Source organism: Phocaeicola massiliensis B84634 = Timone 84634 = DSM 17679 = JCM 13223, from assembly GCF_000382445.1.
Lineage (GTDB): Bacteria > Bacteroidota > Bacteroidia > Bacteroidales > Bacteroidaceae > Phocaeicola > Phocaeicola massiliensis.
The window spans coordinates 1,875,283-1,932,953 of record NZ_KB905472.1; the positions used below are offsets into that span (position 1 = coordinate 1,875,283).

Below are 57,671 nucleotides of genomic sequence, written 5' to 3' on the forward strand. Positions count from 1 at the left end.
TTGAAACGGACGCGAGGACTTAATGGCTGTCTTACGAATCAAAAGTCCATTTCTCTTGTAGGTAGCACTTCGGGAATGGAGTTGCGGATTTAAGGTTATTAATTTTTCCCATATATTCAGAACATACAAAAACTGTTGCGGTATAGCCGTATTTGTTCATTATTGGCAGGGCATTGTATAATAGTCCTATATACCCATCATCAAATGTACATACGATATACCTATTCCGTTCTGACATAGATAAAGACATATAATCCTTCATAGAGCATAATTTGTATCCTGCTATAGAAACGTCTTCGCAGAATTTCTTAAAAACTTCAACAGGTGTAGTAATATTGTCATGTTTCTCTCCTGCTACATCATGAAGAGAAACAGATATTATTGTGTTTAATTCAGGTGTAAGCCTTTCTTTGATATTCCTATTTAAAAGTTTAGACCAAATTTCTTTTACTTTTATTTTTGATACTTCCGAAAAAAATGATTCATAAACTTTTTGGTACTTTTCAGTCGCAAATGGATCTGAAAGCATGTCGTGTATTTCTATTGCCATTTTCTCTGGGTCAAAAGAAGAAAATACCATTTGTGGAAATTGTTCTCTAGCAAATTCTGCAACAAATCCTGTATTAGTTATCATTACAGGTATTCCCTGTGACATACTATCAGTAACAGAATTACCCATACCTTCGCATACTGATGTTTGTATATATAACTGCCAATTCTTTTGAATTGACCTAAATTCGTTCCTTGATTTTACACCTAAAAAAATTATATTTGAATCTACTCCAAGAAATTTAATACGTTGTTGGTATTGAGATAATACATCTTCATCTACATCTCCTACTACTTCAAGTTGTATTTTCTCTTCATACTTTTTATTATATAATGCAACCAATTCAATAAGACGACTAAGACCTTTCTTTTCATTCATGTGTGATGCTCCACAACCAATACACAATCTTGGATATGAAAATGGCTTTACGTTCACATTTAATCTCGATGCAAAATTTGGAATAACATTTGCTCTTATATTCTTACGTGTTAATAGCTTTACATTTTCAGCCAATTCTTCTGACAGACATATTATTCTTTCTGCTATATTTATAGAGTAGTTCAAATAATAGCAAGATTCATAATCCCATTTTGCCAGGTTCCCATCAGAACCACGCAGCATCAACCAAAATCTTATATTGGATTTACCTGCCAAAAGTGCTGCATAATAACCATTAAAACCTCCACCAAAAGCAATTAAAAGTTGTGTATTCTCAATATTTTTTAAATCCTGCTTTAATTTGGCTTCATATGCTAAATTTTTCCCCAATCTGTTGTTATATCCTCCGTGAATTACATCGCAATTATATAAGCCTGAAGATAATATAGACACATCATGTCCAAGTTCTTTAAGTAAAAGATGGTATTGAACACAACTATAAGATAAGCCTCCACCTTCAACTGAGTATTCATTTGTTACAATTGTGATTTTCATTTTAATGTTGAATTACATATAATTTTTTTGTTCGTTTATTTATTGGGTAGCGATATGTTTGATACCAATGAATAGAAGCTTGTGGAAACATATCACGTATATCATTCTCAGTTAATCTTATGCAATAAGGAAAGTTATCGTCTGGTATGTCATATTCTGGATCAATAACTTCAAGTAAAAAAACTTTTGGTTTCCCTGCATATATATAGAAATCAAGCATTTTATTTATATAATCATTTTTTGTAACACAATCATCAGCATAGGCACAGTTGACTAGAACAAGTATGTCAGCATTTTCATATTTTTGAGGGTATTTATTACAGACTATAATATCTCTCCTTCCAAATAAATATTCTATTTTTTTTATCGCGATCTCACACATTTGTTCATCCATCTCATATGCTCTCACATATTTAAATCCAAGATAGCACATGATGCTTGTTACATCTCCCTGACCACAGCCAACCTCTATAATTTTACTATTTCTATCAAATTTCTTCAGTTCAAGAAAAACTTTTTCCCAATAAAGTGGAAATTTTTGTTCGCAAAACTGGTTGCTCCATGACCGACGGTAATTTGCCGGTATATATCGAGAATTGTAGCTAACTAACATATTGTGAAGTTGTTCCATAATTCTTGTAATTGATTTTTCACTAATTGGAAACCTTGATTAAATTGTAATTTAATAGTAGAATCCTTTAGAATACATGTTTGTGCAGCTAAATTAGGATGTATCCTCAATTCTGCAAAGTTCCTACAAGTTTTAATATCACTGTAGAAACATGGTGAATCTATATAGAGCACAGATGTAAAATGTCCATCCTTTTTTAAACTCCATTTTAAGGCTCCAGATTTCTTATCTTTAAAATCCACAGAATATCTATTGAGAATAGGAATAATAAAGTCTTTGTATTTATAACTATCTCTATTCCCAATTTGAGGTAGCAATTTTAATGGAAGCTCATTTTCTATGGCAAATAATATTATTCTTTCGTATTTTTGAACATCAGCATTTTGCACTACTGTATTAAGTCCAACATCTATATTTGCTTCCTTACATAATTTTATATTTTGAAGAATTGTATCTTTATTTCCATTGCCTGTACTTTCTTTAAATGATTTTTCATCAACATATGGGAATTGAATATTGAATTTCACACGTGTTCTTGCCAACCTTTTTATTTGACTCTGGCTTATAAGAGAAAGATTGGTAGCGCAACTTATATCACATTTAAGATGCGTATCCGCATATTCAATCATGTTGACAATATGTTTGTTAATAAAAGGTTCGCCACCACTTATATTTAATTCTTCAATATCTTCTGTGGTCAGTAAATCTACAAGCATTTTAAAATCTTCTAATGTCATAAAATCGTTTTTAGTAGATTTATCTTGACCTTCGTTATGACAAAATGGGCATCTATAATTACATTTATTTGTAACCAACACTCTATATTTAGTCCATCTTATATTTCCCATCAGCTTAATATTATTTTAGTGTTATAATATTTTACAAGTTCATTCATGTGCTCGCCTAAAAGATCTTGACCATCAGCATTATACATCTCAACAGGGAGAAACATTACATCATTCTTAGATGGTTTAAATTGCTCACGAATATCTCTGTGATTTAAAAGTCCTGCAACTGATACTGAGCCACCATACAAATGATTTTGTATAAGATTCGTTTTTACATTAGGCATGTTCTTAAAAGCTTTTGTAAAATACTCATATCCAGAAAGAGGACAAATTAAATTAACGAAGATGTCTTCAGAGAAGTTAGCAATAACAGCCTTTATTTTTTTTATACGTTCATCTGCATCAATAAAATATTCATTATTACCTCCTCTAAATACATCTTTCAGGATTGGAACAGTAAATATGACATTAGGGTAATTCGCCTTAACCCATGTTATACACTTTTCATAATTATCTATACATTTTTGCGATAATTGCTTTAATCTTGGTTGAGAAATAGCAGTATGTTCCATTCTTCTAACAAGGATCTGGCGCACTCTTTTATGTACTCCTAATTCATGTAGAAGTTCTAAGTCTCTCTTTATCTCTTCAAGATTTCCAGTAAACATTAAAGTACACTTATTTAATGGAGCATATTTAAGAAGGAACATTGTACGCTCTCTTTCAGAACGTGGTATAATTGCCTCTCTCTGTTCTTGCATTGTAATTAACGATAAGTCTACTCCATAATTAGAAATTGAATTCAGGAAATCAACTTTATCTTCTCTAATATATGCACCTGTTGTAACAGTGGTTATCTTTTTTTGTGGGAAATAATCAGATGCTATTTTTATGAAGTCATATATCTTCGGATGAAGAAATGGATCAGTATGAGGAGCAACCAATACACCTGCTCCAAGTCGGACATAATTTACATTTGAATTAATGTATTTAAATCCGTTAATCAAATCTTCTTCATCTATCATTGGTATCTTAGGATATTGTCCGAGATAAGAGTCAGTGTGTACTTTACAAAACACACATCCTATGCCGCAATACTTACTTAATATAGGAATATTGCCAAATGTCGCTATTTCCATACGGAAAGCATCAAACTGTTCTTTATCTAGTACCATTATACTTGTTCTTTTTGCCAGTTATTTATCCAGGTCGTATCAGGCTCCTTAAAAAGCTCTGAATTTTGATTTATCAAAGTCTGCCATGCTAAGCCAATATATTTGAGATCCTGTTTTTGTGGATCTTTTGAAATAATTGACTTATAATTTTCTATTGCTGATACACAAATAGAACAAACATCCTTTTCGAAATCAGAATCAAAAAACATATTTATATCTTCTGGCAAATATTTCAAAAAGCGTTTGTGGTTCATCTGTGAAACATACATAGCTGGGAAACAAGCAGCTGTATATGAAAACCCATAAACAGAATATTGTATCCCGCAAACACCAATTCTATCGCATTTATTTACTCTCAAATTCATATCAATTGGACTTATTGTTATGTTTCTGTGCTTGACATTTTTAATACTATATACTTCATCTTTTGTTAATATCCCTCCTTTCGATTTTATCATGTCACCTATGCATATAGGTGAATAGACTAGATATTTCTTACTTTTCTCTGTAGGTATAACTGTACCATTTGTTACAATATTGATATTATCGGCAAACCCCTCTAAAATCAATGTTTCAAAACAACATATCGCATAGTCCAAAATTTTGGAGAGCAAAGGTTCACCTCCAATTATTCTTAGAAGTCCGACTTTCCCCTTGGGGTTTGCTTTGATTTGAGAACATAAAAAATCAATATGTTTTTTTTCCATATCTTTGTGCTCTCTTACAACACCATACATTGACTCTGCGTTACAAAGTCTATTGCAATGCCTGCAATGTAAATTACATCGGTGCGTTATGTCAATTTCTATTGTTAACTTATTTGGATAATTCATTTTTCTTTAATGCAGTTGGAACGTATCTATTGTATTGCTCTAACCCCTCTAAAGTCAAAGTATTCTTTAATATCTTTTGATAGTTAGGACAATATAAGCAGGGTAGTTCTGGTGGACATTCGGTCCCTTCAAATAATACCCTTACAAGAGTTCTAAATGTTTCACTATTAGTCCATTCCTCTATACTCTTGTTTGTTATGCTACCTAATGTTTTCCATTTATTTACACTGCACCCCAATATGTCGCCATTCCAATTAATTTGGGGACTTGAGAAACAATGATAACAAGGAATCTTATACTCCTTTTTGTGTAGTTCTTTATATTCTTGTCTATCAGCAACCCCTAAGCCACTCTCTTTTCTAACAAATTCTTTATCTATAACTGGTGAAAATGTCGAATAGTTCAATTTAGGATTGAATGCCATATTATATTTTTCGCACAGTTTTTTAACAAGTGGTAGTTCGTGCTCGTTATGCCCAAGGATTACAAACTGCCATGATAATCTTGGATATTCAGAATGATATTTATTCTTATAAAAGTTTAATCTCTCTATATTATGGAATACCTTTTCTAGATTTCCTCTTACTCTATATTTCTCATATGTTTCTTGTGTCGCTCCATCTATAGACAAATTTAAGTACTCAACTTTATATTTAACCAAATATTCTAGTACTAAGTCATCAACATCATTGAAATTAGTTCCATTGCCACAATATAAAACTATATTGTGTTCATAAGCATATTTAATGATTTGAGCAATATCCTTATTTAAAAAAATCTCACCCCAATTCGACATCTCAATACGCTTGATTTGTGGATTATTATTGACAAAATCCACAAACTGTTCTATTTTAAACTGACCTTTACCAACAATACCTTTATGCGTGATTCCTTTGGATGTTGAACACTCCACACAACGCAATTGACATATAGTTGAAAGGTCTATAGAAGCTTCAGTTATTTTAGGCAGAATAATCATAATTCTCAAAATAATCGATTGTTTTTAAAAGTCCTTCTTTTAATGATACCAACGGACGCCAATTAGTTTTAGTTATAATCTTTGTTATATCAGGCTTCCTTTTATAAGGATCATCTTGAAGTTTTTCTTTGTATATAATTTTAGATTTTGAATCAAGTGTTCGTATTATTGTTTCTGCAACCTCACTAATAGTATATTCTTCATTGGGATTTCCAATATTAATGGGGTAAGTATAAATATCATCAAGATTCATCACATTATAAATGGCCTCTAACAGATCATCAATATACATGAAGCTTCTTGTCTGTTTGCCATCACCATAAATAATGAGATCTCTGTTATGTAGTGAACGATAAATGAATTCTGGGATAGCTCTACCATCACAAATATCCATGTATGGCCCGTAAGTATTAAAAATTCTTATGATTTTCACTTTCACATTATATAATCGATGATAATCCATGCACAAAGTTTCTGCCGTTCTTTTACCTTCATCATAACATGCCCGAGGTCCTGTACAAGAGACATTGCCACAATACGATTCATTAAGGATATCACAAGCTGGATCTCCATAGACTTCACTTGTTGATGCTTGTAATAACACAATATCCTCCTTCTTTGCATACTGTAGTAAATTATACACTCCAAGGACAGATGTTAACAATGTATCAATAGGTCTTGCATAATATGCTTTAGGAGACGCTATACTAGCAAGATTGATGATCGCATCTATATCTGAAGGGAGTATCTTAAAATCAAATGTTTTAATATCTTGTTCTATAAAATGAAACCGTTCACAATGCAACAAATCTTTAACATTTTCAATTTTACCTGTAATTAAATTGTCTAGGCACCATATAGAAACACCATCATTTATTAGTTTCCGGCAAAGATTTGAGCCAATAAATCCAGCTCCACCGGTGACTAATATATTTTTATATCTAATATCAGTATTCATATGACATCATATCTTTTAAGTACATCAATGTGTTTTTGAGATATATTGAAACCTGCTTCGTCTGCAGAGATCTTCCTATTATATTTAGCCCACTCTTCATTGGATTTTGGAATTATCCATCCTGATGCAACTACTTCTTGAAAAAACTCAGTACCTGGATAAGGGTTATAGCATTTTGGACCATCTATTTTTATATTTGAATATTCTTCAAGTTCTCTTGTTAGAGAAAGTGTTGCTTCTAAATCTTCTGGAGATTCATTAGGTAAAAGTATCATGAATGACAGGTCAACGTTCATACCCATATTATGACACATTTGCATTTTTTCCCGTACCTGTTTAACAGTTATGCCCTTGTGCATTCTTTTCAGCATTCTATCTGAACCAGACTCAATACCTATATATAATTTAGCCACATTAGCTTTTAAAGCTCTTTCCACCATTTTTTCGTTTACTCTATTTAAATCCAATTCGACAGATGAAGGCATTTTATATTTTTCAATGATAGTCCAAGCACGTTCAGGATCCACAAATATATTGTCATCATAAAACATCCATCCGGTGATACCATAATTCTCAATTAAGAAATCCATTTCTCTATATACAGAAGTTAGAGAATATGGTCTCCATTTCGAATTATTAACCACGGTGTTATAGCAAAATGCACATTTTTTCACACAGCCCTTACTAGTCATAAATGGCAGAATTTTGCCAGGTATATAGTTTTTCCTCTTAACCACCGGTTTATCGACATATTTCTTTATGTCCAGCAATTCAAATGGATGATATCCTAGTTGAGATAACTCAACAAGTGGAGGTAAAGGACTAATAATGACCTCTCCGTTTTTTTTATAACACAGTCCACGAACATTATCAGCTTTAATTTTCCCGATTCTCCATTGATAAAACTCATATAAATTACATTCTGCTTCACCTCTTAGAACTGCGTCCACATAACATTCCTTTAAAACTACTTCTGGTAATAAACTTGCATGAGTCCCCGCCCAATATACAAATATGCCTAGGTTATGTAACATTTTTGATGCTTCTATTGCTGATAAAAGATTTGGAGATGTCATTACTGAGAATCCGACCGCCAATGCATCTTTACAAATTTCAGATAATTCGGCCAATGATTCATTAGTATTTATAATATGACGTACAACAACGTCAACATTGTTCCTGACTAATACAGATGCAGCTATTAATAAGCCAAAAGGAGGTGAGAATTGTCTTCTAACTTTTTCAGTGTCATTTTCGATATTTACTAAAACAATATGACTCATGATTATAAGATTCTTTGAAGATTTACTATTTTAGAATTTTCTTTTCTGTTATGACAAATAATAGACTTAAAGCAGTCATGGTTAACCATAACTATAATGAGAGCATAATGAAGTTCATTGGGAAGCTTTTTTATAAGTTTAATTCCATATTCATTAAAGACCTCAGCAGCATTTACCAACGGGTCATAACAATCTATTGAATATCCCTTCTCAATTAAATTCTTGGCTATAAAAGCCACTTTTGTATTACGTATATCTTGACAGTTTGGTTTATAAGAAAATCCCAAAAATAGAACATTATCATGTGGATTTATCATTCTTGCTATTCTTTCTGAAACAATTTTTACTTTTTCTTCATTTGTTCGTCTTGACTGTTTAACCAATGGCAAATCTACACCAATATGTGAAGCCCGATATAATAAATAGTATGGATCAACTCCTATACAATGTCCTCCCACTAGACCAGGTTTAACCTGTGAAAAGTTCCATTTAGACGAGGCACAATTTGTTACTTCCTCAATGTCTATTCCTTCTTTTTTACAATAATCTGCATATTCATTGGCAAGAGCTATCAATGTATCTCTTTGAACATTCTCATACATTTTTGCTGCTTCAGCAACTTTAATACTTGATGCTATTACAACAGGTTGTTCTAAAACAGACTGATAAATTGATGCAAGAAAGTTTGTAACATCTGGTGTCGAGCCAGATATTATTTTGGGGACATTGGATATTTGATGTTTATCATCGCCTATGTTAATACGTTCAGGAGAATACCCTACAAAAAAGTCTTTATTAAATACCAATCTTGAGTTTTTACTCAATAATGGTACACATAATTCTTCAGTCGCACCAGGATATACTGTAGATTCAAATACAACAATGGTTTTAGGACGTAGAATTTTGGAAATTGATAAACAAGCATTTTCTAATGCTGATGTATCTGGTACAAAATAATTATTGATTGGAGTAGGAACAGTAACAATAAGGATATTACATGTAGCAATTTTACGAATATCTGTAGTTACTATACTGTGAGAAATTGCGTCACAGATCTTTTCTGTTTTTACATTATTTCGAGAATCAATTCCATTAGACAGTTCATTGATTCGATTATAATCCACATCATATCCAATGCAAGAATACAATTTAGATAATTGACAAAAAAGAGGAAGACCTACATATCCTAAACCTATTATTGCAATCTTAAGATTTTCATAGGTCTCTATATATTTCTTTTGTTCCATAATTAATATTTATTATTACTTAAAGTCTCAATTGGAGACAAAAGATCTTTTGCTTCCATTTCTAACACAAATGCTATTTTATAAAGAGTCTCAATTGTAGGTTGACATTTATTTGAAACCCAGCGACTAACAGTCATCTCTGTTTTACCTAATTTGTTGGCAAGCCACTTGTTTGATAAATCTCTTTCGGCTAACGCCACTTTGATTTTATTATATTTTAAGTTCTCCATATATTAATGATTATCTAAATGCAAAGATAACATATTTTGTATATAACATGACATTATCTTAGTATTACTACACATTATTACGCAAGTTTAGATAACCTCATTATTAGATAATTAAATTATGCCATTGTATTTAAACAATTTTTACAGATTCAACTTAGATAGAATGTACTTATCTAAAATTAACTATACGCCAGATTGAACTTTTCAGTGATGGTTGGAGTTTATATCGATAATTTTATCAATTGATTTGATTACTAATAGACATCACACAATTCAAGAGGATGATAGGGTCAATAGCCTTACCATCCTTTTTTGTTGTCAGGTGCAGATGGGGACCTGTTGACATACCTGTATTACCAGACACTCCTATTATCTCACCCGCCTTAACATATCGTCCGATTGTAACCTTAGATGTAGACAAGTGACAATAGCTAATCGTGTAGTTGCCAGTCTGAATTGTGATGTATCTGCCAGAACGCTTATCATGAGCAGACTTCACCACTTTCCCCGGAAGCATGGAAAACACAGGTTCGTAGCGAGCTTGAAGATCAACTCCATTATGCATGCAATATTTATGTGTAACAGGATGCTGACGTATTCCAAATTCTGAGTTTATCTGAATATTCTTTAATGGAAAAGCCATATTTAAAAATTGAAGAATATCACCAGATGTTTGTGAAGATGGTCCTACATTATCCCGGCATGATTCTACCATATTTAAATGTGATGAAGCATGGTTCAAAGAATCTTTTAACATCAAATTGTCCACAAGAGAAGAAGTATTTGTCTTTTGTGGATTTTTTGTTTTGTGGACTTGTTGATTATATAAACGCCCAATCGTATTAAACTGCGCTTTTATTGTGGTACTTGGCATAAACGAGAGAAGTACCATCATGAGTATATTGCTAATATTCATGAAGCAAAAATACGTATATCCATTACCATGAGTTAAAACTCTTATAATTCAAGTAATTTTTCTAACTTTATTTATGCTAATAGTATGATTTTAATCGATAAATCATACTTCTTTCATAATGATATATAAAACTTAAGGCAAGATATACCCATTCTTCTGATTCTCTAATCACACCTTTTATTTTTGTTTCTGGATTAGCTATTATAGTTCTTCATAAGACAATGAAATACTGTTATGGCAAAAATAATAACGTATTAAAAAAGGTAACAAATGAATTACAACTTTGATGAGAATGAAATGCCCTACGGCATTCTCGAACGTTTTGGATTGACACAGGAGATGATAGAGGATCTGCCGACCGATGTTCTGCAGAATATTCTCAATGGCCGGCATTCTCCAGTCTTACCTATATACATCATTGCTGATGATGGTGAGGAAGTAAAGGCACGAACTCGCTTCTGCCTTGTAAGAACACCAGAAGGCAATGTAGATGTTCTCTTCTTTCCGAAGCTTGACGAGTATGATTTCAAAGTCTTCAATGAGCAGCAGAAGCAAAGCCTTCTTGCTGGCAAACCCATCATTGGACATTTGGAAAGTAACGAAACGGGGCACGAGCTCGGCACCAAATGTTTCTTCCAACTTGACCAGGACAGCAAACAGGTACTGAGCGTACCAACCCCTGTCATAGGCAGGAACATTCAATACCTCACCGACCGCTATCATCTTACGGGTGCTGAGATGCAGAAACTGCAGAACGGAGAAATCCTTTCCATCATTGATAACGATGAAGAAATTTCCATCGGTATCGATCTGAATTCAAATGCGGGTATCCGTCTCGCTGCAGGTAATGAACAGGTATGGCGCAGAGAAGCCAAACGGGAATGGGACAAATACAACTTCGGCATTTTCGGTTGTTGGACCATGGATGAAAATGGAAATCTTGACTATATCCATGAGGAGGACTACTCTGAAGAAATCTGGAATGAGCAGAAGAAACAAGGTATGCGCATGATACAGCGATAACCAAAGTAACAACCATCAATAACAAATCCAATATGGCAAATATCAAATACTATCCAGAAGACGAACTTGTACAGAAAGTACAGAGTGGAGAATACGGCTGGCTCGATTATATCAATCACCACTCATCGGAATGGCAGGAAGAATACACCGAATTCTGTAATGAAAGGAACCTTGTAGTTAACGAAGAATCAGCCGAAGATTTTATCGAATGGAAAGGCGAACTTGTTGAAACAGGCGAATAATAAACATTTAAAATCAATCACAGTATGTCAATCAGATCAAATGCACTATCAGTAGGTAGAGATTTGTCGCCAGAGCTGCAGGATATTCTCCGTCGCAATGGTATGCAAGCACATATTATTCGACAAGGTGAAAACTATCTTCTGTCGGTTCAAGGGTATGACTCACCTCTCCTAACCTATCATATCAGTGCCAGACAGATGAGAGACTTGGCAGATTGGGGTACAAACTCGGCTAACAAAAAAGCCTATAACACCTTTGCTGATTTAGTGAAGAAAGACTTCTATATACCGAGAGACTTTGTCCATGCCCGTAATGCCAACGGTCGTGTGGCTATGGGACTTCACGGCTACCGGATTGGTGTTGGCGAATACGGCAGACTGCCGTGGGACAAACGCCGTGCCTTTATGATGATGGATCCGTTTCATGGACGATTTTTGGGATGGACACCACGCAATCAGGAAGGCTTCCACATGCGCCGTGTCGGTGGTGCCATGTTCCTGCAGGGAGCCCCTATGGTTCCGGAACGTCCTGATGGCAGAATCAAACCAGGTGAATTACTCAATGGAGGCTATGGCTTCTATTACAAAGGAGAACAGCTAAATATGGCACAGCAGCCCTCACAGGATGTACTCGCAGATTTGGAAGCTGTAATTCCACCTGTTGAAATACCTACCCGTCCACAGGAGCCGGCAAAACCATACAAGGAACTTATCACCTCAGACGTATACTTCAGTAACGAAAAATGGCAGGAATGCCTGTCTTCTCATGGAGTAATTATAGATGCCAACAGCAAGACACTGACCATTCAGTCGGCTACCACCCAGCATGATCTTGTTTACGACCTGACGGATGAAGAAGTTACCCGGCTTACAGACAATTCCATCAAGAATGTACCTGTACAGAACCGCCTGGACATCATCAACAACGTCATCAAAAATGATTTTTCAGATAGATTGACGATAGACATGCTCAATTCCAATGAACAGATAGCCCTGAATCTTACTCCTGAAGTGGAAGCAGAACTGAATGCCAGACAAGAAGTAGTGGCAGAACATGCGTTTCCTCTTACTCAGGGAAATGAATATGTCATTGCGGAGCAGGAAGACCGAAGCGTAGCCCATGTGGATGGCAACAGCCTTTATGACATAAACCAAGATAAAGGTTGGTTTCGGGAAGGAAGAAACGGACGTGAGGTACAGGTGGACGACATCAGAGTTGAGCCTGTACGAAACGAGCAAGGAGAAATCCAGCAAGACGAAAAAGGCAATGCTATGTTCCGTATGACCGCTGTTATCAATGGCGAAAGCATCAGTCACGAGATAAGCCAAAAGCAATATGAAAAGTTCATGGCCGTAGATGACTATCATCGCATGAAACTCTTCTCTAAAATCTTTGACGAAGTAGACATGAAGAATGCGCCGGGACATGGAAGGAATATAGGTGCCATGATTGGAGGTGCTCTACTTGCAGGTCTTACTGTTATGCGAGAACTCGGAAGAGACCATTATCCTCCAGCCGTGTTTGTTGAACATCATCATGCACCAGGGCCACATGTCTATTTCAAAGGAGGTGTGGACTCACCGCAGGATCTTGCTTCAAGAGCATTTGATGCCGGACTCAATGCAGCTGAGCATGGAGTCGGCTTAGGACATGGCAGATAATACTTAATTATCATAGAACACAATGAACGAAGAGCAGAAATTTGAAGATTATCGCAACCGTCTTAATATCAGAGACGTGTTGACGGATGCAGGTTATACACTTCACAAGCGGGACGGCTTGCGCTATCCTGCCTATGTACGTCTGGATAATGATGGACGCAGAATCAGGGGTGACAAATTTATTGTCATGCCCAATAAAAACTGTTGTTTCCAACCTCCAACGATAAAGCTGTATTCTGTCACATCCTTCATTTGGGAACATCCAAATCTCTTTCCTGAATACAATCAAGGAATGAAAGAGTCTGCTCTTGTTCACAAAGTCTGTCAGCGGCTATTGAATATTCCTGTGGAGCAACGTAACCAGAATGTGCTTGCTCCTACCCGTGATGCAAAGCCTTTCAATATCAAAGATTATAAGATTGAGCGTTTTCATCCTGATGAAGCTGACTCTCAGAAACCTTTTTACGCTTTCTTCAAGTCAAGAGGAATCGATTTTGCTACACGTTGTGCTTTTCACCGTAACTTCTTTCTTGCTTCCAAGGCCGCAGACAATGGAGCAAGTTATAAGAACCTTTCTTTTCCCATGTATATACCGGGGCATCCTGAGAAATGTGTCGGTTTGGAAGAAAGAGGCTATCCACGTAAGGATGGCTCTGCACGAAAAGGTATGGCAGCCGGTACAAATGCAAGTGAAGGCCTGTGGATGGCAAGTCCGAAAGACATGGAACTGAAAGATGCGAAAGATGTATATGTGTTTGAGAGTGCATACGATGCCATGGCATTCTACCAGTTGAGAATGAAGAAAGACTCCGGACTGGACTACAAAGCAAGACAGGAGCTGAAGTCAGCCGTATTTATCTCCACCGGAGGAAATCCCAGTTACGGGCAGATACAGGGAGTGGTCAAGGCTGCTCCTGGTGCTACTTTCCATCTTGGCTTTGACAATGACCTGGCGGGAAAACAGTTCGTCTTCAACTTTGAATCCATCGTACAAAAGATGAATCCGTTGCATCCTGAGTCCGTTGCATCAGACATGAAAGGTTTCATTGAAACTTTCAAGGAAGGTATCACATCTACCAAAGAACTGCTTGATATTGACGATGACAGATATGTGGAACTCCCTGAAGGACTACAGAAGCTTTACCTCGCTTATGACACAGCAAGAAATGAGGCATGGGAATACCATTATTCTCCCTTTCTGTGTAAGGAAGACAAGCAGGAAGCGGCTGACAGGATGAACAAAGCCTATCAGGAGTTTAAACAGGCCCTGTTTCAAAAGCTCCATGTGCAGGACGGACAAGACCTGAATCCAATAGGAATAGTACGTGAACTGCCGTCTGAAGGCTATAAGGATTTTAATGATGAACTATTGGAAAAGAAACAATACTCAATGACCGATGTCGTTGAGACAGCCTTTGACGAAAATGGTGTTTCTCTCACTGAAGAGAGAGAAGAAGAAAATGAAGAAACCAAAAAGAGCGGACTAAAACGATAAATGATATGACAGACTCAAACAGACGGTTCAGCATAATCACATTGCACCCTCACTGGGCGCAATACATTATCTCACAAGGCATGGCATTTCTTATCAGTTGTGCCCTGTTCTTGGCAGCCGGTCACGAAAGCATCACCTATAAGATGCCTTTTGTGGTACTGGGGGCAATTATGACGTGCATCATGCTCTACGGTTGTCTTTATCTACACAAACTGAGCTATATCATCACATCCGAACAACTGATTATCCAACATGGTGTACTCATCAGAAAGAGTGACTACATTGAACTCTACAGGGTGGTTGACTTCAGTGAAAACCGTGGTATCGTGGAACAGCTGTTCGGATTGAAGACTGTCTCGATTTTCAGCGGAGACCGTTCCAATCCCAAACTGGACATATTTGGAATCAAGGAGCGCATTGATGTTGTAGGAATTATCCGTGAACGGGTTGAGTATAACAAACAAAGGAAAGGTATCTATGAAATCACTAACAGATAATATATCGTCAGAAGCCAAGACTTCCAAAGGCATTGCTTACGACAGCAGATGGATGATTATCTCGGCCATTGCTTTGGCCTTGTTCCTATTCCGTCTTGAAGGTCGTGCCCAATTGGTTTCCAGCAATCCGATGGAATATGTGGCATTAGCTGAAGGTAATGAGCTTATCAACGGTCAAATCAAGAATCAGATTGAAGACCAGCAGAAGACGGCACTACTACAAAATACCATTGCGGCAGAGTTCGCTCAGATAAAGCAATGGGAGAGAAAGTACAACAGCTACCTGAAAACCGTGTCTGGCTATGCCTCCACACTTAAAGCATGCAGTCATCTCTATGATGACGGTGTAAGGATATTCATCAGTCTTTGTGATTTGAAGAAAGCCATATCACAAAACCCGCATGGAATAGTGGCTACAATGAGTATGAATAATCTTTATATCGAAACAGCGACCGAACTCATCACTGTATACAGCATACTGAAAGATGCCGTAGCCAAAGGTGGAGCAAGCAATATGCTTACGGGTGCGGAACGCAGTAAGATTCTTTGGGAGTTGAATGACCGTCTGGCACAATTCAACAAAAGACTTTCACAGCTCTCCATCAGCATCCGTTATTACACAATGGCCGATGTATGGAACAGAGCCACTGCAGGAATGATAGACAGGAACACCGCTGAGATTGCCGGTCAAGCTTTGGACAGGTGGCATAGATGCGCACGAATAGTAACACCATAAAAGATTATCAGGATAACACAATGAAACGCTTATTGCTGTTTTTTGCCATGCTTATTTCTCTCACCCTCCCTTTTGAAGGGCTGGGTGGGAGTTTTCTCCGGGCTCAGGGCAACGACCCTGTTTTGGCCGGAATGATTCTGGCATACACAAATAAGGCAGAAAAAGAACTGAAGCAGCAGGAACAAATGATGCTTCTGGAATCTACAGGTCATCTGTGGATAAAGGAAGAAGTACAAGGAGTGACTGACCTGCAAAAGGAGTTCAACTCTTATTTGGATAACTTTCATAGCATCATCAGTTATGCGGCACAGATATATGGATTCTATCATGAAATAGACCGACTCGTGAAACACCTGGGAACTTTTAATGACCAGCTCCAGCACCAGACAGGAAATACCCTGGCAGTAGCATTGTCTTCAAACAGGAATAAAATCTATAGAGAACTTATCATGAATAGTGTCGATATAGTCAATGACATCCGGCAACTGTGCCTCTCCGATACCAAGATGACAGAGAAGGAACGACTGGAAGTTCTCTTTTCCATCCGTCCGAAACTTAAACTCATGAATCAAAAGCTCAAAAGGCTTACGAGAGCTGTTAAATATACTTCGCTCTCTGACATATGGGCGGAGATAGACTACAATGGCAGAAGTGAGGTGGACAAGCCCAATATTGTACAGAAATGCAAGGAAAGATGGAAGAGGAACGCAAAGCCAAAGTAAGTATTCAGGTATAAAGATAATTCAGGATAACAATTTAACAATCAAACTTTAAGTATGGGTTGGGGAGCATTATTGAAAGCAGCAGTCAGCTTAGGAGGAAGAGCTATAAAAGCTATAGCTAAATCGGCAGGGGGTGCAGTAGTACATCCTCAGCAAACGCTAAAAGGATTAGGAAGCGCCACAAAGTCTGCTGCCATAGGTGGAAGCCTGGGCTACATTGGTTGGGAGAAATTGACTACAGACAAAAGCGTAGTGGGTATTGTCAGCGATGCTGTCATTGGCAAAGAAACGACACAAAAGATTGGAGATACAGTTTCGAATATAGGTGAAGGTATGAAAGAGGTGAAAGACTCTGTAACTGGTCTCACTGAAAATGTCAATGATGCCATCACCAGTGCAGACAGCAAATGGAGCGGTATGAGCAAGTTCCTACAAGGTATTTTCTCTGGGAACGGTGGAAACATGATGGGGAACTTTTTCAGCAATGTAGGCAAAGGGAATGTTTCCGGTCTGAGTCTCATCGGACTTGTAGTGGCCGCACTACTTGTTTTCGGAAGATTCGGATGGATGGGCAAGATAGCTGGAGCTGTGCTTGCCATGATGATGATAGGAAACAATGTAAATATGAACGAGGCACTTGCCAGTGAGAAGAAACGACCTGCTACACAAAGTCAAGACGAAAGTCAACAGTCGGAGGTTGCGCAAGGCACTGGTGGCGGCAGACGAAGATGATAGTAAAATTTATAAACAGATATAATATGCAATATACACAAGAAATGATTCTTCGTTCAGACAGTGGATACTGTATGCCCTACGAAGAAAAAGGCCGTGACGTACAGATGAGTCTTGGCTACGGTAAACAGAAACATCCGCATACAGGGGAACCTTTTTTTCATCATGGTGTGGATTTCAAGGCCAACCATTATCTTCTTTCAGCAGTTGCAACAGGAAAGATTTCTGGACTTGGGAATGATGCCGTACATGGTATCTATCAGGTGACACGCTATGGAGACTACGAGGTAAAATACGCACACCTCTCGAACGTTTTTGCCAACTACGGAAGTGAAGTCAAGGCCGGTCAGGTTATTGCCGTAAGTGGGGAAATACTCCACATGGAGGTCAAGTATAAAGGAGAAGAGCTCAATCCTCTGGAGTTCCTGACCATGATATACAGTAACTTGAAAGTCATGGAACAAAATGGGCAACCAGGTGCGGTACCACAATTTGTGACACTGGATATGGATGTCAGAACCATGTATGACAAAGACAGCAAGGAGATAGAGAATCTGATGATGCGTTTTTTTCCGGACTACATGAAAGACATCAGTCTTGGAGCCTACACGTTGCCGGAACATACACAGTTCACTTTGAGAAATATTCTCTCACTGTCGGCTACAAAAAATTACTTCTATGAAACCATCCCTAGTATGGCCAATCCATTGGGTATGAGCGCACGAAGTATACCGATTGCAGAACGGGTACAGAATCTGCTTATCGGTGATTTCCTGAACTATCTTGCCCTGCGTCATCAGATATTCCTTTCCAGTTTAAGTGATCACGAAAAAAAAAAGCACATGAACTGGCCATAGCAACCAGTGGACTTATTGATCCATTGGCAGAGCTCGATATTGATGTTCAAAGCTTCGATATTCCCCGTATGGTGAGCGTGTATCCGGATAAGTCCGGTATCAGATGGTGGACAAAAGCATGGTTCAATGGTAGTGAGAAAGGAGAAGCTGCGATAGAGATTGAACGTGAGCTGGCAATCAAGTTTATCAATGAAAACATTGAAAAGGATGAATGGCTGGAAGAATATTTCCCGAAACAGATGGAAGTATACCACAATGCCATAGAACAGACACGCGAACAATTACTCAACCAGATAAATCTATAAAGGGCATATAAATTATCAATCATATAAAACAGCAACTCATGGCAGAGTCAGAACAAGATAGAATATTCAAGACAAAGGTCATTCCAATCATGAACAAGGTCCGGAATGAACTGCAAGATAAGATGGCAGCAGAGCTTAAAGAGCACACCTCATCATTTGCAGGATTGATGGCCAGTACCATTGGTCCTGATGGTGGAATGTCTGCCAGACAGGCACAGATGCAGTCTTTGCGTTACACAGGTGAATGGAATTCGAAAACAGCAGAAGATTATATTAAAATGGTCAAGAAAGAACTTCAACGCCAGCACATCACCGTTGATTCCGCCATGGAGAAAAAGATGATAGACAAGATGATTCAGGATAAGATTCCACGCTCATCCATTGAATACATCTTAAAGAAGGCAGCAACTAACACCATCTTCTATCTCCCCCAGGAAGTTGCAAAATCACCATTAGAACATCATATGGATACAGAAGCCGAAAAGAGATACAACCCATCTGCGTGGGAAAAGAACACAGGTATAATCCTCGGATCCGTAACCGATCTCGCATGTATGGGTGGAGTCGGTGGCGGTTGGAAAACAGCGGCTACATGGATCGGCGGTGACTTCCTGTTATCTAAATTTTCTGACAAACAGGAAGACCGTTCAGACATACCTTCAATAGTGCGCCCGGGATGCGAGGAACAGTATAGACAAGACCAGGAGAAAATGAAAAAGCAGTCAGAAGAAAAGCCACAGAGTAAGACTTCATCAGCAGAGACTGCACCGGAACAGGAAGAAGCGGTCAAAGAGGAACAACCAACAGAAGAACAGACCTCCCCGAAACCGGAGCAGACCAATATGGATGGATGGCAAGGGTTGCTGACCTCTTTCGGACTCAATGGCATTAGCGACATCGGACACAATATCGGATATGTACTGGCTATGCTGCCTGATATGCTTGTAGGACTCTTCACGGGAAAAACAAAGTCAATCAATCTGAAGGACAATATGATGCCTATTGCCAGTATCGTTACAGGCATGTTCGTCAAGAATCCAATCCTGAAAATGATACTTATCGGTATGGGAGGACTCAATCTGCTGAACAAGGCCGGGCATGAGACTTTGGATGATTTCAAAGCACATCAGCACCCTGAAGCAGGAAACAGCCCAGTGAATTATCGGGTTTATCCTGATGAACCGCTCAATCCACGGATTGTCAATCCTCAGATTAGGTCCAACTGTCTGATTGCTACAATAGACAAGGTTCCTTGCAGCATCACTTTGCCGGATAAAGTTGTGGATGCCTGTCAGCAGGGAGCTTTACCTCTCAACACACTTGCAAATGCAATACTGGTCAAGAATGACCAGATGCGTCAGATTGCTTCTGAAAACTATGAAGTAAGCGAACGGCAAACAGTAGCAAGACCACTTGCACAAAGATAAAAGGATAACAATATAATAATCAGACTTATGGAAGAGAAGAACCAACAAGAGAAAATGGCAATAGTACGTCAGGTTGAGCTTTTTGAGAATGCTTTCAATAAAGCCAAAGAAAATGGTGGAATGTGGCTTGACAACGATGGTCGCAAAGCACCGAAACTATATCTGAAGCCTTTGCAGATTTCTGCTTTCAATGCCATCATATTGGGAATGCACAGCGACCAGAATGGATACAAAACAAATCAATATACGCTTTTTTCTGAAGCAAAGAAACGCGGTGAATCTGTCCAGACCAAAGAAAAGGGAGTACCTTTTCTCTGGTATAATTGGAATGAGTATGTAAACAAACATAATCCTGAAGAGAAAATCAGTCGCTCAGACTATCAAGCACTGCCAGCTGACAAGCAGGAGGATTATAAAGGAATCAGGAACCGTGAAGTCCGCTCACTTTTCAATATCGAGCAGACCACACTCCCTATGGTTGATAAAACAACATTTGATACGGTAGTAAAAGAGACCGGTCCTCTGAAAGACCGTACAGATGTAGAGTCAGCATCGAATGAAATCCGTCAGGGTGTCGAAAATCTTCTGGAACAGTCACGAAAAAAACTGGTTGATATACGCACTGATACTACAGGTGTAGCGCATTACGACAGCAAGAAGGATATTGTCTTCCTGCCACCTGCTTCATCCTATGAACATTATGAAGACTATGCCCGTGATGCTGTATCCATGCTTATGTCCGCAACAGGACATCAACAGAGACTCGCCCGTGAAGGAATGGTAGTCAAGAACGGAAAGGTTTCAGAGGATGCCATGAAACAGGAAAGGCTGGTTGTGGAAGTAGCTTCAGCTGTTAAGCTGCAGGAGTTGGGTATCTCAGCTAAACTCTCTCCGGACAGCATGAAGATGACCGATTACTGGCTCAGAGAACTTAAAGAAGACCCGCATCTGCCGGATATACTGGAAAGGGATGTAAACAACGCTATAGATATGATTCACAAGGCTGAACGTGGTGAGAAAGTAGAGCTCAACAACAGAGTCCTACAGAATCAGATAGCAGATATTAAGCACATTCTTCCCAAACACTATTATGTAGCCGATGAAATCAAGACATTGCCCAACATAGATACAAAAGAGTTCGTGGTTATAAAAGAACCTGAACAGAAAATGGCTGATGTGGTTCTCCCATCTGGAGCTTCATTAGGAGTCGAGAATGAGATTCCTGGAATGAACAAAGGCCGTATCGAACATGCACTTCAAAAAGAGGGATATGAAACGGTTACATTCTACAATATAGATGGTTCTATGGGGTATCGTCCCGATGACAGCTTTTTTGACGGTAAGGAGGTGTCCGTGAACCGCATGAACAAGTGGAATCTGGAGACCCTTACACTACTTGATGTGTCTGATGCCGTCAGACGTTCCGGTGCCATAGACTTTGAAAAGATACTCATGTTGCGTAATGACGAAGGGAAATGGGCACTCTATCTGAAGCCCGAAAATGAAAAGAGCTTCAGCGTTTACCCCGAGAAGGCAGATCTGAACCTTTTCTTTACCACAATAAAGCAAGGTGACGAAGAAACTTCAGAAAAAGTACGTCAGGATTTGGCCCAGAAATACTATATGGCCGCCCAGAACAGTCCGGACATTAAGGTTGACCTCTTCAAAAGTGATGCAACAGCAGAAGAACTCGCAAGGATAGACCGTGTGAATATATTCAAGACCAAAGGTACTGAGAGTACTCCCAGTGTGATATTATGTATGCCCACAGTCAACGGTGAAAAATTGAAGGCTCGCGAAATTAGTCCACAACAATGGCAACGTATGTGGCTGGCAGAAGATATGCAAGATTACAAGAAACATCTTGCAGCAAGTCTTTTTGCCGATGTGCTCCGTAAGGACCGTACAGATGCTGTTGCAGTAGGTACGGATAAATCAGAACAGGAGACTCAGTCAAAAAATCCAAATCAGCAAACGGAAGTATATGAGGAACAGACCGAAGAGAAGAGCAGACAGAGTGAATCTCATGGGCCATCCGAATCTAAGGGCAATAAGAGCAAGGATGAAAGTCCCAAGACTGAAACAAAAGTAACCGCTGAGTTCTCTCCGATGCTGAAGCAATTCTATGAATTAAAATCGAAGCATCCTGATGCAATTTTGCTCTTCAGATGTGGAGACTTCTATGAAACTTACAGCAACGATGCAGAGAAAGCAGCCAAAATACTTGGAATCACGCTCAGCAAAAGCAATCACACAAAAGATGCTGAAGGAAAACCTCTTATGATAGCAGGGTTTCCTCACCATGCGCTCGATGTTTACCTTCCTAAACTGATTCGTGCCGGTGAGCGAATTGCCATCTGTGACCAATTGGAAACTCCCAGGCAAGAAAAAGACGTTACTGAAAAACAGAAAAATGAATCCGACAATCAGGAAGAGAACAAGGTTTCAAGAATGCACAGATAACATGTAACCGCAATGTCAAAGAATCAAGAATATATCCAACAATATGCAGAGTATGCCATGGAGCAGATGCGCAGATATGGCATACCTGCCTCTGTCACACTTGCACAGGGTATCTGTGAAAGTGCCAGTGGTCAGAGTGAACTGTCCCGTAAGGGAAACAACCATTTTGGGATCAAAGCTACCTCCAGCTGGATTGAGAATGGAGGCAAATATCTTGTATATACCGATGACCGTCCAAACGAAAAGTTTTGCCAGTATGCGAATGTGGGAGATTCCTATGAGCATCATTCTCAGTTCCTGAAAAGGAACGGAAGATACGCCGAGCTGTTCCAACTCTCTCCTGATGACTACAAAGGATGGACAAACGGATTACAGGATGTGGGATATGCGTCAAGCAAACAATACGCAGCAACCCTTCAGAATATTATCGAGAAGAACGGATTGCAAAAATATGACCAGATGGTAATGCAGGAGATGAAGGCAGAGGGTAAATCCTTTGGAACTGCTGACAATCCGCGTCAAGCCACATCAAATGATGTTTCCGTACAGGATACTGAAGAAAAGAAATATTCCTTCCCTCTAAAGAGAGAGGAGTTTATGCTGGTTACTTCTCCCTTTGGTACAAGAAAAGACCCTTTAGACACAAGTAAATATCAGGTGCATAAAGGAATTGACATTCAGACAAATCATGAGGCAGTCCTTGCAACAGAAGATAAAGGAAAAGTTGTCAACGTGAACAGCAATGCTAATACAAACGGAGGACGGTCTGTTACAGTTGAGTACAACAGAAACGATGGCAGCATATATCAATGTACCTACATGCATCTGGACAGTATATCCGTCAAGGTCGGTGATGAAGTTGCTGCCGGACAGAAGCTTGGCATTTCAGGAAACACTGGGTATCGGACTACTGGTGAACATCTTCATTTTGGAGTTAAATCCATATCCACAGATGGAACAAAAAGAGATATTGACCCGGCTGCATATCTTGCTGAGATTTCACAAAAAGGGAACATCTCACTACAGGTTCTCAGTAACGGAAAAGATCTGACTGCGCAATACAAGAGTGCGAGTAAATCCGATGCCAATGTGCAGCCAGATACAGCCATGAGTCCGGATGAGTGGATGAAGAAAATTCTGTCCTCTGAAGACAGTGGGGTAAATATGCCTATAGCAGATCCTGTAATAGAGATAGCCATGACTATGTTCACCTCACTCATGGCTCTTGCCCTCCAGATAGACACGTCAAGTGAGGAGGAAAAGATGCAGAAGGCCACTGATGCAGCTGTCAGTAAAAGCATAGACCTTACTCCTATCCTCCCATCCTATAAGACCTGCACCATAAGCCTGCATGATGGTAAACCCAATCTGTATGCAGACAATGGAGTTGTACAACTCAACAGAGAACTGAGTAATGCAGAAATAAACAAGATCCAACAGACACTTGGCAGTACCATGATGAACGATGATGAGAAACGACGTAGCATCGCCTCTGTTATTAACTCTGCCGTGGTCACGCTGCAGATGTCACAAAACTATCAGAACAATCTGGAGAACCAACAAGGCAGACAGGAGTCTGTACAGTTGAAATAATTTGCTTTTTAAGTACCTTAATTCCGCAACATAATTGATAATTATTTTTATAAGTTCCTGAGCAACATTTTGTTGCCCAGGTTTTTGCCATGTCAGCGTTTTCACTTACCTTAGTGTTGCGAATCCAAAGACAAAGAAAACCGTAACAAGCATGGCAAATGTAGCAATAAAATCCGAAAGACTCACTCCTTTTGGAGGCATATTTCCAATCATGGAGCAATTTACCTCCCTTCTCTCCTCTACAATTGACTCAACACTTGGGTTGAGATGCAAACTCTATGGTTATCAATACAGCGAAATCATCCGCTCCCTCCTATGCGTTTACTTCTGCGGCGGTTCTTGCGTTGAGGATGTCACCGCCCACTTAATGAGTCATCTTTCCCTTCACCCCACACTCCGCACCTGTAGCGCCGACACCATCCTCAGGGCAATAAACGAACTGGCCCGGGAAAACATCTCATACACATCTGATGCCGGAAAGTCCTATGACTTCAATACGGCAGACACACTCAACACATTGCTCCTGAATTGCCTGTTGGCCACAGGGCAGTTGAAAGAGGGCGGGGAGTATGACGTTGACTTTGACCACCAGTTCATTGAGACGGAGAAGTACGATGCAAAGCCCACGTACAAGAAATTTCTTGGTTACAGGCCCGGTGTGGCCGTTATCGGCGACATGATTGTCGGCATAGAGAACAGCGACGGCAACACCAATGTACGCTTTCACCAGGGTGACACGCTAAAGAGGATTTTGGGGAGACTTGAAGAAAAGAAAATGGCAGTCAACCGCTTCAGGGCCGACTGCGGCTCATGCTCTGAAGACATTGTGGATGAGGTCAGGAAGCATTGCAGGACATTCTACATACGTGCCAACCGCTGCTGCTCGCTCTATGATGACATCTTCGCGCTCAGGGGGTGGAAGAGGGAAGAAATAAACGGCATTGTGTTTGAGTTGAACTCCATTCTCGTTGAGAAGTGGAAAGGCAAACCGTATCGCCTGATAATCCAGAGACAGAGACGCATGGGCAGTGGACTTGACCTGTGGGAGGGGGAATATACATACCGCTGCATCCTGACCAACGATTACGAATCATCCATGAGCGACATCGTGGAGTTCTATAACATGCGTGGAGGCAAGGAACGCATCTTTGATGACATGAACAATGGGTTTGGATGGGGCAGACTGCCTAAATCCTTCATGGCGGAAAATACCGTGTTCCTGCTCCTGACGGCACTGATACGCAATTTTTACAAGGCCATCATGCAAAGGATTGAAGTGAAGAAGTTCGGGCTCAAGGAAACCAGCCGTATCAAGACGTTTGTCTTCAAATTCATTTCAGTACCTGCCAAGTGGATTAAGACCGCAAGGCAATGTGTGCTGAACATCTACACCGACAACCATGCATATGCAGAAGCCTTCAAAACTTCTTCCGGATGATTTACGTCACTTGATGGCCACTGATTGCGTATTGCCTCAAGTCGCTTTATGGGGTAAGGGGATAGTATGCGCATTGAAACGGACGCGAGGACTTAATGGCTGTCTTACGAATCAAAAGTCCATTTCTCTTGTAGGTAGCACTTCGGGAATGGAGTTGCGGATTTAAGGAAGTATAACAATCAATTCGTTTTATTATGATTAAATGTAATGTAACCGTGTGTGGCACCGTTTCCCGCCAGGCACAAATGCGTGCTAACAAAGAAGGTACGCAGTTCGCATCATTCGGTATCAATATAGTTATTCCGGCAAAATCAGGAATTAACAAGACAGTTGAAATCAGTGTGGCCAAGACCTGCAACAGCCTATCTGAGTTACCAACAATTCAAGTTGGGACTCGCATTGAAGTAGCCGGTATTCTAATGTTTCACAAAAAGGGAGAAGCATTATACCTTAACCTGTCTGCAACTGGCATTAACACATTCAATGCAAGCAATAACGACGGCATTAACGGTACAATGGAGTTCAGAGGTACTTTAGGCAAACAAATTGAGGACAAGACAACTAAAAGTGGTAAGTCCTTTACGGTGTTTTCCGCTTATAGTAGCGAAAAGGATGGAGATAATTACACCTATACTTGGGTACGCTTTATGCAATTCGACAAAAGAAAAGAAACATGGATGCAACCAAAAGCCGGAATCAATGCTAAGGGGGATTTGGAATTAGGTGTGTACAATAACAGACTTGACCTTACATGCCGCATAAGCGAATGCTCTCTTTGGGAGAAAAGCTCTAACTCTTACCAACACTAATGATTATGACAGGTAAAAAGATTTATAATTCAGATGGCCGTAGCAGTGAAGATAAGGCCTTGGACAAATTCGCAGAGATGATTATTAAGAAAATCAAGACTTTGCAGAATGACTGGAAGAAGCCTTGGTTTACAGATAAATCCATCTCTTGGCCAAGAAATCTTTCTGGCCGCGAATACAACGGAATGAATGCACTCTTACTCATGATGCACTGTGAGAAACAGGGATATAAACTACCTGAATTTTGTACTTTTGACCGTATAGCCGGTCTGAACTATACCAAAGACAAGCAGGGAATCCGTCAGCAGATAAAGGATAACAATGGGCAGGAATTGCCAAAGGTTTCCATTCTGAAAGGAGAAAAGAGTTTTCCGGTGTTCATCACGACATTCACTGTTGTCGATAAAGAGACAAAAGAGAAAATTAAATACGATGACTATAAACAGCTGAGTGAGGAGGAAAAGAAAGGTTACAACGTCTATCCGAAGCTTCAGGTATATAACGTGTTCAATGTGGCTCAGACCAATCTTCAGGAAGCTCGTCCTGATTTATATAAGAAACTTGCTGATGCAGGAAAACAGATAAGTCCACAATCTGAAGGTGAAGAATTTTCCTTTGCTCCTATCGACCGGATAATAAAGGATAACGGATGGATCTGCCCTATCAAGCCAACTTACGGAGACAGTGCCTACTACAGCATTTCGAAGAATGAGATTGTCGTTCCTGAGAAAAAGCAGTTCAAGGATGGTGAATCATTCTATACCAACCTGGGTCATGAAATGGCCCATTCCACAGGAGCAGAAAATCAGTTGGGAAGACTACAGCCAACGTCCTTTGGTAGTAAGGAGTATGCCCGGGAAGAGCTTGTGGCCGAGCTAAGTGCAGCCCTCGTTGCACAACGCTATGGTATGACCAAGCATCTGAAAGAAGACAGTGCCAGTTACCTCAAAAGCTGGCTTGACAGCTTGAATGAATCTCCGGAATTCATCAAAACTACACTGACAGATGTGAAAAAGGCATCAAGTATGATTACAAAATGTATTGATGCCATGCAACAGAAAATTGACCAGGAACAAAACATAGAAGTAGTCCAAAGTAATAGCCAAGAGCCTGTGTACTATGCTTCTGTAGCCTACCTTCAAATGGGTGAAGACACAGACAGACTTGACAAGCTACAAGAAAAGGGCGATTATGAGGCACTATTGAAGGAAGCCATTGAGTACGATGCCGGTGATGCCATAGACCTGTCCAACACTTACCTGTCTCCTACAAAATACCGTGGAGATGACCTGTTGGTGGAGAACGAACACTATGCCGTGGTATATAACCCGTCTGTTGGAGGAACCTATGATGTGATGCGTAAAGTCACTGCTGAAGAAGTCAGACAGAACATCACCCGTTACGGATTGCCTGATAACGCCACTGCTGATGTCAAGTCCATTGCTGAAAAACAGGAACAGAAAATGGAAACTGTCGCACAAGAAGAGACTCACTTTCATCGAGGAAGATAATGGAATATTCTCTTATCTTTCCCTCTCGTATTTTCAAAAAATCCACTTGTATTAGGCTTCGTTATTCGAAGTTCTAAAACAAGTGGATAAATTTGTATATAGGTGATTTCACCAGCACGTATTCTCTATGGAAACAGGTAGTTCTTTTACTAAATATCACCTTATATGGTAAGAGTTTTTACTTATCCATAATTTCTACAATCGGAACAGTTTTCTCCATTTCACTACGCGAGATGTATTTGTAAGTACCTACTTGCATTACACGTTTGTCTGATGGAACATCTATTTTTTGATTATCATAATATGAAATTTCTTTATCAGCAAGGAATAAAACAATCATTCCTATATTAGAAATATCTTCTACCGTTGCCAATGCACTCCCATCTGGAAGTACTTGCATAATCTCAAAGGAATGGACATTAATTTCTTGCTGTGGCTTTTCAAACATCACGATATTATTGTCAGATGATGTTCCGTTTGTATTTCCTAATGCTACGAAGAAAAAGAATGCAAAAGTAAGAATGATACCCGTTATGATACCACCTAAATAGATTAAAATTGATTTTTTACGTGAGTTCATAAATATTTTAGATTTTAGTTGTTTTGGTTCTTTTTAATTTACCGGAAAATAGGAACAATAAAAGGATTTTCTTTTGGTCATTCATATCAAGATAAGCAAAACGTCGTTGTATTTCGGATACGTGCATCAACTAATTTGCCTTTCTCACGTTTGACAAACCATTTAATGAGTTTAGCTATAGGACGATTGTGCATACAATTACAGCTTACTATTTAACGAATGAAATGCAAAGCAGCAATAATAATGATACCAGCAATAATAATCCAACGATTGATGTTAATTGCTTTCGTCGTAGCTTCAGAAGAAGTCGCTAATTCATTTTGCAAATTCTTAGTCTCGTTAATTATATTATCAGTTGAACTTTTAATGGTATTGCATGAAGTCTGTATACAATTAATTATATTGGTAATTGCATCAACTTTTGTTTCAATAGATTTTATCTTTGGAGAAATATCATCTATTAACTTTTTCAGCTCCTGATTCCATTGATTCAACTTCGTAGTAATGCTATCAGCATGTTCCTTAATATTTGAGGGAAGGTCATCAACATTTTGACTGATTGATGCAATGGCATTATCTTGCCCCTTTTGAGATTCCTTCAAATCTTTGGAAATGTCAAAAAGAAACTTTTTAATGGTTTGAATCTCTTTTGTGGTTGATTTTATCTCTTCACGAAGAGCGCTAAGTTCTTCGACCCTTTCAGATAGCAAGTTATTCTGCTCGGTAAATTCTTGCAAAGAAGCATCGACTGAAGATGTGAAACTAGACGTAATATTCTCGCAAGCAGAGGTCATTTTACCCACTGACTTCTGCACTTCTTCTGAAATTCCAACCTGTGCTCCTTCTAATTGTTTCTCCCACTCTTTGATTTCTTTAACAAGAGAATTGATTGAAGCGACATAACCAGCAACGGCATTTTGCAGTCCTTCACTTGCTTGAACAGTGTTTTCAACTTGTTTTCTTGCAGAATCAAGTTGCTTTAGGTTCTGTTCTAACCTTTCCAAAGTAGCGTTAATATCGTATGTCATTTTGATATAATTATTTTAGGTATTTCTTTGTTATTTCATTTAACTTATCCTCATGGACAAACAGTGTTATCGTTTTCTTACCATCGTCAACCAAGTTCTGCTTGATAAACTTATCATCTTTACGAACTTTGGCTTTTAGATAAGATGTAAAAGTGTCAATGTCACTCCAAACCTGCTTATTATCCCTATTATACAAAGTCATAAAGCCTTCGATATAATTGTTGTAAGCATTATTTTTCAGTGTCTGGTTATTCCCTGCGCCTAAAAAAGTAATGCAATAAGCGAGCAAAAGCTGCAAAGCAGCATTATCAGGATGTGCTCTCAGACAAAGTAAGGTCGCGCCATACAGATGTTTGACATTATCCACTTCACTGCCAGAGTTATCATTAACAGGGTCAATTATTTCAATATACTTCTTAACGACATCGAATCCATCTTTTCCTTCTATATCTGTATCATCCTTCAGGGAATAAGGCTTTCCATTAACTTCATAGCCGGTTCGCGCATACTTAGAGTTGAAGTACAGATGAATAAACTCCTTCAGCCATTCATCGTTACCATTTGCTTGACGTTCTATGATACTGTCCTCACATGCTATACACATGTCCTCGATGGCACGATAACGCTTCTTTTCAAGGTTTTCATACACAAAGGCTGTTAAATAGCCCAGGCAACGGTCTAAATAATTACGCCCTGGCTGTTTGTCAATTTCATCCACCTTCTTCTGAGCTTGCTCCAAAGAATAATACTTACGGAAGAAATCCAACATATACTGTTTGAACTCTTCATCAGTTCGTTTGTGGATTTTAAGTTCGTATGTTTGTGACAGATAATCAATAGTCACATCATCTACAAGCCCTATGCAGCACATTCTGTATATTGCTTTATCTGTATCATCTTTATCTCTTTTCTTACAAAAAGCCATTCGTAGCCTTTTATAGATGCTTTTATTTGCATGATTGCGAAGCCATCTAGTATCACCTGAGCATTTGGCTATCTTAGCTATCAACTCATTAAAATCACCAATTTTTTTCAAATCCAACTTTCCGTATCTGTCCTCATTGATATTTTGCCATCCCTGTTCCTCAGATATAGCAAGAATTTCCTTTTTGATTGAAGCTTCAAAACCTTCAGGATCTTGTTGAACATTATTCTCCCAAGAAACAACAACACTTGCATTGCCGTCTTCGTCAGCATGTGCCATTGCCTGATATATACCCTCTGTGATATTGTCTTCTCCCTCCAAAGGGCGCATAAGTGTCTTAGGAGAATAATCTTCATATGATTGGAGTATCTGGATCAAACAATTAGATATATACGAGCATAATGAATATTCAAAACCTAGATAATTATAAGTCGGGCGTAGGCTGTCGAGGAAGATATAACCATATTGTTTGTTATTATCTTCTTCCGAAACGATTTTAACTGCATTTTTTCTTGTATCTATCTTTAAGCACACATCCTCGTTTCCTGCTTCGTCTCTCAACTTTGCCTGAATCTCTGTTAGAAGTGTAGGCTTAGCATTGATTATTCTATCAGTGAGTTCAACAAGAATGACCTTCTCCTTGAATAGACCACGGAACGAGTTATTATGGAACCACAAGTTAATGTCCTTGTCTATGTTCTCCAGGAATCCTTGCTTTCTGATAATATCAAGAATCTTATCTGTCTGTTCTTTGGTACAGTTATTATATTTGCACAATGCAGGAATATCATCTGCAAGAACAAACTTATTTATATATCGTTCAAGCCATGTTGGGTCTTCATCCCCCATCAAATATCGAATATCATTTATTTTATCTATAGTAAATTCAATGAATTCTGTCGGATCATATAAAACATAAGATATGGCATGCTTCTTATCACGACCACAACGACCTGCCTCTTGAACATAACTTTCAATGGATGAAGGGTGATTTATATGAATTGTATATCTGATATTTGGCTTATCTATACCCATACCGAACGCTTTAGTGGCCACCATCAGATTTTGGTCATTTTCATTAAATGACTTCATATCACCAGAAGGCTTGTCACCGCCAACAAACGTACCCATCGACAATTCTGGCTCATGCTCTCGCAATTCAGTGGAGATACCAGTCCTGGTACCCCAAACATTATCTTCTACACCGAAAGTTCCATGTGCATGTGGACAGAATACTATTCCAGCATTTTTATAGTGTTGTTCACTATCTGCCGAATAGAAATCCTCTGCTGAAAAATCCTCTATATGAGCAATCCTTGATTTCTCAGTCTCATGCTGATTGACTTGCACTATATCTGAAGGTATTTCATGCAGTAGCTCATACATCTTATTCTTTTTTGCTGTTGCTACAACATCTTTAAGTTCCCAATCTGATTTTGCTTTAAGCAAGAACTGCTCATTAGGTTCTCTCAATTCATCAAAATTAGAAAAGACCTCAATAATACGATATGTTAGTTCAGGACGTGAATCAGACTCAGGACGTACAATTGTTTCACTGTCAATAGTAAGGTTTCCACCAAGAGTCAATTCACGCTCAACGTCTGCAAGAACATCAAACGATGCTGTAGCCGTCAAACCTATAATAGACAATGGACGACCTGATTTCGTATTCATGAAATTTATCATGTTTCGTCCAAGGTGGAGATAAGAAGTACGGAAATCATGTCCCCATTCAGATACGCAATGAACCTCATCAATAATGCCATAAGAGAAATACACATGATTCTTCTCTGTCATTGTAAGCAAACTTGAACGAAAATTCTCCATCATAAATCTTTCCGGAGAAAGGAGCATGAACAAGACAGAACCATTTTGAAGAAGATTCAGTTTTTTAGCCTTCTCTTTGGCATTCATTCCACTATTAACACATTCACAAGCATCAATTCGTGCTTCGCGCAACCCTCGAACCTGGTCAACCATAAGTGAAACGAGAGGGTCAACAATTATAGAAACGCCAGGTTGTAAAATGCATGATAACTGATATGTCAAAGACTTACCGCCACCAGTAGGAAGTAATCCTATTGTAGTTTTATCAGCTAAAGCATGGCTAAGAATAGGCAACTGCCCAGGACGGAAAGATGGCTTGCGGAAAATATCACGCAAGAAATATGTAAGGACATCTTCCCTTTCCTTTATATTTACATAAGACCCTGTGCCATCTTTTGTAACCAATGGAGGATATTGTATATTGTCTGCAGCGCAGATTGTTCGCTCACGTTTCTTGTAATGAGAAGAACGGATAAGATAGACAGTATCTGCATCGACATTCAAAGGAAGGGCATCAATGTTGTCTCTAAGTAACATTGATATATCCAAGCATAGGTCAAAATGTCCTTCTGGCATTTGAGTAGCGACACGGTTTCCCAAATGCAATGGAGATTTTTTGAATTCTTCTGTTGATATGATCTGAAGCTTTATCTCCGGCAGTCTATCTGATGAAGCTGCTAATTCACAAATATACCTATATTTTTCAGCAAGGTCCTTTATAGCCAATGCAGAACATGGGATATCACGTTCTACAATGGCAATATTCCATACATCGCTATCAAGACTAAGAGCACCGGACATCATTGCCTCCACCAACATTCGTTCTACTCGTGCAATTGCCATTGGTGCAAGAACTATTTGCAAAGTGTCCAACCAATTTCCAGACAGAGCCTTTTTGTAATTAGCCTTTATAATCTGTAAGTAGTCAACTGAAGCAGCGTCACTTTCCCAATTTTGCATGAACGCCATATTATTCAGTTGTTCAATACGATATGTATCCCAGCCTCCATTGAGAGCCATTCGGTCACGTCGCTCATCGCTAATTCTACTGAATATATTAGAATGATAACGCAGACCGTCCATCTCAAGAATGAAGCCGGTTCTTGCATCACCATAAGGAATTTCCAACGCAAAATCTACTCGTTGATCTTTGCTGAATCTTCTATCAGGAATATCTACAATTGATGAAAGATTACGTTGTGGCTCAAAAACTTGAATCAGATATTCACTTTGAGAACCTTCCAAGTATTTTTCAATAAAATCTTTCTCAAAGGAACTGTCAAGCATATCTCCATTATAGAAATCTACATTAAAACGAGGATCTATAATATGCAGGGCTTCATAAATTTCCTGCACCGAAACTTTATGAGTAGATTTATAATCAAGTATCGCTCCTTCTTTTGGCTTGGTTGAAATATGGAATAAATCAGAAAAAGTATTCTCTAATAACAACGGAGCCTTTGTTGGCAAACCTCTTGATATGATATTTGCCAAGACTGCAAGTTTGGAGTCTGTATTTGAATTATAAGCAAGAGGTATATTTGATTTGACATCGAAAGCAGAAAGAGAACGATAAAGTTCTTCAGCATTATCTGCCTTATCAGATTTGCTATATTCCTCTGCGACAGCATCAAGAACAAATCCTGCAAAGAACTGTTCTTTCTTATGCGAATCTTCAATACGTTTACGAATATTCTCAACGGTCTCAATGCGGTCGAAATGTTTGAAGAATATACGCATTGAGATTGTCCAGTCACCCTGCCATGTCCCACGTTCCTTATTCATCGTGGCATACATAATATCAGGTGCTGTGGCAGCTACGAATTCATCAACACGTCTGTTGTTGCTGTAATAAGGACCGATGCACACAAAATAGTTATCACTTCCGAATAGCTGTTGGAACAAGTGAATGAATCGTGCAAGGTCAAAAGCTTCTACATCGAGAATATTACTGAAAAGATGTACTTTCCTAATATTCGATTTCTTGAAATCTTCCGGACTCAAAGAGTCAAAATCCTTAGTAATGGACTTTACGAAATATGCAGAACTAAAACTTTCAATAACCTGTGTTGCTCTTTCGACAGCAGCAGAAGAAGGCTCTACCAAGCAAAAATGCTTGATATTAGGTGATATATTCTTTGAATGTAGAAAATCCAATAAGCATACTGAGGCTGTTCCTTGACCGCAACCCCAATCGTAAATCTCCACTTCTTCTGAGAAGATTTCAGAAATATCAGGAATGCAACCAAAAGCAGCATCAAGCTTCGCTTTATGCATTTTACCGAAGCTATGTAAATACATATTTAGATGGTCTTCGTCATCTAATATGCCTTTACCTCGTTCTAAATCCTGATACAGCTTATTACGACTCGTTCGATCAGCAGGAAGAAGAGTCAATGCTGCATCTCTCATACCGACAAACGAGATATTTCTGTTTCTTCTGAATATATCTATAAAATTTGACATAATTATTTCCCTGTTATTGTATCAGCATTTTTATTCTGCTGATGACGTTTCCAATTCTCTAAAGCTAAATGCTTAGTTGTATTTGCATAGCAGTATTCACATAGATGTGGACAAGTGTTATATTCACCAATATCTTTAGCTGCCATACATCCACACAGGGCTCTTTGTCCTGGATCTTTCTTGTGAGCACTTAGGAAGAATTGATTGTGTGGCAGAATAATTGCACCATCAGGTAATGATGGTGAATCTTCAAACAATGACGGTGCTGGCATCTGCTGAATTTTAACCTTCATAAAATCCATAAGAACCTTATCGTCCCACGCCAAGCGAGTTATTAGATCTCCATCAATACACCTATTATGAGCTATTCCATATCTATCAATATCTATCTGCTCTCCGCAAGTAGCAAGCTGGAAATTCCAGTTTCTTTCGCTATTCATTTTTGATAATTTCATAGCGAACTTCTCCATTTGCGCAGTTTCCCACTCATGATATGGAATGCCATTCTTTTCAAGATTCAATTTAACCTTTTTATAAAGCTTGATGTCAGCATACGAAAACACCAATTTCTCCGTATATCCTTTGAGCTGGTCACCAATCTTCTCAACTTTACTAATAAGGTCATCTATAGTAATATCATCTGTAAGAATCATCGGATCGAAACGCCAAACAACAGCGTCCGCTCCAAGTTTATTAGATAACATTTTGAATGTCTCAATGCGATTTAAAAGTGAAGGTACTTTCTCCAATCCCTCCTTCTCATAATCATTCAATGTGTATTGTATATAGCACCTTATATTTCTTTCTTTGAGATAATCAAGATATGGAAGAAGCGGACGAGGATTCTTTGACCAAAAAACTATAAAGCGAGTTTTATCATACGATACATAAGACTTCACGCCATTAAATGGGTTGGTCCATGCTGAGTAACCTTTCTTTAAGCGGTCAAAAAACCAATCGGCATAGAATGCAGGAATATCCGTACTTCTACTTGCCGACACGATGATAGGAGCCTGCGCTTTCACAGGCTGCCCATCAACGATTATGTCTGTATGTTCCCAAGATGCCATACTTTATTCACTAAACATTATCAAGTAATAGAAATCATCTTCATTAGGAAGATTATTGATTATAAATGCAACAATCTTACCTTTCTGTTGAGTTATTTGAAATAATGAAACATATTCTTTACCACTTGAAGCAGATTCCCAAGAATTTCCGACTTCAGCAGAAGCTGCCTCGAAATCGTTACCTTGTGATTGGTAGTCAAATTGTGGAACAAATGTAGGATTCTGCTGAAGTATTCTTTTTGAACGAAGTTCTGCTATATTGCTAATATCAAAAGTAACAGTTCCGTTTGTCTCTTTTCTCATAATTCTAGCATAAGCAGATGAGTCCGTCTCGATAATTTGTGCATCACCATGATAAGGTTGTTTGACAACCTTAACCTTTGGTAACTTCAAATTAAATGTAAAACCATTGGCTACTGCACTAATTGAGATGTTGTTATTGAAAGGTTTGTCATCTTCTTTCGGCTCTTCCTTTTTAATGATTGACGAATGCAAATACTCCAGGCGTATATTGCGGTCATACATATGAAGCACACACTTTTCCACTTGCCCATTTTTGTAATAAACTACAAAACCATAGTCGCTGTAATCTACTTCTTGCCAACCGAAAGGAGATCGTGCCTCGATAGGGAAACCACGCAATTCTACCATGTCTGCCGTTTTTTTCACAACCTTCATAGGTTTGTCTGACATGTTCGGCTTACCCAGGTCATCATTGTATATCTTTACGATGTAACCAACGCCGGGGGCTAACTTGTAACCAGGGCAACCATCAGTGTTCTTTACCATACTGACAGTACGAATACACTCCTGTAAACCCATAACAGGAGTGTCGTTTTCATAACGCTGATGACAATTGGAACGAAATGTAAAAGGCTGTATTGACTCTTTCTGTTCACGTTCTGCTTTCAGTTTGGCTTGACGTTCAAGTTCTTTACGACGGTTCTCTTCCAACCTACGTTCTCTTTCACGTGCAATACGCTCTTCCTCCAACTTTTGTTGGCGAGCTTGCTCTTCAGCGCGACGACGTTCTTGTTCTTCCTTTTCACGCTTCTTTTTGAAATAATTAAAAGGCCACATATCGATAATATTTTAATTAATATAGTATTCCACATTGATGTTCAAATAAAGTCTTTCGTTATATTCCATGAAATGAAGCCTTGCCATTCGATAAGGAACACATTACTCTACTGATTATTCTCCCACACAAAGGCACTCAGCAGTTTATCCATTTGCGACATGGCATAGAGTGGGCAGATTTGTACGTGACGTACTGCATTATTATCCTTGACATCTTGATACTCAAAGCTCCCAAAGTTCTCCATTGAGCATCTAAGGGCATTGTGCAAATGCTTTTCGTTCATAAACAGCCAAAGGCTCTTCATTCCGCCTTGCATTCCCGCCTTCACCTCGATGGGAACAACTTGCTGCTTATATGTCACAAGATAATCAATCTCTGCAGAGGAATTTTTTGCCCTTCTAAGCCAGTAAAACAAGTCATGGCGGATGTTCGGAGTTTTGTAGTGCAGCATTTCCAGTCCTGCAACCATTTCTGCCATTGGTCCTTTGTTTGCCAATTCTGAAACATCGGATGTTAGGATTTGGGTTGTCAGCTCACTTACATCACCGGTCGTCATATTCAACAGACGCAACATCAAACCAGTGTCGAGCAAAAGCATCTTACGATAGGAATAATCAGCCTCACTTCCTAAAGGTACGCCATTGGCTGACGTATGCGTGACAGGAATCAGTATGCCTGCAAGAATAAGCATTTCAAGGGCTTTCTTCACTTCTGAAGTACTATAACTGCCGCCGACCTGAGAATAGACAAACTTTTTAGTGGCTTGAACGGCTGCACTACGCATGGTCAGGCGCAAAAGCATAGGATCAACACGTTTCTTATATTTCGGAAAATCGTCTTCATAGGTAACGACAATATCATCCTGCACCTCCTGGCAAGCCAGATAGTCGTGGGTCTCCACCCATTTGCTCACGGCTTCAGGCATTCCGCCAACAAGCATGAAAGTACGGAGTAGCCCCACCAACTTTTCATATAGAGGAGCTGGCAGTGGTGCTGATGACGTAGCTTGATTCCGCGCCTCAATAAGCAAATTCTCGCCATTAGCAAGCAGGAACTCATCGAACGTCATCGGAAACATAAACATCGAGTGAATCCTGCCGACACCAAATGTTGGCAGTTCTTCAAGTGCGAACTCTAACAAAGAGCCTGCAGCTATCACATGAAGTTCGGGCATGTCCTCTTTGAAAAATCGGAGTGACATGATGGCTTCGGGACAAGCCTGAATCTCATCAAGAAACAGAAGTGTGCTTCCTGGTTCTATCGGCTTACCGGCAATAGCCGCCATTTGTGGAACAATTCGTTTCACATCAATATCGCCTTGAAATAGCTGCTTATATGAAGGTTGCCGTTCAAAGTTCACCTCCACAAAGCTCTTGAACTTCTGACTCAGATGACGAACTGCTGTTGACTTTCCTACTTGACGCGCACCTCTTAACAGCAAAGGTTTATGTGAAGACCTTTGTGACCATTCCAGCAAATATCCGTCTATCATTCTTGAATAATACATAACTCTAAGATACTTTATAATTTGTCTGTAAAGGTATAAAATTAAAATTATCCAAGGAAATATTTCTCAATAAATTCAAAAACACAAGGTATTATTTAAGTATCATTGAATATTTTCCCATCTAATAAAATCGTCAAAAATCAACTTTTCCAATCATTTTCGATATTCATCTGATTTTGTCTTGAGACATCAATTCCCAACATTTAAGTTGTAGTATGAAAAACATTTCCATGTTAGCCCACATAAAAAAGGTATGCAAGGAAAATCCAAGCATACCTTCTCGACAAATTTTTAAATATGAGATTTAAATTTTAATGAAAGTCTCAAGACTTTTTAGCTTATACAAAAAACAACTTCTATCATTCAGTAAGCGTGACTACCGCAAAGCGGTTTGAGTCATTGACCTTATATTTATCTATTCCACCAAAGCTATGCAGATGAATGAGACTTTCGGATACCCCTTTATCCACAAGCATTTGAGCAATATATCTGGCACGACGCTGGGCAAGTTCCTGATTGATGGTCTGTGTACCAGTGGCGCTGTCGGCTGCTCCGAATATGGTCACTTTTAAATTATGCACCTTGGATATTTTTGCAATGTCATCGAGGTTCACGATCTGGGATTCATCTACAAGCCTGTCTGAATTTAGCTGGAAGAAGAAGTACACTGGGATACCCACTGTTATCTTTGAATTACCTGAATTTTCTATTGAGTCTAATTCATTATTATTTGCAGACATAAGATTATCAGATATTTTCTGACCGGCAGACAAAAGCGAATCCAAGTGGCAGTCTCCAATCTGTGCATGCGCATCCACAAGACCGATTTCAGCATCATCAGCCAGCTTTCTGGCTATACTGTCATTCCCAGATTTGCTTTCAGAAGCATCTGACTTCTTCTCCGACAATCGCGCTCTTAGCGAATTAAGCCCACTATAGTTATTCTTGGGATAGACAGCATGTACATCTTTCTCACCTGACAATTTTTTCTGCAATCGTATATTCTCATCCTTCATATAGGAAATGTAATCCTTGAGATAAGCATTCTGCTCGATATAAGGTGTAGCATCAACTACACGCTTCCATCCAGCCTTTCCTAATGTTATGGAAAGACCAGCTGAGACTGTAAGCATATTATCCTTGAATTTTATAGAGCTACCAATGTTGTCAAAGTTCTGGGCTGTTGTCAGTCCGCTTACACCTGCAACAAGTTTTACCCTGTTGCCAATTCTGTAACCTATCTCCAGACCATAGGTAAATGCGAACGGACGGCTGCCATCGGAACCACTGGCACATGAACAAGGATCAGACCAGTCCGCATTATGAACCATACCCACTCCCACATAAGGAACAATATCCCAAAGAGAGAGTCCGTACTCATTCTGACGAAGTCCGGAAGTCAGATTGTACATCAAGTCTGCGTGATAAAACTGATACTTCATAGATTTGAACTCAGCGTTCTTGAACGTCAGTCCCTGAAAACCTACACGTCCACCGATTGCGGGTGTGAACCACTTCCCAACGCCGACCTGCAAGGCTGGTGTTATTCGATCGAACACATCACCGCAACCAATGGGTGATCCGAGAAAAGCTGAAGCCCCGCCTTTAATTTCTATAAACCAATTTCTACCCCAGTTGGCTGCTTCGCTTACATTCTTCAGATATGTAGAATTCATAGGCAAGAGCATCTGCTCCTGACTGAAAAGATTCTGCTTATAAATGCTGTCAGCATTGTGATGGATGTTACTTGCAGAAACTGTCATCGCAGCAAGACATCCCGTTAAAAACAAAAGAATATTCTTTCTCATATAGTTTATACTTTAATAGTCGTTGATACTGTCATAAGCCAACAGGCTTACCATTACATTCTCTTCTTCCGTTTGACAGATGGCGCACACATCTTGCGTGCCATTGCCAGACACCTACGTGCCCACTCACGGTCATCATCTTCCGGCCGCCTTCCCCAACCAGTGGAGGGGCCACCGCCACCTCCGTGAGTCTGGGCAATGGTCGTAGCATCGTCCACATAACCGCACACAAGGTTCAAGGCAACCATGACAACATGATTTCCCTGTTCTGCCAGTTGGCAGATCAGTGTATCGTCAAACAAGGATTTTGTTTCCTCCGGCAGATGGTGATAGCGGGATGTGAACTCCTGTGACATTGTGTCAAGCATTGCACCGTTCAAGTGATAGCTCATGTTATGAGCCCATGAAAGTTCAGACTGATTGGCCTTGACTTCCAGTTCCCTGGCTTGCTGCTCGATGTCAGCCTTATCTTCACGAAGAGCTTCAAGCAACCGGTTAGTCTCATCAAGTTTCTTTTCCTTGTCTGCCAGTTTAGCTTCAACCTGAGCCTTCTGGTATTCGAGACTTTGAATCTTGCGTGCAATCTCTGCACTGATACTCTCGCTGTTGGCCTGCATTTCCCGAAGAGGACGAAGTTCATCTTCAAGACGGTCTTTCTCCGTCTTCAGATTATCAATCATGGTCGTAAATGACTTCTGTTTCTTCTGGGCTATTGCCAGTTCCTCGTTCAGAGACTTAAGCAACTTCCTGTTGTTCTCCAACTGGGCTTCAAGTGTCACACAGGCATTGGCCAGCCATCGTCGGTATTCCTCAGTAGAGCGATGTTTCGCACCAGATTCCACAACCGACACTCCTCTTGTAAGACCCCATTTTTCATTGACCTTTGCTAGCTCGTCATGAAGGGCAAGCATATAATTCTTAAACTCCAGACGGTTCTGTCCATGAAAAATCTGCTTGAAAGCAAACTTGCCGTTCTGGTCTATCGGTAGTAGAGCACAGTGAACATGCGGGTTCTTCTCGTCACAGTGAACTATAAAGGAAATGATGTTTTCCTCTCCATATTTATCTGCCACGAAGCGATAAATGTCACGTGCCCATTCTTCTATTTCCGGCATACGCCTTACATGTTCGTTACCTCCTTTGCTCTCAAAGTCAACTACCTGATTGCCGAAGGCCAGCTCACGCATACGGTCGGTTGAGCCTCCGAATATGAAGTTGACCACTGTCCGGAAACGTGGCTCGGCTAGTCCTTCATTCGGATCCTTGATGCCACGTGACGCAAGGTTTTCTGCCATGCGTTTTGTCAGCGGACGCTTCTTATCTATCGGTGTGACTATGCCACCTTTTTGTACCTCGAAATTAAGATGTTCACGGCTACGGTCATAGTTACCCTCACGCATAGCCTGCTCCCATCCTTTATCCGTCCAGGCACGTAACTCCTCATTGCTCGTCTGTGAGAGCCCTTTGGAAGTCTTTATATCCATGACTTGTTTTGATGTAGTACCCATAATGACAATTTTATTTTTTGCGTTATTCTGAGCCTTTTTTCAGTCTCCTTTGCGGTCATACGCACACTTAGAAAACTGACCCAGCTTGCTGTTTATCTGGTCAGCCCTCCCGCCGCTTCATAGCGGTCGGGGTATTAGGCTCCCCATACAATATAATGTCTGTACAACGGGCAAGCCCAATCAATGGCAGCGACCAGTTCCGTGGATTATCATGAAACCAGTCGTTGCACTTAGACTTTGACTTATATACGAATGGACACTTTTAGAATAAAGTCAAGTGGAGAGTCAATAGTGATAATCCGGCATGAACCGATAAATGCCACGGCTTTCCTGAACCACCATCCGTTTGTTCGTGAGAAACTGAATTATCTTCACAATCTTGTTGTGATTAAATTTCGTTCCTGCCAGTTCGTAGGCTGTGGTCAGTTCTTCTTCCAAAGCCTTATATCCCGAAATCGTCTCTTTTCCGTCAAAAGCCAATTCAAGAGCTTTGCGATGGATGGCTTCATGGATGTCTTTATAAGGGGAGAACGGTTCCAGTTTGGGACGACCTACGCTCTTTTTTGTCGGCACATAGTCCGGCAGAAGTTCGGGAAGTGATTGGGCATTGATGCAGAAGGCGAATGGCAGGAAGTCCTTTGAACGGGTATGCACACTTTCCACTTTGCTGATGTTACTGTCGTCCTTGTCCTTCTCAATATGGATGACCGTTTCCGCTTTGTTGTTGATTTCCGTGCCAATGTGTCCACGGGCGTTTTCATCGCTTTTGTTCTGATGAAGGATGGTGTGAAGATGAATCTGGTATTCGTCAGTCCACTGCATGAGTTTGGAGATTACGCACGTGGCTTCGCTCGGAGAATTAATGTCATAGACCAAGTCGCGGATTCCGTCAATCACCACGAAACCGAGACCCTCAATCTGACTGATTGCATCATCTATGATAGCCAAACGCTCCTTGGGGTTGAACTTGCGTAGTGCGAGAAAATAGAAACGGTCGCAATCCTCATTAGTCGGCAACTCTGCCAGTTTCATGATACGATGCATCACAATCATACAATGGTTTTGACTTTGTTCTGTGTCGATGTAAAGGATGCGGTTCTTTCCTTCAGGGAAGTCCGTTGTGTAGTTAAGAACTTCCTTCCCTGACAAAGCTGCTGCCACCATAGCTGACACATTGAAAGTCTTTTTGCTTTTAGCTTTGCCTATGGATGCACTGAAATTTCCCAATGTCCCGATAGGTACTCCGCCTATTTTCAGAACTTCCGGCTCCTGTTCGTACTCCTTTTCCAAACTGAGCATGGTATCTTGCCATCTTGTAGCGACCTGAGCAAGATCTTCAATGGGTGTTACCGTTTCCATACTCACCAGCTTTTAGGATTGGCTTTGCGACGTGTAGTTGCAAGCATTCGGGCGTGTTCTTCCTCTATGCTTATAGGCGATTCTCCTTTTCTGCCGCTTTCCAACCATTTGTCCAATTCATCACGATAGACAAACAAGTGTTTTCCTTGTTTGATGATTGGAATACCACCATGCTTGGCTTTGTAATAAAAGGATGATTTCGAGATACCTAAATATTCGCAGACTTCATCAACGGTCATTGGAACATGGGTGTCTTTTTTTACCTCGTTATGCTGCTGATGAAGTTTTTCTGTCAGCAGATTTTCCATACTTGAGATTCTCTCGCAGAGTTCGCCTACCACTTCCGGTAGGTCATTGAAGGTCAGTTTGTCTTTTTGCATATATAACATTGTTTTTGTTAAACATGCTGCAAACCAACACAATGATGTAATGCTGACAACTATCAGAAGGCAATAATATTTCAGTCTGTGTTGAATAATCCTAATCGGTTGAATTTGCTTTTTATTCTTGGGCTTCTTTCATACATTTGAAGTGATAATCTCCGGTTTTAGGAATATCAAGGGCTATTTTGCAAACTCCGCATGTCCGGAGATTTTTAGCCAGATATTTAATCGAAGCATCTTTTAGTTCATGTGGGAATATAGTATGTATGAATGTTGCTCTATCTATAAGAGAAATGCCCAATCTCTCTCCGATGTTCCATACGAAATGCATCAGATCAATAGAACGGAGGGAATTATCTACTTTTGAACGGATTGGCTTGTATAAATCAAACTGTCCGTGCGCAAAATACTCTATATTTTCATGCAGAATTTCAAGATCTTCTTTTGAGAGAAATTCCGTCATTACAAATGTGGTATATTCATGAATGACACGCTTAATGTCTGCCTGCCTTTCGGCTTTTTTACGTTCAATTTCGGCGATACGCACTTCATAATTATCCATATAATCATGTTTTACAACTAAGTTTTCCGGATTTATATCCTTGTCCTTTGGGCACTCCGGATTAATCTCCTTAATTTGTTCGGGTAGAGGTCTTACTTGCTTGCCAAAAGACAAACCCAATTCATTCTTTGTAATGAATCGGAAAAAGAAACGCTGAAGTACTCCACAGGCGAGTATCATTGCCGTGATATATAAAATAGCTGGAGTGGAATACTCCATCAGGTTGATATGGCAACTGAGATATAAATAGGAATCTGTTGCCCAGTAAAGGATGACACTTACTGAAAGTATGAAACTGGTTCTTTGAGGAGAGATTTTAATACTATTCGTCATAAACTGATACTGTTTGAGTTTTACAATAAGACAAATGTATATGCAGATTTCCAAATAGTTGCTGTTTGTAATAGATAATCGTTCAGAATTTAAGAAAAAATACGCTCAGAGTATGATTTGATGCAAAATATCATACTCTGAGCTGTAAAAACGGGATTATTTGAACCTTAATTCTTACTTGCGGATTAAAGAGATTCTGTTGCTGGCTTCACGCTTGTTACTGTCCACAACTTTCATGTACCGTTGTGTCGTGGTGATACTTTTATGTGCCATATTACTTTGAATGGTACGTATATCTGTGCCGGCTGCTCCTTGAAGTGTTGCATATGTTCTTCGGTAGGAGTGGAAAGTGATATTCTTGGTGATACCGGCTTCGCGAATCCATTCTTTCATGGGATGCTGTGTCCAACTTCGTTTCAATCCTTTAAATACTAATCCGTTTTTTTCCGGAGAATAGCCGATTAATTGCAGGGCTTCGTCGCTGATTGGAATGATGTCCTCTGTTTTGGTCTTTTGGGTAATTGTATGGACACATTTCCCTCCGGCTGCAAAGTCAACGATTTCATGCCATTGTAACGATAGTATATCGCTGATTCTGAGACTAGTCAAACATGAAAACAATGCTGCTGTCTTCAGAATCGGCTTTTTGCAAGGTGTCTCAGCCAATTTGTAAAGTTCTTCCACACTTAGATAGTCTTTTGGAGTATCTTCTGTTTCGATTTTATCCAAAAAGTCATTGATATTGGTTTTGATTAGCCGATTGCGATAAAGGATTTTCAAAAGTCCCCTGAATGTTGACCAATAGCCGGAAGCAGAGTTCTTTGAAATGCGACCGTCACGCCTGAGTTGCTTGGCATTTAGCAGATACTCCCGGAACTTATTACAAAGGTCAATATCAATTTCTTCAAAAGTACATTTGCCATGAACGAAGTTGTAGAAATGGTGGTACACAAATTCCCACTTTTGGTCATGCTTGCGAAGTTGCTTGCGATAGTATTCCAGAAAATCCGCTTTGAGTTTGTGCCTGTCAAAGAAATCATACCTGTCATTTACGATAGATTCAAAGCGTCGACATCGGATGGCTTCTGCCTTTTCAGACATAGTGGCATTGAAGTTGCGTTCGCGCTCATTCTTGGGATTGGCATAAATATAAATGTTCAATCCTTCGTGGCGGATGGTTTTCATTGTTTCCTGGTTACGATAGCCCGGATAATAATCCAGATAGTAAGAAAGCATCCCGTTTTTCAAAGGACGTGTTCTCAATGTTACTGTTTTACATTCTAACATAGTTACAATTATTATTGGTTTATACTTGATTTGCTGCAAATGTCCGTAATGGCTTGACACAGACAATGCTCATTTTTAGAATCATTTTCTGGTCTGCCTAAATTCAGGATTAGTCTTATTTTCGGGCTCCCATTACATGGTCAAATTCCACTTTCAGGAATCTCACGAAACGACCTTTCTTTTCACGTTTGATTTCGTGGAATTGTAAAACTCCATAAACAGAATCTCTGGAAAGACTATATTTCTTCATGGCTTCCTGTACGGTATAGTATTCCGATGAATCATCTTCTGTTGTTTTCTTCGACAGATCAAAGTGCAGTTTGGAATAGAATATCTGACCATGTTCTTTCTTTGAGGGGATATTGTTTCGATAGACATGAGAACGGATAGCGACACGTGTCATTCCATACTTTTTCTCTATATCTTCCGGTGTGTACCATTCTGTCAATGCATCATCCGTCTTGTATTTGGCAAAGACAGCATCAATATGTTTCTTGCTGTAATAATTGAATTGACGGATTCTGACTTTGGGAATATCACGTTCTCTTGTGTAAGTCCATACCCATTTTGTGTTGACCTTATATTTCTCGGCAATTTGCTCGGCAGTATAATACTCGCTCATGTCAAATTCGTCCTTTGGAACAATACGTTCATAAGGCTTTGTCTTTAACATTAGCTCAATATCCGCACGCCGAATGAGAGATTTCTTCCCACTGATTCGTGAAGCTCTTAGCTTGGATTCCTTCACCAATTTATAAACATACTGGCGAGTTACACCCATTAACTGTGCCGCTTGTGCAAAAGAGAAGAAGTCTTGTCCTTCTGCTGCCTGTTTGGGCTCCAGCAGTTCCTGTATCTTTTTCAGTTGGCGTTTACGTTCTCGAATACGTTCCTTGTAGCCGAGATTGGAGCACTGGTGACTGCAATAGCAAGTCGTTGTTTTCTTCGCAATGAATGGTTTTCCACACCATTGGCAAATCTTTCTTACTTCCATATTTTTCTATTTTTAATTGAGGTATATCTCTTTATTTCTCCTCTTTTTTGTCAACACACGTAAACCATTGTCAACACACGACAACAAATGCGTCACTGTGACATCGGGGACAAATCCCAATTTGTTTCGCGGTAGAAATACGGTAGAAAAATATGGTGAACAACACTATCCAATCGCTATGAACTGGATTTGGGGTAAATAAAAAAGCCGCTGAAATTCAGCGACTTCATTATAGTTGGTTCTAATTCGTTGCGGTTAATTGCGATATATCATTTTCCGATGCAAAGATGTTAGTAATTTGTATATCAGTTAGTTGGGTTGTATTGGAATAGTATTTGAGCCATGATTTTATTGTTGGAAATAAGAGTTTAAATAGTTGTAAATCAGCTTATTATGTATTATATAAATGTTGCTTTCTTTTGTTTTCACAAGTTACTTACCAATACACATTTGTTATATAGTTGATTGTCAGATAATTAATGGCTATTTGGCTCGTATTTGAGCCATTACTTCCACTTACTAGCTAAAATAACTTATATAATTGATTATCAGTATTTTATATTGTAGACCTGCAATCTGAGTGCGTAATCGCTGGTTGAATCTTCTTTATTCAGCTACTTACCCACACAGTTATATAAACAGTCTGATGCTCAATTTGATACAGCTAATTGAATCATATTTGAGCCATTAAATTTTACGTTTCTATCCATTTGGAAATATGAACGGTTCTGATTTTCTTATAAGTTTCAATTTTTTCATCACTTTCCTGATTTAGATGTGATTTTATTAGAGTTTAATATTTAATAACACAGATGCGAATGAATTTATCTCTAATATGCATCTATATTTTGCAAAATTAGGTAATTATCAATTATTTCGCATAATATGTATCGAAAATATTTCTCAATATCTCATCTGTGTTTATTTAGTCGCCAATTATTTCAGCAAGGAGAAAAAGGTATTCACATATATACAGGTTTTCAGATTCTCAGAAAGATGTACGTTATGTTGATCCTGCATATGGTAGAAATTTATGCTACATGATTTTTCAGCAAAGGAATAAAGAACTTACTTTCTGCTTAGGGATGAAGTTTATAAATAAGTTTATCAATTCATATATACATATATGAGTTCTATTAAACTTGTAAACTCAATGGCTTATCCTGTTGTATGGCTGAATCAGTCAAGTAAGTTTAGTTTAAGATACATGTATATATACATGGGTAAATCTAAACTTTAAACTTGTAGAAAGCCCTCCATCAGTCAGAATGCTGTTCTGGTTGATGGAGGGCTATATTGGTCTTTTTCTCCTTGCTGAAATTGTATTTCTGTTTATAGTTACAACTGTTGTAATAGATGGCTGGTCTTTGCCCAATAGTAATAGGCTTCAGGAGAAGTCCTTTTCAGCTTATTCAGTCGCGAAGGAAGTGTGGGTGCTATATCCAGGGAGCCTATGGTGGCAGGATTACCGTCGTATTTTTCTATTATTGTGTTGCCCGTCTCTATCATTGTGGCGATATAGGCTGCGCGTGCTGCGTCTCTAATCGCATCGTCAATGAAATAACCGCCATTGAACATGAAGGATTTGATCCTTTGTATACCACGTTGTAGTGCATCAAATTGTCCGTTTCCTTCACTTCCCCTTGTTGCCAGACACAGCGAAGTCTGTCTGATATCATCGAAAATGAGTTTTGGATTGTTTGGCAAATGCCTGTATGAGAGTTCAACTTCTGCAATTTGTACAAACGATTTTGTCGTTGTTTCAAGGACCTCTGTCTTCTCGAACAGTCTGGCTATATCATATAGCTGTTTGATGATCTCCATGCTGGCATCCTTACCATTTTTGATATATGGAATACCTGTTGTATTGGGTGCATACGCCGTAAGCTTGTCTCCGAGAATATCTCCAATGGATGGTACTTTTACATAATTCAGTTCACCTTCTGTCTTTATAAAACGGCTTTCTACAGGTAAAGTCACGACTTCGTTGTAGTGACAGTCTTCATTTAGAACGTCCAGCAGGATGGTTTCTTTTCGGTCTATGCCATCAAGGAAAGCCACTTGATAAAAGAATTTGGAATGCGATTTTGGTATGTCTGTTCCACGCTGAATTCTTTCTATCGGCTTATAGTCAATAAAGCCATAGTCTTTGTATGATTGCAGATACTCTTCTATTTCAGTACCTGGAGGACATATTATATCAATATCTATAGACAGCCTGTGTCTTTGTTCTTTTAAAAGAAGCATCAGACTGCTTCCACCTTTGAAATGAAATGGGCAACCTGAAGCCGCCAACATGTCCAGCAATGAAAAGGCATGGATGACCTTTTCAATGATATTTTTGTCCGGATAGTTTAGCTCCTTGGATTTTTCTTCAATCCATCTTGCTGTAAAGCATTCTTTATTTATCATATTTTTGTGATTGTTCTATTAATGAATAAGTACTATCGTATGCTCCTCTACGTTTTGCATATCGGAGCATTTTGGGAGTATTGACTGTGTACAAATCAAAGGCGGTCTGATACATATAAGTGATTTCCGTGCCCTGCATATAATCAAAGTCTTCGTCTTTCTGTATATCTACGAGTAGCTTTTCGATGGTAGGAGTAACCATCCCATCAACCTTATTTACTGGAGATTCAGTGACAAATATCTTTACAATGATGCATGGTTCATGCATGTTTACGTAGTCGTACATGAACTTTGCTGTCGGTTGCTTATAAACGGGCATGTCTGAATCCTTCAACAGAGAAAAAACAGAATCTACAGCATCCCGGTTGGTCTCGACATAAATAGCATGGTTCACAGAGACGTGATGTTGTAGTGTGGTGAAGATGCTGCCATCGTAGATGCAGAAATCGGTGAATGGCAATTTCTCTTTCAATCCGACATATAGTTTTCTCAGTGTTTCTGTTGGAGCAAATGAGAACACCTGTTTATCTGTAAGCATGTATTCACCATTTCCTGTACGGGCTATCTTGTTCTCTTTGGTTAAGGTACAGAGATACTGGCGGGCGGTATTGGTCTTTATCCCCAATACTGATACTAATTGAGGCACTTCAATCCGTCCGTAAGTACGAGCATAATTCAATATGCTCTGTTTAATACTATATTTCTCGTCAATACTCATTGCAGTGCAAATATAATATAAAGTCGGCAACAAACCAACTTTATTGCCGACTTTATATATAAGTTCTGAGCAATTAATCATTCTTTAGTGTGTTTTTCTATATTAAGTAACACCATTATGAATTCATCATATTATGTAATATATGAGGTATTTTTCTTGTGTTGTAAAAGCATAGTATTAAAAGTATCCCGCAAATGACTAAGAAATTAAGTAGAATCTCTTATTAACGAAACTACACCTATCTGCTTGACTGTTTCCTAATATGAAGAGGTAAATATTTCTCGATCAACAATCTGAAATCACACCATAAAACATTGTCTTACCATTTACGTTTACTCTTTGTAAAATGATTCCATTGTTCTGCTAGGATAATATAAAGTCGGCAATAAAACCGATTTATTGCCGACTTTATATTATCAAATTCTTTTATCCGGGCTGTTAACTACTTTATGAGAATATTTACATGGTTGTGCATTGTCTGTCGGTGCTTCAGTAAGGAGAAAATGTAGTTCCCATTTTCTTTCTCATATGATATTTCTATTCGCAATGAATTGTTCGTCAGTCTTTTTATAAACCTGTTCAGGTTTGTAACCAAAGTTTAAAATACATGTATATATACATGGGTAAATCTAAACTTTAAACTTGCAGTAAGCCAGAGTAGGACAGAAGTCCGCTCTTTGACTGATAGGCATTGCCTTTCTTTTTCTCCTTGCTGATTTTGCACCTTTTCATCACTCACATGAGTGGCATCAGCCTTGTTGTGCTTCACCTCTGGCTTCCATCCTCTTGAATAGCTTCCGTGTTCAGACCTTTTTATGCAGAGTGCGGAGTTTCGTATTTCTCTTGCTATGCTATGCCGGGTTCATGGTGAAGTTTGGGAGTTATCGCTTTCACTATGTCCGGATTGCTTGCCATGGATCTGTGAAACCTGTCGAGTCTGACTATGAGAACAGCATTCTTTACCATGACCAGACACAAGAATATCAGGCCATTCCCTTCACATCTCATTTTGGACGAAGCCGTGACACTTACTTTTTCCTGTTGCGAAGTTAGTGCAAGCCGCATACTGCAAGTACCAGAACCTTATTCCCTGAATTTTTTCAAAAACTTTTCCAGCTGCAGCTTTTCGGAAAACTTTTCCTGCCTGACGGTGAAATAATTCGGTAATTACTTGCCTGATTGCTATCCTTGCCAACTTTGATGGCAACGTAAAAAATAAATGTTTCACTTCTAAAATTTCAATGTTATGAAGAAAATGGAAAATTCTTTCGTAGTTTCTGGTTTTGTAGGTAAGGATGCAAGCATCCATCAGTTCTCAACCGCAAGCGTTGCACGTTTCCCTTTGGCAATCAGCCGCACTGAGAAATCAGGCGAGGAAACAACCCGCACTTCCGCTTTCATAAACGTCGAGACATGGCGCAAGAATGAGAATACTACATCCTTTGACCGCCTTGTCAAAGGAGCACTCCTCACGGTTGAAGGCTATTTCAAGCCGGAGGAGTGGCAGGATGCCGACGGTGTCAAGCGCAACAGAGTGGCATTTGTAGCCACCAGGTTCTATGAAGCTGTTGAAAAGGAGGAAACTCCAGCAGCTCAGGAGAAGAACTCCAAGAAGGGCAAGTAAATCCTTTCTTCTCTCCAATAGAGCGGCCTTCGGGTCGCTTTTTTTATGCTTATACTTCTCTTTGCCGAGATTCGTTCCTCATACACCGACTTCGGGGAACTGGCATAAATTCCGTTGCGAAGGTAATTGTCCGGTCTTGTCATCAGCAAGGTCAGGGCTTCGCTTTGCCGCAAAATCTCCACACCTGCGGGTAGTATTTTGGAGCAAAACCTTGCAGAGACAGCCCCGACACCTTCTTGGTGCAACAAAATTTATATGTGTTCCCGAAGTAGTTGATCTACGAGAGGGAAGAAAAAAAACAGATGATATTATGACGACAATCCAATCAATCCTGAGCCGACTGACCAAGGCTGTTGGCGGTACTGAAAAGATGCTCTACATAGAGCCGGAGTTGAACAAGTTTGCAGAGTTCTACCTTGACAAGTGGGACGAGAACACCAGTGAGGATGTCATAGCCGAGTCTTTCACTGACTTCTGGTGGGACACAAACAGGGCTTGCAGAAGATGTTCAGAGTGTGGCAGACTGATGCGTGCCGGGTATTGTGCTGACATGGGAGTAGCCTACTATTGCAGTGATGAATGTCTGCACAGTGACTTCACCGATGAAGAATGGGCTGAGGAATGCGAGAACAACGACCAGAGTTATTATACGGAGTGGTAATCTTTTAAAATTCAATGATATGGCAAATTTAGCAACAACGACCTATAAGGTCACTGGGACACGTGAAGCAGTAAATAACCTGTGGACTACCTTTCAGGACATGGAAGTGGATAGTAAGGATATAAGGCTGTTCAAGCTTGCCGAGCATTACGGCATTGACTATGAGAAAAAGCAAATCAGTGTTAGAGGACATATCTATTGGGCTGAATATGAAGAAGACGAAGAGAATGATTATTTCCTTCTTTCATTTGAGACAGAAACCGCATGGGATGCCTGTAACGAACTCTTCTTTGAAATAAACCGGATATTGAATGATGAACTGAGTATTTCATACAGATGTTGCGAAAGTGGATGTGATTTGTTCTATACCCATGACGAGGGGGATTTCTTTCCCGAAGAATGTTGTGTGAGTTCATACGGCGAACCTTTCGAGGATGCATGTGAGGATGTTTTTGACACCATTGAGGATGCCATAGCTGAATGGACATCAAAGACCGGTATTGGACAGGGAGACCGCAGTGAAAAAGAAATGGTGGATTTTATCAATAGCTATGAATACGAAAGCGAAGAGACCTATTTCTACATCCACCCTTTTACATTCGAATAACATACCCGCAAGGACATGAGGCAAGTCTCGTGTCCTTGCATAAAAACAAGATAATATGGACAGGTACAGCGCAGAACTGATTGGAGCATCTTGCGAACTTATAACCCCATGCAGGGGCTGTAGCCATGGAATAATTGTGGCAGTGTATAACGAACAACTTCTTGTACGGTTAATCAGCGGAGCACAACGATTAGTGAGCAAAGATGAAGTCATATTATTATGACCCTGATACTTTCCCTGACTGTTTTCAACTGTTAGGAGACATTGGTAGGTGTTTGTATATCATACATTTACCTTTGTATACATTGATACATGTGGACAAGTACACGTGTAAACAGGAATACAAGAACACATTGAAACATATAAACATAAAAACAAATAGTATGGCACAGAAAATCATCACTTTCGCCAACCATAAAGGTGGCGTATCAAAGACAACTTCAACCGCCTCTATCGGGGCTTGTATGGCAATGAAAGGCAAGAAAGTCCTGCTTATAGACCTTGACGGACAGGCAAACCTGACACTATATTTCATACCTAATGAGGATGAAATTGAGACGAGCATTTTTGATTCATTGGTAAACGGTGTTCCTTTGCCTGTAAAACATATCCGGGAGAATCTTGACCTTGTCCCTTCTTCCCTTGAAATGGCAAGTGCGGAAATAGCTCTGACCAATCTGTTGGCAAGAGAGCAACTGCTCAGCCGTCTGCTTGAACCGCTCAGGAAAGACTATGACTATATCCTGATTGACTGTCCGCCTTCTCTTGGTATTGTCACTACCAATGCCTTTATCGCGGCTGATGAGATCATCGTACCGATGACACCGGAGCTGCTTCCTTTGAAAGGCATGAGGATGCTTGACGCATTTGTCACCACCTTGCAACGTGTCAAACCGTCGCTTCGCCTGGGAGGTGTGTTCATCGCCAGATTCAATCATCGTAAACTGAACAAGGTAGTGGAACAGGCTGTAAAGGAGCGTTACGAAAGTATCACCATGAATACCCGCATCCGTGAGAATATCGCCTTGGCTGAATCAGCCGGTAGTGGCAAAAGTATATTCGAGTATGATTTAAATTCCAACGGTGCAAAGGATTATCTTGCACTTACGGAGGAAATTCTTTCACGTAACCAATAACAACTATGGCAAAAAACAATATGGACATTCTGCTTGGCAATATTTTGGGCAGTGCTGCTATCAGCCCTGACAATAAAACAGTAGAACAAACACCCGAGACCAAGCCAATTCCGAAACAGGAAAAACGGTCAGTCAAGGCAGAACGTAAAGAGCAACTGGACAATTCCTGGCGGCATTTCTCCTTTATCTGCTCCAGGGAACTTGTAGATAAGGTACAGGCAATAGCTTACAAGGAGGGTTTCACTATACGTGCCTTTATGGAGTATGTGATGAAACAGGGCATCGAGGCATACGAGGCGAAGCATGGCAAGGCTCGGAAAGTCAAGTCCAAAAGCATCAATGATGTAATGTAAACGTGTATACACGTAGCCATGTGTACGTATAGGTATGTGTACGTGTAGCAATATATACATGTTTACACGTACACGTGAATACACAGATATATTCAAGTCAATAACAATCAAAATATTATGAATATGAATAAATACTTCTCATTTGCCATTGTAGTATTCCTAATGGCAGTACCATTGGTATTAACTTCTTGTGGCAAAGACAACATTTTGGATGATGTTGAAGAGCTTCAGCCGGAGTTGAAAGTATGGACGGAGCCTTATCATGTTGAAAGTTCAACCATAGACGAGGTCAAGAACTATATGGAGTTTTCAATGAAGCGATATGGTCTTGTATCGGAGGCAACAATAGCTGGTTCTATTCAACTCACTTACAAAACCGGCAACGGTAATGAGGGTATCCTATATAGCTTTTATGCTTCAAATGGGGAATTGTATTCGGTAATAGATACAGAGCTGATAGCTAATAGCCGTCTGGTTATCGACTATTTGAAGGAACATTATTCTCTGATTGTTCCGGCGATCGAGGCAACACTTGAATACTGTTTCACGAACTCAGACAGGTCAATGGTCATTACGACTGCAAAGGTTTCTGACACCTATTTCAACGTAAATTACGCCTACGTCAATTGATATTGTCTTATATAGCTTTGAGCCATCATCAAGTCTTATGATTTGGTGGTGGCTTTTTGTATACATGTATTCATATGGACGTGAATACATGGTTATATGTAAACATGTATATAAGTCCACTTGTATAGGTGTATATATGTAAACGTGTGGACATGAATACATGTGGACATTGGATGAATGAAAGATAATTCTCTAAATCATTGATAGACAAATGAAATAAACCCTTTATAGTTGAATCTAAATTCGCCTTCTTGTAATTGATTAAAGCATATTTCATAAGCTTTTTGTATGCTGACAATTCACGGCTTGTCAGATTTTCACCGCAAAATTACTGTGAATGTCCGAACGCCAAGTACCGATTCTCTAATGTGTCTCAGATTGGTATGGCAACCTTCCGCAAATCAGAGATTTGGGTATTCCATACAAATCTACAGCCATTTACTTGTCTTATCTTCCATGTCTCACAGTATCGGGAGCGTGAAAATTTGAAGCCCTTTGAAATTGTCATGATTTCACAAAAGGGAAATGATTAATTTTAATACTTATAGATATGGAAGTACAAAAGATTCATCCGGCAGAAGAGTATCTTCACAACGAAAAGAACCCCACATCATTGTATGTCAGAATTAGTGGAGAACGTAGAAAGTTGTTCATTAACCGCAGTGACGGAGAGGGAGTGATTGGCATTATTGCAAAAGGTAAACGCAAACGAGGTTATGTTTTCAATGCCTGGTCAAGCATTGAGAAAGTCTATTATCCGACCACTGAAAATGAAGAAGAGGCAGAAAAGAAGATGATTCTCAAATACCAGAAACTTGCCAGACTTGCCACACATACAAATGATTGGTTGCGCAGGATTGCAGGTGCGGATTTGACAAAATCCCTTTACGAGAACCATATAACCACAGGAACAGGTATTGACGGAAAATGTATCAGATTGAGCACCATCGAGAAGTATTGCGGCTACATGGTGATGGCATGCTTCAGGGAAGCCTTCAAAAAGAAAGAGAAGTATTCAAGCTATAGGTTTGACTTTTGCGGTTATGACGGGACACTTTGGTGTGAACCGAAAGAGAATGGTGATATGATAGCCGGATTCAGCAAGGAATACCGAAATTGTGGTAACGGTTATTATTATCTGCTTATCAATGATGATTGTGTGATAGGTTATGACATAGACTGATATAGTTATAATTCAAACAGACCATATCGGGAAGCCCCGATGTGGACTGTTTGAAGATCGAGTATGCTGACGGTTGATTACCTCTTTTAATACTTACATTCCAGGTTGGAAAGTAGTGAATATATTCCTTGAAAAGTCGTTGGTTGTTATTCCATAGCCAAAATTCCTGTTTATAAGACGTAGTCAGTTCTGATATATGTTTGAATCTGTAACGTTATTTGTAGAACTTTTTTTACTCTTCGCCCACGCCAATGTCCGCATTCGCAAACAGTTTGCCATAAAGATATTCTGTCCATGGTCGAGTGGATCGACTATAGCCAGAACATCCCTCTGTCAAAAGTACGGCAGGAGCATTCCGCTATCAAAGATAGTGGAGAGCTCCTTAATACCGTACTTGCTGTTGGCGTTGCAGGACATTTCCCACCCGACAGTTGTAATGCTATGCTCTTACCACTCCACCAGCTAACACTTGCCTTAAACTTTATAATCTTAGAGTTTTCTTTTTCCTTTAATCTTCGCCCACACCAATGTCCGCATCCGCTAACAGTTTGCCATAGAGATATTCTGTCCATGGTCGAGTGGATCGACTATATCCAGAACATCCCTCTGTCAAAGGTACAGCAGGAGCATTCCGCTATCAAAGATAGTGGAGAGCTCCTTGATGCCGTACTTGCTGTTGGCGTTGCAGGACATTTCCCACCCGACAGTTGTAATGCTATGCTCTTACTTCTTTATAAGCTGACGCTTCCCTTTTATAATCTTAGAGTTTTCTTTTTCTTGTAATCTTCGCCCACACCAATGTCCGCATTCGCTAACAGTTTGCCATAGAGGTATTCTGTCCATGGTCGAGTGAATCGACTATATCCAGAACACCCCTCTGTCAAAGGTACGGTAAGAGCATTCCGCTATCAAAGATAGTGGAGAGCTCCTTGATGCCGTACTTGCTGTTGGCGATGCGAGACATTTCCCACCCGACAGTTATAAGGATTGTATTCAGTTATAAAGTTCCTATATACTAGTATTTTAACCATTGTGTCTTCATTCCTACTTGTGATTCAGCGAACTTTTTTCTGCAAAGTTGTTGCATCCATCACCAAATTGGCAAGTCGTTCTTAGTAAACAATCTTCCTTTTCCTTGAAAAGAGTATTGTCCACTGAAGACTTGCTGTATTGGTTTGTCTGCACTTTGTAAAACAGAAAAAACTTCCCGATCACAGTCCGAAAGGACTTAACAAAAGGGAAACAAAATCAGAGTGCAGTATGAACACAGTGAATGTTTACATCAAAGGTCAGGAAGACAAGGAACTGATTAGTTTCTTGCGATATTTTCCTTCACGCATCAAGAACATAGGAATGGACGCAGTTTTTGACCGTCAGATTGTCTATGACTACAAGGATGGCCGCAACCACCTGGAGGTGGCCAAATGCGTGGCAAAGTTCCTTGTAAAGAAGTTTGGCCGTAAGATATGCAATGTGGTATTCTCGTGCATCCCTGCAAGTAGTCCGGAACGTAACGAAATGAGAAACAGACATTTTTCCGAGCTTGTATGCAAGTTTTCCGGAGCCATTGACGGGTTCTCTCATGTGAGTGTCA

52 protein-coding genes (1 of these 52 running past the window's edge) are annotated in these 57,671 nt (G+C 39.5%); 26 read left to right on the forward strand and 26 right to left on the reverse strand.

Annotated features, from left to right (window positions below; all coding sequences use genetic code 11):
• Positions 1 to 31: 31 nt before the first annotated feature.
• The 11 genes from HMPREF1534_RS11135 to HMPREF1534_RS21180 form a co-directional block, all read right to left on the reverse strand.
• On the reverse strand, positions 32 to 1,483 hold the full coding sequence (locus HMPREF1534_RS11135; RefSeq protein ID WP_005939415.1) for a glycosyltransferase: 1,452 nt from the start codon (positions 1,481 to 1,483) through the stop codon (positions 32 to 34).
• Between the two features lies 1 nt (position 1,484).
• Complete coding sequence (locus tag HMPREF1534_RS11130; protein ID WP_005939417.1) at positions 1,485 to 2,114, reverse strand: methyltransferase domain-containing protein; 630 nt, start codon at positions 2,112 to 2,114, stop codon at positions 1,485 to 1,487.
• Positions 2,090 to 2,962, reverse strand: coding sequence for a radical SAM protein (locus HMPREF1534_RS11125; RefSeq protein WP_005939419.1), 873 nt, complete (start codon positions 2,960 to 2,962; stop codon positions 2,090 to 2,092). The genes HMPREF1534_RS11130 and HMPREF1534_RS11125 overlap by 25 nt, the downstream gene beginning before the upstream one ends.
• Entirely contained in the window at positions 2,962 to 4,077 is a 1,116-nt protein-coding gene (locus HMPREF1534_RS11120; RefSeq protein WP_005939420.1) for a DUF512 domain-containing protein, read from the reverse strand. The genes HMPREF1534_RS11125 and HMPREF1534_RS11120 overlap by 1 nt, the downstream gene beginning before the upstream one ends.
• Positions 4,077 to 4,784 (reverse strand): radical SAM protein, encoded by a 708-nt coding sequence (locus HMPREF1534_RS11115; RefSeq protein ID WP_258462261.1) that lies wholly within the window; start codon positions 4,782 to 4,784, stop codon positions 4,077 to 4,079. Before HMPREF1534_RS11115 ends, HMPREF1534_RS11120 begins: the two co-directional genes overlap by 1 nt.
• A 109-nt stretch (positions 4,785 to 4,893) precedes the next feature.
• Complete coding sequence (locus HMPREF1534_RS11110; protein ID WP_005939422.1) at positions 4,894 to 5,889, reverse strand: radical SAM protein; 996 nt, start codon at positions 5,887 to 5,889, stop codon at positions 4,894 to 4,896.
• On the reverse strand, positions 5,873 to 6,847 hold the full coding sequence (locus tag HMPREF1534_RS11105) for an NAD-dependent epimerase/dehydratase family protein (protein WP_005939423.1): 975 nt from the start codon (positions 6,845 to 6,847) through the stop codon (positions 5,873 to 5,875). Before HMPREF1534_RS11105 ends, HMPREF1534_RS11110 begins: the two co-directional genes overlap by 17 nt.
• Positions 6,844 to 8,130 carry a B12-binding domain-containing radical SAM protein gene (locus tag HMPREF1534_RS11100; protein ID WP_005939424.1) on the reverse strand — a complete coding sequence of 429 codons (1,287 nt, stop codon included), beginning with the start codon at positions 8,128 to 8,130 and terminating at the stop codon, positions 6,844 to 6,846. The genes HMPREF1534_RS11105 and HMPREF1534_RS11100 overlap by 4 nt, the downstream gene beginning before the upstream one ends.
• 2 nt (positions 8,131 to 8,132) lie before the next feature.
• The gene (locus HMPREF1534_RS11095) at positions 8,133 to 9,377 is read right to left on the reverse strand and encodes a nucleotide sugar dehydrogenase (RefSeq protein WP_005939426.1); all 1,245 of its coding nucleotides are present in this window, start codon (positions 9,375 to 9,377) and stop codon (positions 8,133 to 8,135) included.
• Positions 9,378 to 9,379: 2 nt separating this feature from the next.
• On the reverse strand, positions 9,380 to 9,607 hold the full coding sequence (locus tag HMPREF1534_RS11090) for a helix-turn-helix transcriptional regulator (RefSeq protein WP_005939428.1): 228 nt from the start codon (positions 9,605 to 9,607) through the stop codon (positions 9,380 to 9,382).
• A 238-nt stretch (positions 9,608 to 9,845) separates the two neighbouring features.
• Positions 9,846 to 10,523, reverse strand: a complete 678-nt coding sequence (locus HMPREF1534_RS21180; protein ID WP_005939430.1) for a M23 family metallopeptidase — start codon at positions 10,521 to 10,523, stop codon at positions 9,846 to 9,848.
• A 270-nt stretch (positions 10,524 to 10,793) separates the two neighbouring features.
• Here HMPREF1534_RS21180 and HMPREF1534_RS11080 point away from each other — a divergent pair, with 270 nt between their 5' ends.
• From HMPREF1534_RS11080 to HMPREF1534_RS11005, 16 genes are all read left to right on the forward strand, one after another.
• Positions 10,794 to 11,546 carry a DUF4099 domain-containing protein gene (locus tag HMPREF1534_RS11080; protein WP_005939433.1) on the forward strand — a complete coding sequence of 251 codons (753 nt, stop codon included), beginning with the start codon at positions 10,794 to 10,796 and terminating at the stop codon, positions 11,544 to 11,546.
• Between the two features lie 32 nt (positions 11,547 to 11,578).
• On the forward strand, positions 11,579 to 11,788 hold the full coding sequence (locus HMPREF1534_RS11075; protein ID WP_005939436.1) for a hypothetical protein: 210 nt from the start codon (positions 11,579 to 11,581) through the stop codon (positions 11,786 to 11,788).
• Positions 11,789 to 11,812: 24 nt separating this feature from the next.
• Entirely contained in the window at positions 11,813 to 13,450 is a 1,638-nt protein-coding gene (locus HMPREF1534_RS11070) for a hypothetical protein (RefSeq protein WP_005939438.1), read from the forward strand.
• A gap of 22 nt (positions 13,451 to 13,472) precedes the next feature.
• A complete protein-coding gene (locus tag HMPREF1534_RS11065) occupies positions 13,473 to 14,945 on the forward strand; it encodes a toprim domain-containing protein (RefSeq protein ID WP_005939440.1) in 1,473 nt (490 codons plus the stop codon).
• A gap of 5 nt (positions 14,946 to 14,950) precedes the next feature.
• Positions 14,951 to 15,442, forward strand: a complete 492-nt coding sequence (locus HMPREF1534_RS11060) for a PH domain-containing protein (protein ID WP_005939442.1) — start codon at positions 14,951 to 14,953, stop codon at positions 15,440 to 15,442.
• The gene (locus tag HMPREF1534_RS11055) at positions 15,423 to 16,178 is read left to right on the forward strand and encodes a hypothetical protein (RefSeq protein WP_005939445.1); all 756 of its coding nucleotides are present in this window, start codon (positions 15,423 to 15,425) and stop codon (positions 16,176 to 16,178) included. The genes HMPREF1534_RS11060 and HMPREF1534_RS11055 overlap by 20 nt, the downstream gene beginning before the upstream one ends.
• Before the next feature lie 20 nt (positions 16,179 to 16,198).
• A complete protein-coding gene (locus tag HMPREF1534_RS11050; RefSeq protein WP_005939447.1) occupies positions 16,199 to 16,900 on the forward strand; it encodes a hypothetical protein in 702 nt (233 codons plus the stop codon).
• 54 nt (positions 16,901 to 16,954) lie between these two features.
• On the forward strand, positions 16,955 to 17,632 hold the full coding sequence (locus tag HMPREF1534_RS11045; RefSeq protein WP_005939450.1) for a hypothetical protein: 678 nt from the start codon (positions 16,955 to 16,957) through the stop codon (positions 17,630 to 17,632).
• 26 nt (positions 17,633 to 17,658) lie between these two features.
• Entirely contained in the window at positions 17,659 to 18,489 is an 831-nt protein-coding gene (locus tag HMPREF1534_RS11040; RefSeq protein WP_005939452.1) for a M23 family metallopeptidase, read from the forward strand.
• Positions 18,490 to 18,512: 23 nt separating this feature from the next.
• Complete coding sequence (locus HMPREF1534_RS11035) at positions 18,513 to 18,794, forward strand: hypothetical protein (protein ID WP_018452583.1); 282 nt, start codon at positions 18,513 to 18,515, stop codon at positions 18,792 to 18,794.
• 38 nt (positions 18,795 to 18,832) lie between these two features.
• Positions 18,833 to 20,221 carry a hypothetical protein gene (locus HMPREF1534_RS11030; RefSeq protein ID WP_005939456.1) on the forward strand — a complete coding sequence of 463 codons (1,389 nt, stop codon included), beginning with the start codon at positions 18,833 to 18,835 and terminating at the stop codon, positions 20,219 to 20,221.
• Positions 20,222 to 20,248: 27 nt separating this feature from the next.
• Complete coding sequence (locus HMPREF1534_RS11025; protein ID WP_005939458.1) at positions 20,249 to 22,684, forward strand: MutS N-terminal domain-containing protein; 2,436 nt, start codon at positions 20,249 to 20,251, stop codon at positions 22,682 to 22,684.
• Between the two features lie 12 nt (positions 22,685 to 22,696).
• Entirely contained in the window at positions 22,697 to 24,277 is a 1,581-nt protein-coding gene (locus tag HMPREF1534_RS11020) for a glucosaminidase domain-containing protein (protein ID WP_005939460.1), read from the forward strand.
• A gap of 151 nt (positions 24,278 to 24,428) precedes the next feature.
• Positions 24,429 to 25,715 carry an IS1380 family transposase gene (locus HMPREF1534_RS11015; protein ID WP_005936349.1) on the forward strand — a complete coding sequence of 429 codons (1,287 nt, stop codon included), beginning with the start codon at positions 24,429 to 24,431 and terminating at the stop codon, positions 25,713 to 25,715.
• A gap of 194 nt (positions 25,716 to 25,909) precedes the next feature.
• Positions 25,910 to 26,524 carry a hypothetical protein gene (locus HMPREF1534_RS11010; protein WP_005939463.1) on the forward strand — a complete coding sequence of 205 codons (615 nt, stop codon included), beginning with the start codon at positions 25,910 to 25,912 and terminating at the stop codon, positions 26,522 to 26,524.
• 5 nt (positions 26,525 to 26,529) lie between these two features.
• Positions 26,530 to 28,035 (forward strand): ArdC family protein, encoded by a 1,506-nt coding sequence (locus tag HMPREF1534_RS11005; protein ID WP_025066912.1) that lies wholly within the window; start codon positions 26,530 to 26,532, stop codon positions 28,033 to 28,035.
• A 178-nt stretch (positions 28,036 to 28,213) separates the two neighbouring features.
• On the opposite strand, the gene HMPREF1534_RS11000 is transcribed toward HMPREF1534_RS11005, so the two are convergent.
• The 15 genes from HMPREF1534_RS11000 to HMPREF1534_RS10930 form a co-directional block, all read right to left on the reverse strand.
• A complete protein-coding gene (locus tag HMPREF1534_RS11000) occupies positions 28,214 to 28,615 on the reverse strand; it encodes a hypothetical protein (RefSeq protein WP_005939468.1) in 402 nt (133 codons plus the stop codon).
• Positions 28,616 to 28,827: 212 nt separating this feature from the next.
• The gene (locus HMPREF1534_RS10995; protein ID WP_005939472.1) at positions 28,828 to 29,643 is read right to left on the reverse strand and encodes a coiled-coil domain-containing protein; all 816 of its coding nucleotides are present in this window, start codon (positions 29,641 to 29,643) and stop codon (positions 28,828 to 28,830) included.
• A gap of 10 nt (positions 29,644 to 29,653) precedes the next feature.
• Positions 29,654 to 34,861, reverse strand: coding sequence for a DEAD/DEAH box helicase (locus tag HMPREF1534_RS10990; protein ID WP_005939475.1), 5,208 nt, complete (start codon positions 34,859 to 34,861; stop codon positions 29,654 to 29,656).
• 2 nt (positions 34,862 to 34,863) lie between these two features.
• Positions 34,864 to 35,931, reverse strand: a complete 1,068-nt coding sequence (locus HMPREF1534_RS10985) for a DUF1848 domain-containing protein (RefSeq protein WP_005939478.1) — start codon at positions 35,929 to 35,931, stop codon at positions 34,864 to 34,866.
• A gap of 3 nt (positions 35,932 to 35,934) precedes the next feature.
• Positions 35,935 to 37,011: a hypothetical protein gene (locus HMPREF1534_RS10980; protein WP_005939481.1), complete on the reverse strand. Its 1,077-nt coding sequence runs from the start codon at positions 37,009 to 37,011 to the stop codon at positions 35,935 to 35,937.
• Between the two features lie 107 nt (positions 37,012 to 37,118).
• A complete protein-coding gene (locus HMPREF1534_RS10975; RefSeq protein ID WP_005939482.1) occupies positions 37,119 to 38,519 on the reverse strand; it encodes an ATP-binding protein in 1,401 nt (466 codons plus the stop codon).
• A 359-nt stretch (positions 38,520 to 38,878) separates the two neighbouring features.
• Positions 38,879 to 40,327: an OmpA family protein gene (locus tag HMPREF1534_RS10970; RefSeq protein WP_005939486.1), complete on the reverse strand. Its 1,449-nt coding sequence runs from the start codon at positions 40,325 to 40,327 to the stop codon at positions 38,879 to 38,881.
• A gap of 53 nt (positions 40,328 to 40,380) precedes the next feature.
• The gene (gene mobV / locus HMPREF1534_RS10965; protein ID WP_005939488.1) at positions 40,381 to 41,835 is read right to left on the reverse strand and encodes a MobV family relaxase; all 1,455 of its coding nucleotides are present in this window, start codon (positions 41,833 to 41,835) and stop codon (positions 40,381 to 40,383) included.
• A gap of 285 nt (positions 41,836 to 42,120) precedes the next feature.
• A complete protein-coding gene (locus HMPREF1534_RS10960) occupies positions 42,121 to 43,194 on the reverse strand; it encodes an AAA family ATPase (RefSeq protein WP_005939490.1) in 1,074 nt (357 codons plus the stop codon).
• A 2-nt stretch (positions 43,195 to 43,196) separates the two neighbouring features.
• Positions 43,197 to 43,574 (reverse strand): helix-turn-helix domain-containing protein, encoded by a 378-nt coding sequence (locus HMPREF1534_RS10955; protein ID WP_005939493.1) that lies wholly within the window; start codon positions 43,572 to 43,574, stop codon positions 43,197 to 43,199.
• 121 nt (positions 43,575 to 43,695) lie between these two features.
• Positions 43,696 to 44,472 (reverse strand): hypothetical protein, encoded by a 777-nt coding sequence (locus HMPREF1534_RS10950; protein ID WP_005939495.1) that lies wholly within the window; start codon positions 44,470 to 44,472, stop codon positions 43,696 to 43,698.
• 174 nt (positions 44,473 to 44,646) lie between these two features.
• Complete coding sequence (locus HMPREF1534_RS10945) at positions 44,647 to 45,759, reverse strand: tyrosine-type recombinase/integrase (RefSeq protein WP_005939497.1); 1,113 nt, start codon at positions 45,757 to 45,759, stop codon at positions 44,647 to 44,649.
• 115 nt (positions 45,760 to 45,874) lie between these two features.
• Complete coding sequence (locus tag HMPREF1534_RS10940; protein WP_005939499.1) at positions 45,875 to 46,753, reverse strand: helix-turn-helix domain-containing protein; 879 nt, start codon at positions 46,751 to 46,753, stop codon at positions 45,875 to 45,877.
• A 1,338-nt stretch (positions 46,754 to 48,091) separates the two neighbouring features.
• A complete protein-coding gene (locus tag HMPREF1534_RS10935; RefSeq protein ID WP_005826901.1) occupies positions 48,092 to 49,165 on the reverse strand; it encodes a nucleotidyl transferase AbiEii/AbiGii toxin family protein in 1,074 nt (357 codons plus the stop codon).
• Entirely contained in the window at positions 49,155 to 49,964 is an 810-nt protein-coding gene (locus HMPREF1534_RS10930; RefSeq protein WP_004310962.1) for a DUF6577 family protein, read from the reverse strand. The genes HMPREF1534_RS10935 and HMPREF1534_RS10930 overlap by 11 nt, the downstream gene beginning before the upstream one ends.
• Before the next feature lie 1,165 nt (positions 49,965 to 51,129).
• Between HMPREF1534_RS10930 and HMPREF1534_RS10925 the strand changes: the two genes are divergently transcribed.
• The 10 genes from HMPREF1534_RS10925 to HMPREF1534_RS10885 all read left to right on the forward strand — a co-directional run.
• The gene (locus HMPREF1534_RS10925) at positions 51,130 to 51,507 is read left to right on the forward strand and encodes a single-stranded DNA-binding protein (protein ID WP_004309321.1); all 378 of its coding nucleotides are present in this window, start codon (positions 51,130 to 51,132) and stop codon (positions 51,505 to 51,507) included.
• Between the two features lie 310 nt (positions 51,508 to 51,817).
• Complete coding sequence (locus tag HMPREF1534_RS10920; protein WP_005939503.1) at positions 51,818 to 52,168, forward strand: hypothetical protein; 351 nt, start codon at positions 51,818 to 51,820, stop codon at positions 52,166 to 52,168.
• 19 nt (positions 52,169 to 52,187) lie between these two features.
• Positions 52,188 to 52,775 carry a hypothetical protein gene (locus tag HMPREF1534_RS10915; protein WP_005826889.1) on the forward strand — a complete coding sequence of 196 codons (588 nt, stop codon included), beginning with the start codon at positions 52,188 to 52,190 and terminating at the stop codon, positions 52,773 to 52,775.
• A gap of 55 nt (positions 52,776 to 52,830) precedes the next feature.
• Positions 52,831 to 52,998 carry a ribonuclease P gene (locus HMPREF1534_RS20835; protein WP_100069973.1) on the forward strand — a complete coding sequence of 56 codons (168 nt, stop codon included), beginning with the start codon at positions 52,831 to 52,833 and terminating at the stop codon, positions 52,996 to 52,998.
• A gap of 160 nt (positions 52,999 to 53,158) precedes the next feature.
• On the forward strand, positions 53,159 to 53,911 hold the full coding sequence (locus tag HMPREF1534_RS10910) for a ParA family protein (protein WP_004309323.1): 753 nt from the start codon (positions 53,159 to 53,161) through the stop codon (positions 53,909 to 53,911).
• 5 nt (positions 53,912 to 53,916) lie between these two features.
• Positions 53,917 to 54,264 (forward strand): hypothetical protein, encoded by a 348-nt coding sequence (locus HMPREF1534_RS10905; protein WP_004309324.1) that lies wholly within the window; start codon positions 53,917 to 53,919, stop codon positions 54,262 to 54,264.
• Positions 54,265 to 54,381: 117 nt separating this feature from the next.
• Positions 54,382 to 54,894 (forward strand): hypothetical protein, encoded by a 513-nt coding sequence (locus HMPREF1534_RS10900; RefSeq protein ID WP_005939507.1) that lies wholly within the window; start codon positions 54,382 to 54,384, stop codon positions 54,892 to 54,894.
• A 550-nt stretch (positions 54,895 to 55,444) separates the two neighbouring features.
• On the forward strand, positions 55,445 to 56,077 hold the full coding sequence (locus HMPREF1534_RS10895) for a hypothetical protein (protein ID WP_005939510.1): 633 nt from the start codon (positions 55,445 to 55,447) through the stop codon (positions 56,075 to 56,077).
• A gap of 294 nt (positions 56,078 to 56,371) precedes the next feature.
• Positions 56,372 to 56,860: a hypothetical protein gene (locus tag HMPREF1534_RS20935; RefSeq protein WP_005939513.1), complete on the forward strand. Its 489-nt coding sequence runs from the start codon at positions 56,372 to 56,374 to the stop codon at positions 56,858 to 56,860.
• A gap of 477 nt (positions 56,861 to 57,337) precedes the next feature.
• Positions 57,338 to 57,671: the 5' portion of a hypothetical protein gene (locus tag HMPREF1534_RS10885; RefSeq protein WP_004312124.1), read on the forward strand. The gene runs 248 nt beyond the window's last position; 334 of the gene's 582 nt are visible here — the first part of the coding sequence; the start codon lies at positions 57,338 to 57,340; its stop codon lies beyond the right edge, outside the window.

Excerpts from the sequence above, each read along its gene's own strand:
- HMPREF1534_RS10975 (WP_005939482.1), bottom strand. The coding sequence starts at position 38,519 with ATGTATTATTCAAGAATGATAGACGGATATTTGCTGGAATGGTCACAA.
- HMPREF1534_RS20935 (WP_005939513.1), top strand. The coding sequence starts at position 56,372 with ATGGTCGAGTGGATCGACTATAGCCAGAACATCCCTCTGTCAAAAGTA.
- HMPREF1534_RS11075 (WP_005939436.1), top strand. The coding sequence starts at position 11,579 with ATGGCAAATATCAAATACTATCCAGAAGACGAACTTGTACAGAAAGTA.
- HMPREF1534_RS11120 (WP_005939420.1), bottom strand. The coding sequence starts at position 4,077 with ATGGTACTAGATAAAGAACAGTTTGATGCTTTCCGTATGGAAATAGCG.
- HMPREF1534_RS10950 (WP_005939495.1), bottom strand. The coding sequence starts at position 44,472 with ATGACGAATAGTATTAAAATCTCTCCTCAAAGAACCAGTTTCATACTT.
- HMPREF1534_RS10960 (WP_005939490.1), bottom strand. The coding sequence starts at position 43,194 with ATGGAAACGGTAACACCCATTGAAGATCTTGCTCAGGTCGCTACAAGA.
- HMPREF1534_RS10985 (WP_005939478.1), bottom strand. The coding sequence starts at position 35,931 with ATGGCATCTTGGGAACATACAGACATAATCGTTGATGGGCAGCCTGTG.
- HMPREF1534_RS10920 (WP_005939503.1), top strand. The coding sequence starts at position 51,818 with ATGACGACAATCCAATCAATCCTGAGCCGACTGACCAAGGCTGTTGGC.
- HMPREF1534_RS11050 (WP_005939447.1), top strand. The coding sequence starts at position 16,199 with ATGAAACGCTTATTGCTGTTTTTTGCCATGCTTATTTCTCTCACCCTC.
- HMPREF1534_RS11025 (WP_005939458.1), top strand. The coding sequence starts at position 20,249 with ATGGAAGAGAAGAACCAACAAGAGAAAATGGCAATAGTACGTCAGGTT.
- HMPREF1534_RS10980 (WP_005939481.1), bottom strand. The coding sequence starts at position 37,011 with ATGTGGCCTTTTAATTATTTCAAAAAGAAGCGTGAAAAGGAAGAACAA.
- HMPREF1534_RS10910 (WP_004309323.1), top strand. The coding sequence starts at position 53,159 with ATGGCACAGAAAATCATCACTTTCGCCAACCATAAAGGTGGCGTATCA.
- mobV (WP_005939488.1), bottom strand. The coding sequence starts at position 41,835 with ATGGGTACTACATCAAAACAAGTCATGGATATAAAGACTTCCAAAGGG.
- HMPREF1534_RS11045 (WP_005939450.1), top strand. The coding sequence starts at position 16,955 with ATGGGTTGGGGAGCATTATTGAAAGCAGCAGTCAGCTTAGGAGGAAGA.
- HMPREF1534_RS11040 (WP_005939452.1), top strand. The coding sequence starts at position 17,659 with ATGCAATATACACAAGAAATGATTCTTCGTTCAGACAGTGGATACTGT.
- HMPREF1534_RS10915 (WP_005826889.1), top strand. The coding sequence starts at position 52,188 with ATGGCAAATTTAGCAACAACGACCTATAAGGTCACTGGGACACGTGAA.
- HMPREF1534_RS11015 (WP_005936349.1), top strand. The coding sequence starts at position 24,429 with ATGGCAAATGTAGCAATAAAATCCGAAAGACTCACTCCTTTTGGAGGC.
- HMPREF1534_RS11060 (WP_005939442.1), top strand. The coding sequence starts at position 14,951 with ATGACAGACTCAAACAGACGGTTCAGCATAATCACATTGCACCCTCAC.
- HMPREF1534_RS10970 (WP_005939486.1), bottom strand. The coding sequence starts at position 40,327 with ATGAGAAAGAATATTCTTTTGTTTTTAACGGGATGTCTTGCTGCGATG.
- HMPREF1534_RS11125 (WP_005939419.1), bottom strand. The coding sequence starts at position 2,962 with ATGGGAAATATAAGATGGACTAAATATAGAGTGTTGGTTACAAATAAA.
- HMPREF1534_RS11100 (WP_005939424.1), bottom strand. The coding sequence starts at position 8,130 with ATGAGTCATATTGTTTTAGTAAATATCGAAAATGACACTGAAAAAGTT.
- HMPREF1534_RS11000 (WP_005939468.1), bottom strand. The coding sequence starts at position 28,615 with ATGAACTCACGTAAAAAATCAATTTTAATCTATTTAGGTGGTATCATA.
- HMPREF1534_RS10925 (WP_004309321.1), top strand. The coding sequence starts at position 51,130 with ATGAAGAAAATGGAAAATTCTTTCGTAGTTTCTGGTTTTGTAGGTAAG.
- HMPREF1534_RS10940 (WP_005939499.1), bottom strand. The coding sequence starts at position 46,753 with ATGGAAGTAAGAAAGATTTGCCAATGGTGTGGAAAACCATTCATTGCG.
- HMPREF1534_RS11130 (WP_005939417.1), bottom strand. The coding sequence starts at position 2,114 with ATGGAACAACTTCACAATATGTTAGTTAGCTACAATTCTCGATATATA.
- HMPREF1534_RS11095 (WP_005939426.1), bottom strand. The coding sequence starts at position 9,377 with ATGGAACAAAAGAAATATATAGAGACCTATGAAAATCTTAAGATTGCA.
- HMPREF1534_RS11090 (WP_005939428.1), bottom strand. The coding sequence starts at position 9,607 with ATGGAGAACTTAAAATATAATAAAATCAAAGTGGCGTTAGCCGAAAGA.
- HMPREF1534_RS11055 (WP_005939445.1), top strand. The coding sequence starts at position 15,423 with ATGAAATCACTAACAGATAATATATCGTCAGAAGCCAAGACTTCCAAA.
- HMPREF1534_RS11115 (WP_258462261.1), bottom strand. The coding sequence starts at position 4,784 with ATGGAAAAAAAACATATTGATTTTTTATGTTCTCAAATCAAAGCAAAC.
- HMPREF1534_RS11110 (WP_005939422.1), bottom strand. The coding sequence starts at position 5,889 with ATGATTATTCTGCCTAAAATAACTGAAGCTTCTATAGACCTTTCAACT.
- HMPREF1534_RS10990 (WP_005939475.1), bottom strand. The coding sequence starts at position 34,861 with ATGTCAAATTTTATAGATATATTCAGAAGAAACAGAAATATCTCGTTT.
- HMPREF1534_RS11005 (WP_025066912.1), top strand. The coding sequence starts at position 26,530 with ATGACAGGTAAAAAGATTTATAATTCAGATGGCCGTAGCAGTGAAGAT.
- HMPREF1534_RS10935 (WP_005826901.1), bottom strand. The coding sequence starts at position 49,165 with ATGATAAATAAAGAATGCTTTACAGCAAGATGGATTGAAGAAAAATCC.
- HMPREF1534_RS11065 (WP_005939440.1), top strand. The coding sequence starts at position 13,473 with ATGAACGAAGAGCAGAAATTTGAAGATTATCGCAACCGTCTTAATATC.
- HMPREF1534_RS10900 (WP_005939507.1), top strand. The coding sequence starts at position 54,382 with ATGAATATGAATAAATACTTCTCATTTGCCATTGTAGTATTCCTAATG.
- HMPREF1534_RS11030 (WP_005939456.1), top strand. The coding sequence starts at position 18,833 with ATGGCAGAGTCAGAACAAGATAGAATATTCAAGACAAAGGTCATTCCA.
- HMPREF1534_RS11070 (WP_005939438.1), top strand. The coding sequence starts at position 11,813 with ATGTCAATCAGATCAAATGCACTATCAGTAGGTAGAGATTTGTCGCCA.
- HMPREF1534_RS10905 (WP_004309324.1), top strand. The coding sequence starts at position 53,917 with ATGGCAAAAAACAATATGGACATTCTGCTTGGCAATATTTTGGGCAGT.
- HMPREF1534_RS10955 (WP_005939493.1), bottom strand. The coding sequence starts at position 43,574 with ATGCAAAAAGACAAACTGACCTTCAATGACCTACCGGAAGTGGTAGGC.
- HMPREF1534_RS10930 (WP_004310962.1), bottom strand. The coding sequence starts at position 49,964 with ATGATTAATTGCTCAGAACTTATATATAAAGTCGGCAATAAAGTTGGT.
- HMPREF1534_RS11135 (WP_005939415.1), bottom strand. The coding sequence starts at position 1,483 with ATGAAAATCACAATTGTAACAAATGAATACTCAGTTGAAGGTGGAGGC.
- HMPREF1534_RS11105 (WP_005939423.1), bottom strand. The coding sequence starts at position 6,847 with ATGAATACTGATATTAGATATAAAAATATATTAGTCACCGGTGGAGCT.
- HMPREF1534_RS11020 (WP_005939460.1), top strand. The coding sequence starts at position 22,697 with ATGTCAAAGAATCAAGAATATATCCAACAATATGCAGAGTATGCCATG.
- HMPREF1534_RS10945 (WP_005939497.1), bottom strand. The coding sequence starts at position 45,759 with ATGTTAGAATGTAAAACAGTAACATTGAGAACACGTCCTTTGAAAAAC.
- HMPREF1534_RS11010 (WP_005939463.1), top strand. The coding sequence starts at position 25,910 with ATGATTAAATGTAATGTAACCGTGTGTGGCACCGTTTCCCGCCAGGCA.
- HMPREF1534_RS20835 (WP_100069973.1), top strand. The coding sequence starts at position 52,831 with ATGGACAGGTACAGCGCAGAACTGATTGGAGCATCTTGCGAACTTATA.
- HMPREF1534_RS10895 (WP_005939510.1), top strand. The coding sequence starts at position 55,445 with ATGGAAGTACAAAAGATTCATCCGGCAGAAGAGTATCTTCACAACGAA.
- HMPREF1534_RS21180 (WP_005939430.1), bottom strand. The coding sequence starts at position 10,523 with ATGAATATTAGCAATATACTCATGATGGTACTTCTCTCGTTTATGCCA.
- HMPREF1534_RS10995 (WP_005939472.1), bottom strand. The coding sequence starts at position 29,643 with ATGACATACGATATTAACGCTACTTTGGAAAGGTTAGAACAGAACCTA.
- HMPREF1534_RS11080 (WP_005939433.1), top strand. The coding sequence starts at position 10,794 with ATGAATTACAACTTTGATGAGAATGAAATGCCCTACGGCATTCTCGAA.